This is a genomic window from uncultured Roseibium sp., assembly GCF_963675095.2.
Classification (GTDB): domain Bacteria; phylum Pseudomonadota; class Alphaproteobacteria; order Rhizobiales; family Stappiaceae; genus Roseibium.
This window is the reverse complement of the sequence record NZ_CAXXSJ010000053.1, coordinates 1-40,679: the sequence shown is the minus strand read 5'-3', so window position 1 is coordinate 40,679 and position 40,679 is coordinate 1. Positions and strand designations below refer to the sequence as shown.

The window sequence follows — 40,679 nt, the reverse complement described above, 5'->3', positions numbered from 1 at the left end:
CGCCTGCAGCCAACGATGACCGCCGCAATATCGGCAACCTTATTTTCGCGCTTCAGCGCCGCCCGTCCTCGACACCATTCTGGGGTGCGCTCGCCCTTAGCGTGCTGTGGATCGGCGTCGGCAGCAGCCTGTTCGCGTCTTCCTTCGGCGACCAGCTCTCCACGATCACCGACTTCGGCTCCATTGCGAATTCGCCTGCACTGATTCTGGCCGGCATCGGCATCGTCGTCCCGGTCATCTTCTTCTTCGTCATGGCCATGATGATCTGGCGCGCGCAGGAAATGCGCATCGTCGCCCGCGGCATGACCGAGGTTGCCCTGCGCCTCGCAGAGCCGGAAAGCATGGCCAAGGAATCCATCCTCAGCGTGGGACAGGCCATCCGCCGCGAAGTGTCCGCCATGGGGGACGGGATCGAACGCGCCATCGCCCGGGCCAGCGAACTGGAAGTCCTCGTCCATAACGAGGTCTCGTCGCTGGAGCGGTCCTACAATGAGAACGAACTGAAGATCCGCTCGCTGATCGAGGAACTGGTCAGCCAGCGTGAATCCATCGCCATCAATGCGGAACGGGTCCGCGAAACCATTTCCGGCGCGCATGAAAGCTTCGCCGCTCAGCTCTCCTCCACGTCGGACCAGTTCGGCACCTCGGTCGATTCCGCGACCGAACGGATGATCGAAGCGCTGTCCCTGCGCGCGGACGACTATGTCACGCAGTTGAGCGCGACCGGAAACGAGATGGTCGACTCGTTGACTGCGCGTGCAGACGATTACGTCACCCAACTCAGCACCACCGGCAACGATCTGGTTGAAAACCTGTCGTCGACCGGTACCCAGCTTTGGGAAACGCTGACCACCCGCGGCACCGACATCAACGAGCAGTTCGCCCAGACCGCGGCCAGCTTCGTCGAGACCCTGTCCGCCAAGGGCACCGACATCAACGAAACCCTTTCGGCTTCCAGCAACCACGTCGTCCAGACGTTGAGCGACAAGGCGGAAGAATTCCGCACCTCGATGGAATCCACCGGCGCGACCGTCGGCGAGGCGATCACCCTGCGCGGCGAAGAAATCAACGCCAACCTGTCTTTGACCAGCGGCCGACTGATCGACACGATCACGTCGCGCACCGAAGAGCTGATCAACACGGTCGATTCCCGCGTCACCAGCCTGGATACGGCGCTCGCCGAAACCGGCGACCGGGTCGTGGAAAGCATTTCCGAACGCGGCCAGGAAGTCACCAACACCATTTCCGTCAAGGGCGCGGAAATCGTCGACACCCTGTCCGACCGCAGCACCGAGGTCGCCGAGATCCTGCGCGGCACGGGCGAGTCGATCGTTGTCGACCTGTCCCTGCGCGGCGGCGAAATCGCCTCCAAGCTCGACGAGACCGCAGGGTCCCTCACTGAAACGATCACCGTACGCGGCGGCGAACTGGCGGAAAAACTCGGCGGTATTTCCGAGCGCATCTACACGGCAATTTCCGTCAACGGCATCGAACTGGACGAGCGTCTGGCAGAGCGCGGCCGGGAAATCGCGTCGACCATGGAAGAGCAGAGCGTTCTGTTCCGCGAAGCCATGAACTCGATCACCACCGAAATCTCCGCATCCCTCGGCTACGAAACCTCCGCGATCACCCAGAAGCTGGCCGACACGGGCACCCAGCTTGCCGAACTCGTCGCGAGCCGTGGCGAACGTGTCACCGCGGAGTTTGCCGAGGTGGGCAACAACATCACCCAGACCATCGAGGTCCAGGGCCAGCAGTTGCAGGAAGGCCTGTCGAGCCGCCTGAACGATCTGGAAGGACTTGTCACCGAACGTGGCGGCCAGCTGGTCGATGCCTTCGATGCCAAGACCCAGATCCTGACCGAGGCACTCGAAACCCGCCTGACCAGCCTGGATGCGTCGCTTGATAGCCGTATCAACACGATCGACCTGACCCTCGACCAGCGGACCAGTTCCTTCGAAGCGGCCCTCGATACCCGCATCAGCAACCTGGATGCTTCGCTCGACAGCCGCATCAACACGATCGACCTGACCCTCGATCAGCGGACCAACTCCTTCGAGGCAGCACTCGATACCCGCATCAGCAGCCTGGACGCTGCGCTCGACAGCCGTATCAACACGATCGACCTGACCCTCGATCAGCGCACGGCCTCCTTCGAGGCGGCGCTTGAAACGCGGACCGCACTTCTTTCCGATGCCATCGATCAGCGCACGGTCAGCATCAGCGACACGCTGGAAGACAAGACCCGCAACATCACCGACGTCCTTGCCGACCGTTCCGATGCGATCACGCTTCAGCTCGGCCAGCGGGTTGAAGCCGCCGGCAACACCCTGGCTGAACGGGCACAGGAAATCGGCCGCATTCTGACCGAACATGTCGACGTCGCAACCGGCGCCATTTCCGAAAAAGCGGAACATCTGGCGCTCACCATGACCTCCGGCACCGAGCGGATCGACGAAACCCTGGACAACCGGGCTCGCCAGATCAGTGAAACCCTGATCAACCGGACCAAGGAAATCGCCAAGGCCTTCGTCGACGGACAGGGCGAAATGACGACCGCGCTCGACAATCGCCTTGCCGAGGCCGGGACGGTTCTTGCCCGCCAGAGCGAAGAACTGACGGAGTCCCTGTCGGAACGCATTGCCGAGATCAATGTCTCCCTGGGCGCCAAGGTGTTCGAAGTCGCCGAGACCCTGGACACCCGTGCCGGCCAGCTGGAAACGGTGCTCAACGATCGCCTGGAAAGCATTTCCGGCGCGCTCAGCACAGAAACCGAAAAGGCCCGCGATCTGCTCACCCAGATCATTTCGGAAGCCGGCAGCACGCTGTCCACCGAAAGCACCCGGATGCACGACATCATTCAGGAAGCCCTCAACGGTGCTTCTGAAAAGATGTCCGGCGAAGGGGAAAAGGTCCGCGGCCTGCTTCTGTCGGCCGTCGCCGACGCCGCACGTACATTGACCGCCGAAAGCGAAAAGGCCCGCACGCTTTATGCCGGCACGATCGCCGAATTCTCCGGCTCCCTGACCGGCGAGAGCGAGAAGGTCCGCAGCGACCTGTCCCGCACCATCGCCGAGATCTCCGGCAACCTGTCCGCGGAAAGTGAGCAGGCCCGCCTCACCCTGAACAAGACCCTGGAAGATATCCGGGGCCGCATGTCCGGCGAGGCCGACACGGTTCGCGCCCGCGTCCACAGCGCGGTCAACGAAGCGGCCGAACTTCTGGTTCAGCGCGGCAATGCGGTTGCCTCCGAAATGCTCGAAAAGGCCTCGACCCTCAACCAGGCCTTCGGCGACCGGTCCGGCGAGTTCTCCAAGCTGATCGGCACCGACGGCAACGCCCTGATTACCGCCATCGAGGCACGGGCGACCGACCTGACCGGCCGCATCGGCGAGATCCACACCGCGATCCTCGATGCCATTAACATCAAGGGCAAGGAAGTCGCGGATACCTTCGCCCAGAACGGTCTCAACGCCACCCGCTCCCTTATGGACGCCGGCGAGCGGATCGTTGCCAGCATCGACGAGCGGAGCAGCCAGGCGACCAAGTCCCTGCTCTCCACCAAGCAGCAGCTTGAAGCCGATGTCACGGAGATCCTCACCAAGCTTGAGGACACGAACGCCAACCTGCAGACCGTCCTCACCGCTGCCGGAACGAACCTCAACGACGTCGAGGTCAGCCTCGGCCGTCGCGTGAACGAGTTCCGGGTCGCCGTGGATCGGGCGGTAACCGATACCACCAGCACGACCGGCCTGATTGGCGAACAGGTGGATGCTCTGCGCGATGTGGTCATGACCACGCTCGCCGACGTCCGCAACCTGACCGACAAGTTCGGCAATCAGACTGAAGAGCTGACCTCCGCGGCCCGCTATCTGGAAGACACCAACCGCTCCGTCGAGGGACGTGTCTCCGAACGCAAGACCGCAATCGAAGAGGTCGCCGACACGCTGCTGACCAAGACGGAAGCCGTCGACAAGCTCATGCGGTCCTTCACCGAGACCCTGTCGCAGACGCTGGAGACAGCCGACGACAAGGCCCGCGAAGCCGCAGGCATGCTGGGCGCGGCCGCTGAAGCGGCCACCAAGCAGGTCACCGAGCAGTTCGAATCCATGCGGCTTACGGCCGGCATGGAAGGCCAGAAGGCCCGCGATGCGATCCGCTCCGCTCAGGACGACATCATGTCGGAAATGTCGCGCACGGTTTCCGATGCGTCCGAACGTTTCAACGAGGCCGCAATGCGCATGCGCGACACGGCCCGCGACGTCCACCGCGAACTCGAAGCCACCCGCAACGAGCTCAAGCAGGGCGTCCTCAACCTGCCGGACGAAGCGGAAGAATCCACCGCGGCCCTGCGCAAGGTCGTCAACGAGCAGATCCGGGCGCTGACCGAACTGTCCGACATCGTCGCAAGACAGTCCAATGCGCTCGATATCTCGCGGCCGCAGGAGCGCACCGCATCGGCTACCGCTGCGGCGGCACCTGCCCCGCAAGCCGCAGCCCCCGCTCCCGCCTTCCAGGTTCCGAGCCGGTCCCAGGCACCGAGCCAGCCGGCTCCGCGGGCATCCGCTCCGTCCCGGCAGAGCGAAGCGCCGCGGCGGCCGTCACCGGCAAGCGAACCGCAGAGCGCCGGCAAGGGTTGGGTCTCCGACCTGCTTCGCCGTGCCTCGCGCGATGAGGAAGATGCCTCTCCCAACAAGGAGCGCGCATCCCTGAACACGGTGGAAAGCCTGAACTCGCTGTCCGTGGACATCGCCCGGGCCATCGATCACGAAACCTTCGTCGACCTGTGGGACCGCTACAAGCGGGGCGAACGGCATGTCTTTACCCGCCGGCTCTACACCCTGCAGGGTCAGCAGACCTTTGATGAAATCAGCCAGAAATACTCCCGCGATCCGGAATTCCGCACCGCCGTGGAACGTTATGTGGCCGATTTCGAGCAACTGCTCGCCCAGGTTTCGCGCAACGACCGGGACAACATGCTGGGTCAGACATACCTGACGTCGGATACCGGCAAGGTCTACACCATGCTGGCTCATGCCAGCGGACGTCTCGATTAAGACGGAAAAACCCCGAACACGGAAAAGGCGGCCCCATGGCCGCCTTTTTTATGCCCTGATCACCGCCTCATCCTGTCGCTACCCTTTTCCGCCGTCGTAGGGGTACCGGCGGGCTTGTTTTTCGATTTCCCGAAAACAGCGAACCATGAGGACAGGTCGTTCCAGGCATGTGGAACTCGGCGCTCTTCCATGAAGACAGGACGATCTGGCTCTGGGCCGGCTTCGCCCTTGTCGTTCATCTCCTCGCCGGAACTGCGCTTGGCCTGAACCCGTTGAAACATCTTCCCCAGCCGGAGATCATCAAGGGAATAGCGGTCGAAATCATCGTGCCCACCCCCGTCCCGATCATTCCATCCCCGGATCTCGAACCCGTGCCGGAGGACACGGCGCCGGTAGAACGGATGGACGATGCACCTCCCTCTCCCACCCCGTCGGACGATACCGCCGTGGAAGCCCGGACCGCCCGGCTGGAAACGCCAGACGGTATGATCCGGGCCAAGCAGCTTTATGCCGCCGCTATCCTGGACAACCCCAAGAGCCGGAAGGCGAAAATGCGCCTGCGTCAGCTCGTAAGCGAGGACCGGATCATCCAGCTGTGCAATCTCGAAGCCCTGGAACAGGTCCATCGCTGGAACCCCAGCTTCAAGCCGAATTTTCTGGTCGCCTATGCAGAATCAGATGTGCGGCTCACCGGCCGCCAGGCGATCGAAGCCGACGGCGGAGCCTTTCACCACGGTAACAGCTGGTATGAAATCCGGTTCAGATGCGAGACCACCGCGGACCTGACATCCGTCGTCGCTTTCGAATTCGCCGTCGGCCGCGAAATTCCGCGGAGCAAATGGGAGGCCTATTCCCTGCCTGAACGGGTGGAAAGCGTCGACTGAAACCTTTCCCACCACAAGCGCAAGCCAATGCAGTCAGCGGGCAAAAGCGCACCGGCCAAATGGTTCAAAGTTATCGCCCGATGCTCTAGGACATGGCCTCATAAATGAGGCTGGAATGGCGCTGTAAACGGCGAAGAGCTGCAAGGAGAAGTGCGAGAAGCGGGCTTACTGCCCGATTGAGCGGTTCGACGCAGCAGATCGAAGCCGTTTCGGCGTCCTTTCAGGATATGGCCGATTTGCCCGGCTGCAGCGTTGCAAGTTCTTGAAAACCGGGTGGTTTCCTGCGACCTTGCGCCTCGCATCCGGACAAATCGGCTCATACCATTTCAACCTCATTTATGAGTTCATGTCCTAGGCCTTCTGCAGGTTTTTGCGGACCTTTGCCATGGTCGCGACAAAGGCCGACACTTCCTCATCGCTGACCCCGTCGAACATGCGCGCCTCCGCCGACAGCATCTTGGGCACAAGATCGAAATAGATGGCCCGACCCTTTTCGGAAAGGCTCAGCAGCGAACTCCGGCCGTCTTCGGCATTATTGGTTTTTTCCAGAAGGCCGCGCTCATACATTTTCTTCACTGCCCGGCTGACAGACACCTTGTCCATGCTCGAGCGTTCGACGATTTCCGTTGCCGGCATTCGGCCGGTGGCGCCGAGGATTGCCATGGAGCGCCATTCAGATGGTGTCAGGCGATGGTCCCGGATGTAGATTTCCGACAACGTACTCGTCACGTCGGTATAGAAAACGCGAATCCGATACGGCAGAAACGCCTGAAGATCGAACCGGACTTCATCTGAAACCGATACTTGTCCGCTCATGTCCGCCCTCGCCCCATTGGATGCACGTCCTCCTGATCCAGGTCTTTCCGCCGGCCGGATCAGCGACAACGCAATCCATAAGGCCAGGCAGGCGCCTGTTAGTTACATTTGGAACTAAGTGTCGCTTGAGCAGGACGGTTAGGCAACAAAAGAATGCATGGATTGCCTGACTTTGGGAAAAAATCCGACCCGGGCCGTTTCGACCGAAGCAGGAAGGGGCCGCTCAGACCCTTGCCAGGATCCAAAGGGCCATTTCGGAGAAAACCCGGTCGGCGGCGCTGTTCATCGCGGCGACCGCCTGATCGACGGAGGTCCCGCCGGACGCAACTTCAGCGCGAAACACCCTGTTGGCGACTGTGCGGCCGTTGCGATCGTTGACCAGCTTGGCAGCGATCACGACAACCCCTCTGTCGGTGCCGTCGACATGGAATTCAAAGGCCCTGAGATCCGTCTGCAGCTGATAGTCGATCAGCAAGCCTTCGCCCGGGAAACCGACACCGCGCAGGCGATTGGTGTTTTCCAGGGTCTGGACGATCTTGGACTGCACCACACTGGGCAGGGAATCGGCCCAGGCAACCTTGGGGAAGTAGCTGTAGACCGGGCCCTTGTCGACCACGGCGATGAACTCGGTATCCAGTGCCTTCAGGGCACGCGGCCGCGGCACCAGGACCTGTTTGCTTTTCTGGCGCTGGCCGCTTGCCGGGACGCTGGCCGCATCAATGCCGTAAAGCGCGGCAGGGCCCGAGCTGGCGCAGCCGGCAAGCGTCAGTCCGGCCCCGCAAACGCCCAGGAACCGCCTTCGGCTGATATGTGCCGATCCGCTACTCATGCCTTAAAAGCCCCCATAAGCCTTTCCGCAGCCTCACCCGTGTGTCCGGCCGCCGATTATCTTCTGTGTCCGCCGCCCGTGTAGGTCGGCACTGCTTCGCCGCCGAAAATGATCCGGTTCGGGTTCCGATCGAAACTCTCTACCGCCCGCTGGATCGAGACAAGTGTCCGATTGACCTGCGACATCGCGGCAACGAAGTCCGCGGACCCCTGGTTTGCGAACTTCGACAGGCCACCGGCAATCGAATCGGCCCGCGATTCGAAGGCTTCGGCCACCTTGCGAATGGCCGTGGCCGCTTTTGTCGCCTCGACCACCAGGCCTTCGCCGTCACCCTCGACCATGGTCCCGACCTGATCCACGATCCCCTGGATCCGCGTGGATGTCGCATTCAGTGTCGCGGTCATTTCCTTTGCGTCGGTGATGATCTGGTCGACATCAGGCGTGCGTTGCGACAGGTCGTTCGTCATCTTTTCCACATTGGCCGCGGCATTGCGCGCCGAGGCAATCATGGCGTCGATGCTGTCCTTGTTCTCCGACAGGCCGCCCGTGACATTGGCAACCGAGCCGACGATATTCGACACCTGATCCGGGTCCACAGCCTTCAGGATACCGTCGGCATCTGTGAGCGTTTGCGTGAAGGCATTGGCGGCGGCACGCACATCGTCGACCAGCGCAACGATGCGCTCATCCTCGCCCCGCACGGTTGCCGAAAACGCTTCGAAATTCTGGATCGTAGATTTCGTCGACGCGATGATCTCGTTGATCTGCTCTTTCTGCGCGTTGATGTTCGCCACCACCGCAGCCGCTCCATCAACCGCCTCACCCACTTTTTGCGGGTCGATATTGGCGACGATCTGATCGACATTCCCAAGCGTGCTGTTCAACCCCGCGCTGAAAGTGTCCGCATTGGCCACGATATTCGACACCCGGTCCGGATCGATTGCCTGGGCAAGCTCGTTCCCGCGCGTAATGAACGTGTCGACCTTGCTGATCACCGTGTTGGTGCTCTTGATCACGTCGGAAATGGCTTCCTTCCGGTCCCGGATGGTCCCCGAAATTTCGCTGATGTTATCCATGGCCGTAGATGTGGATGCGATCAGGCTGTCGATTTCCGGGCTGCGCTTTTCAAGCAGCTCTCCGATCGCCGCAGCCCCCTGCACCGTCTTCCTGACATCCTCCGGATCGACCGCCTTGACGATGTTCTGCACGTCTTCCAGGCTGCTGTTCAGGCCGCCGGTAAAGGCTTGCAGATCCTTTGCCGCCATCTCCGCATCGGCCATGACCTTGTCGATACTCTGGCGCGCACTGGCCAGGCCATCGGAGAACTCCGTGATATTCTGGACGATCTTGGTGACATCGTCGGAGGGAACGGCGGCCAGGATCCGTTCTCCCTCGTTGACCAGTTTCTCCATACGCCCTGAAAGCCCGGTCAGAGCCTTGGAAACCGATGACAGGTTTGCCATGAAGTCGGACACGCCATCGGAATTGGCGGCCAGTGCGGAGGAGAATTCCTCAACGTTCTTCAATGTTTTGGTCACCGTCGGACTGTTTTCCTTCAGGAAACCGTCAATGCTGCTCAGCGCCGAATCGGCTTGTTTGAGAACATCCCGTGCCCCGCTGACGATATCGTCGAACAGGGACCGTTCGGCATGCATGACCGGGACTTCATCCGAATCCGGCTTGATCAGCAAAGGCGCATCCAGACTGCCGCCGTTCAGATCCACGTAGGCCACACCTGTCAGGCCGGTAAAATTGAGGGATGCAGTCGTATCCGTCCGGAGTGGTGTGTGGGGTTTGACCCGGACAGTCGCCACCACGACCTTCGGATTTTGAGGGTCGAAATCCAGCGCGCTGACGTTGCCGATCGGGATACCGTTGAACAACACCTGTCCACCGACCGGCAGGCCCGTGACGGGGGCCGGAAAGATAATCCTCACGAAGACGTTTTCCCGGGATTCCGCGGTGACGGCGAGCCAATAGACGAACAGGAACGAGCCCAGGAGCACCGCCATCATGAAGCTGCCGATCAGGATATAGTTGGCCCGGGTTTCCATGATACGGCCCTTACATCCGGCGCAAAGCGCGCGTGCCCTGGAAATAGGATTTGATCCAGGGGTGGTCGTTTTTCATCATGTCGTCCAGGGTGCCGATCGCCAATACCTTCTTGTCCGCCAGAACGGCTATCCGGTCGCAGATGGAATGCAGGCTGTCCAGATCGTGCGTTACCATATAGACCGTCAAACCGAGCGTCTCACTGAGATTCTTAATCAGTTCGTCAAATGCAGCCGCCCCGATCGGATCGAGACCCGAGGTCGGCTCGTCCAGAAACACCAAATCCGGGTCGAGTGCAAGCGCACGCGCCAAACTGGCCCTCTTGATCATGCCGCCCGAAAGCTCCGACGGCAACTTGTCGGCCGCGTCCTGCGACAAACCGACCAACTCGAGCTTCAACAGCGCCAGTTCGTCCATCAGCTGCGGCGACAGCCTGAGGTGCTCCCGCATGGGCACCTGGACGTTCTGTTTCACGGTAAGCGACGAAAACAGGGCGCCCTGCTGAAACAAGACCCCCCAGCGCCGTTCGATGGACTTGCGGATCGCAGGCGTAACACCCGTAAGATCGTGACCGAAAACACTGATCGTCCCGGCTTGCTTTGGCGTCAGACCGAGAATCGCCCGCATCAGGACCGACTTGCCCGTTCCCGAACCGCCGACGAAGCCTAAGATTTCTCCGCGCCGGACATCGAGATCGAGATCCTGAAGGATGATCTTGGTGCCGAAACCGACCGTGACCCCTTTGGCGGACAGGATAATGTCATCGCCAGTCGCAGGTTCCTGATCGACGGTGTCGTCTATGGATAGTTCGGCCAGTGACATGAAACTGCTTTCCTGAAATCAAAGACCTAGACACCGATGGCAGCGAAAAAGATGGCGAAAACGCCGTCCACCACGATAACCAGAAAAATGGCTTTCACAACCGACATGGTCGTGTGACGGCCGAGCGATTCCGACGATCCCTCGACCTTCAGACCTTCCACGCAGGCAATCAGACCGACGATCAGCGCCATGAACGGGGCTTTGACCAGACCGATCATAAGGGTTTTTGTCGAAATCGCCGCCTGAAGCTGCACGAGGAAGGCCTGGGGCGGAATATCCAGATAGACCCACGTCACCAGACCGGACCCGATCAGGGCCGAGATGTCCGAAATGAAGGTCAGGATCGGCAAGGCGATCATCAGCGCGAGAATCCTCGGCAGGACCAGGACTTCCGTCACGCTCATGCCGATCACATGCAGTGCGTCGACCTCCTCCTGCATGCGCATGGACCCCAGTTCCGCGGTAAAGGCGGACCCGGACCGGCCTGCCACCATGATCGCGGTGAGGATCACTCCCATCTCCCGCAGGATCAGAATACCTGCCAGATCCACCACATAGACGTCGGCCCCGAACTGTTTCAGATAGAAACCGCCCTGCTGTGAGATGATGGCCCCGATCAGGAAGCTCATGAGGGCAACGATCGGAACGCCGCCGATGCAGGACCGGTCGAACTGAACCGCGACCGATATGCTCCGCAACCGTCTCGGATGCGGCAGAACCGTTGCGAGCACGGCGCCGAGCGTACCGAGGATATTCAGCATCGCCAGCGCGTCCTTGACGACATCGACCCCGACGCGGCCGGTCGCCTCGAGAAAACCGACGATCGAGAACCTCTGGCGATCCGGTTTCCAGGCCGGCGGATGATGCTTTTCCAGTTCGCGGAACAGGATCTTGCGCTTTTCATCCAGTCCAATCAGTTCTGTGCGCTTGCCACCGAACTCGAGAGCTCCGCGAAAACGGTGCACCAGCCATGCACCGCTGGTGTCGAGGCTGTCGATCCTGGAAATGTCGATGCAAACGATCTGCACCGGGGCAAGATCGATGGACCCGAGCAGCTTTTCCGCGCGTTCCGCCGAATTGACCGTCCAGTCGCCGGTCAGCGCCAGGGTCTTCCGTCCGGGAACCGAACCGTCGAGACTGAACGCCGGCGCGATAATTTTATCCAGGAATGCCATTGAGGCTGCATGACCCCCTTGTCGCTCGGATGCACTCCCTCCTATACCTGAGAGCAGAGTTCATCGTCCAGACATGGGCCCCTCGAACCGAACGGCAATCGGGATTTGGCGCGCAAGCGTGATCAAAATACCCGATTACCGGACAGTTCCGCCCCGAAACCGGAAATATGCGCCATGGAAATCAAACACCCGTATCTTTTGTTTCTCGGAGACGTTCCCGACGCGCTGGCGGCCAAGACGGCCACTGGCATCGTCGACTGGCGAAAGGACTGGTGCCTGGGCCAGAATCGTCTTGAAGGCTGCGTGGCGGATACAGGCCTGCCCGACATGGCCATCGCCGATGCGGCCGCAAAAGGCGCAAAGACGATGATCGTCGGCGCCGTGAATGCGGGCGGTCGCCTGCCCGAACATTGGGTCGCTTCGATCGTCGAGGCGCTTGAGGCCGGCATGGACGTCGCCAGCGGCCTGCATGTCCGCTTGGGCAGCGTCGATGCCATCCGCGAAACCGCGGAACGAACCGGCCGGAAACTCCACGATGTGCGCCATTCCAGCGAGACCTTTGCCACCGGCAAGGGCACGAAGCGCAGCGGCAAGCGGATCCTGGCGGTCGGAACCGACTGCTCGGTCGGCAAGAAATACACCGCTCTTGCCATGGACAAGGCAATGGTCGATCGGGGTTACAAGAGCAGTTTCTGCGCCACCGGCCAGACCGGTGTCTTCATCTCCGGCCGGGGTGTTGCGCTGGATGCGGTGGTCGCCGATTTCATCTCCGGGGCCGCCGAGTGGATTTCACCGGCAACCGATGACGATCACTGGCAGATCATCGAGGGTCAGGGCTCCTTGTTCCACCCCTCCTTTGCCGGCGTGACACTGGGTCTTCTGCACGGATCTCAGCCCGATGCCTTCATCGTCTGCCATGAGCCCACCCGGACCAACATGCGCGGCGTGCAGACGCCCCTGCCGACCATCCAGCAGGTCATCGACCTGACCATTCAATGCGGCAAGCTGACCAATCCGGACATTCATTGCATCGGGATTGCGGTGAACACCGCCGCCATGGGTGAATCCGAGGCCTGGGGCTATCTCGCCAAGATCGGCGAAGAACACGGCCTGCCGGCCACCGATCCGGTCCGCTTCGGCATGGACGCCATCGTCGATCAGGTCGTGTCGGAATACGGCGCCCCATGAGCATCTCCGTCAGCCTGGACACCGAACGTTTCGAGATCGCGGGGGGCTTCGCCATTTCCCGCGGCAGCCGCACCCATGCCGAAGTCCTTGTCGTGACACTGAACGACGGCTCCGTCCGGGGTCACGGCGAATGCGTGCCTTACGCCCGCTACGGCGAAAGCCTGGACAGCGTGGCGGAGCAGATCCGGGCGATCGCCCCCGGCATCGAGGCCGGGATGACCCGAGCGGAACTGCAGGCTGCCATGCCCGCAGGTGCTGCCCGCAACGCGGTCGACTGTGCCTTCTGGGATCTGGAAGCAAAGATATCTGGAAAAACGGCAGCCGATCTCGCAGGCCTGGCCGCCCTGAAACCGGTCACGACCGCCTATACCATCAGCGTCGGCACGCCCGAGACCATGGCAGAGGCGGCCCGCAAGGCGGCCTCTCGACCGTTGTTGAAGGTCAAGCTCGCCGGCGCCGGCGATCCGGAGCGCCTCCGCGCCGTGCGCGCCAATGCCCCCGATGCGCGTCTGATCATCGATGCCAACGAAGCCTGGGACGCAAGCTGTTTTGCCGAAAACATGGCCGCCTGCCTGGAGACCGGCGTCGAACTCATCGAACAGCCGCTGCCGGCAAGCGATGACGGCGCCCTGGAGAGCCTGGCCCGCCCGGTTACTGTCTGCGCGGATGAGAGCCTGCATACCCGCAAGGATCTCGCCTCCCTGCGCAAGCGCTATGACGCGGTCAATATCAAGCTCGACAAGGCCGGAGGCCTGACAGAGGCCCTTCTGCTCCTGAAGGACGCAAGGACCCTCGAGTTCAAGACCATGATCGGCTGCATGCTCGGCACATCGCTTGCCATGGCACCTGCCATGCTGCTGGCGCAGACCGCCGACTATGTGGATCTCGACGGCCCGCTGCTGTTGACGAAAGATCGTGAACCGGGACTGAAATTCGAAGGCAGCCTGCTTTATCCGCCCGAACCGGCCCTTTGGGGCTGACCCGGCAGCGATGCTTTAGGATCCGCCGGACAGCCTGTCACCTTCTGCCTGCAGCTTTGCCGTCAGGAGCGGCCGCAGGAGCAGAAGCGCAGCAAGCGCCACAGCTGCGGCCAGCGCCATGACCCAGAACGGATAGCCTGGATTGAGATTGTAGAGCGGTCCGCAAATGGCCAGACCGAGCGCAAGCTGCAGCCCGCTGGATGTGGACAGAAGCCCCTGTCCGGTGGCGGACCATTTCCGCGGCACGACCTTCGATAGAAGACTGACCGCACCCAGATGGGCCGCCCCGAAGGATATCGCATGCAGGATCTGGAGCGCAGCGATCGCCACGAGGTCCTCGGCAAAGGGAAACAGGCCCCAGCGGACGATGGAGCCGCCCGCCGCGATCATCAGGAATTGCAGCGGACCGAAGCGCGTGTTCAGGCGCTTGGCCACGTAAAACAGGGCAATCTCGGCCACGACCCCGATTGCCCACAGGGAGCCGATGGACAGCTTGTCGATGCCCGCACTCACCCAGTAGATCGTACTGAAACCGTAGTAGGCCGCGTGGGTTGCCTGCAGCAATCCGCCGATCCACAGCACCGCAATAAACCAGGGTGACCTGAACACGGCTGCCGGTTTGTCCGGTCCGGCTTGCTCCTCCTCATGGCGGGAGGCCTGCCCCGGCAGGCAGATGGCAACGACCCCCGTCGACAGGACGCTGACGGCAAGGCCGGCAACCAGGAGCAGCGGGCTCCCCACTGAAACCAGCCAGCCGCCGACCAGGTTTGCGACCACGAACGCAACCGACCCCCAGAGACGCATCCGCGCATAATCCGCCCCGGTATTGCGAACGACATCCAGGGCATATGCATCGCACAAAGGCACGATGGGCGACCAGAAAGCCATCAGGCCGGCGACGGTCACCCAGGCGCTGGTGATGCCGCTGGTGGCGGCAAATCCACCGAGGAACACGCCACTCAGGACGGAATAGGCAAAAATGGAGATCCGGCGACGGCCGGTCCGGTCGGACAGGTTTGTCAGGACCGGATTGGCCGCGATCCGGACAACCGTGCTGAGACCGAGGACAAAACCTATTTCATCGACAGTTAAACCGCGCGCCTCCAAGACAAGCGGAAAGAACGGCAGAAAAAGGCCGAAACCGAGGAAATGGCTGGCAAATAATGCGCCGACCCATCCCGGAAGGCCCGTCTTTGTTTCTGGCATAATGCTTAAATCCGTCGGACCGCCTAAAGCAATGTTAACGATTATGCCTCTAGGCTGATCGGGAAGTCGTCCGAGTTACGGCTATTTGTGGCCCAAGGCAAGCTGAGAAACGATTCAGATGCAGACTAAGGAAGCACAGACGGAGCCGGATTCAATCGGAGAGATCGAATACCGCACCCTGGAACAGACGCTCATGGAGTCTGATCGGGGCAGACGGTTCCTGGCCGAGTTTGTAAAGCGCAACCAGACGCCGGAAACGCAGGAAATTCTCGCGGCCATTCACCGCCTTGAGAAGACCATGACCCGGCAGCGCAAGGTTCCGGACCTGGACCGGATCCGGCTGGATATTGCCGAAATGCATGATGCGATCGAGCGCACCAAGCTCGAAATCGCCAACATCAAGCAGGAAGGCGATCACACCAACCGGTTTATTGACGCCTCCCACGAACTCGATGCCATTGTAACCCAGACCGAAGGCGCGACCCAGTCGATCCTGGAAGCCGCCGAGCAGATCCAGGAAAAAGCCTGGACGCTGCGCGAACAGGGGGCCGAAGACGCTGTCTGCGACGATATCGACGCAAAGGCGACCGAGATCTTCATGGCCTGCTCGTTCCAGGACCTGACCGGTCAGCGGACCACCAAGGTGGTGCAGGTCCTGCGCTATCTGGAAAGCCGTATCAACCTGATGATCAGCATCTGGGGCATCGAGGATCACGAAGCCGAGGAAGACGCCGGTCCGGTGGACACCCGTCCGGACGCCCATCTGCTGAACGGACCGCAGAGGGAAGGTCATGGCGTCAGCCAGACCAATGTCGACGAGCTGATGGCCGTTTCCGGGGATGTGTTTGACGCCGCCCTGGAGGAAACGCACAAGGCCCATTCCGCGTCCTTTGATGCCGACACCCAGCCGGATTCCGGCCACGCGGCAGCATCGGTCGCCAGCGAGGCTGACATCGAAGCCCTCATGGCCGCGGACGACGGCGCCGACGACGTCATGGACGCCGCCGCGATCGACGACATGTTCGGACCGGATGCAGGTGATGACGGCGAAGACGTTTCAATGGCGGAAGCGGCAGCAGACGACGATATTCCGCCTGTCGATACGGCTGAAGCCGATGACGATTTAAGTGCCGAAGTTCTCGACGAAGCGGCAATCGACAAGCTGTTCGACGCCGAGGCGAGCGAAGCCGCCGCCGATGCGGATTGGGAACAGGCCGAAGAAGAAAGCGCCGAAGCAGAAGCCAAGGATCCGCTGGAAGAGCTGTCAGAGGCCGAGCGGCAGGCATTGTTCAACTGATCTGAATTCGTTTCGAACACAAAAAAGGCGCCGAAACCACGGCGCCTTTTTTCGTTTCGCTGTCAGCCTGAGACGGACCGTTTGGGCTACCGGGCCTGGACCTTGCTGAAGAAGGTCCTGGCTTCCAGTTCGAGGCGCTCGGCATGGCTTTTCAAATGGCCGGACATTTCCGAGACCTTGCCGGCGGAGCGTTCCGATTCACCCAAAGTGGTCCGCACGGCCATGATTTCCTGGGAGAAGTCCCGGGCGCCGGACGCAGCAATCTGAACATTCTGCGAGATCTCGGAAGCCGCAACCGTCTGTTCTTCGACGGCAGACGCGATATTGGTCGCGATCTCCGAAACCTGGTTGATGGTTTCCGTGATTTCCTCGATATCGCGCGCCGATTGCCGCGTCGCCCGCTGAATCGCGGCAATCTGATCGGTAATCTCTTCGGTCGCCTTGGTCGTCTGTCCGGCGAGATCTTTCACCTCCGCGGCGACGACGGCAAATCCCCTGCCCATCTCACCGGCCCGGGCGGCTTCAATGGTGGCATTCAGAGCCAGAAGATTGGTCTGTTCCGCGATTTCCGAAATCAAACCGATCACGGAGCCGACCTTCTCGGCAACGGTTGCGAGTTCCTGAACCGAGCGATTTGTTTTCTGCGCGCCGTCGACCGCTTTCTGGGCGACGCTGCTGGACATGGCCGCCTGGCGTCCGATTTCCTCGATCGAACTGGTCATTTCCTCCGTGGCGGCAGCCCCCGATTGAACACCGTTTGCCGTCTCTCCGGAGGACTGCTCCATCCTGGACATACGCTGGTTGATATCGGTCGCCGCCGACAGAAGGGTTTCCGAGGTCTGCGCCATATCGTTTGAAGCGGAGCCGAAGGACGTCATCGCCTCCTCCATGACGCCATCAAACTCGTTAATCGCCTGCCGGATGCTCTCTTCACGGGCTTCCGCGTCCGCAATCATCTTGTCGTGGTAGGTGGAAATGGCGACATCCATATCCAGCATGATGAGCTTGGTAATCGCTTGCAGCACCTTGGCCGACTTGCCGGATGAAAAGCGATATTTTCGCTGCAACAGGCTGATCAGCCTGTTCAGGAAAAAGGAATAGCCGCCGATGTACCAGGTCGGATCCAGACCAATGCGCACATGGGCAAGCCCGATGCGCTGCGCGCTTTCCACGTAGTCGGCGCTGACACCGGAGGTAAACAGGTTTTCCCAGTGCCGCTCCTGGGCCGCCATCAGGCGCGAATGGTCCTTGCCCACGAGACCTGCCAGATGAGGAACCGTCTCCACATGGGCGTAAAAGTCCTCGAGCACCGGCTTCAGATTGCTCTTCACAAAGGGCCAGACCGAGCGAGCCGTCTCATAGTCCTCGCTGGAGAGTTTAAAAAACCTGACGCGATTATGAATGCCTTGGTCCGACATCACATCCTCATATAATTTACGTGTTACTAGGCCAGGCCTGCGGGTTAGCCTGGCCGATTTCCGATATCCGCGATCGCCGGCCAGATACGGCTGGGTAAATATTTAAGAAGTACCCAACGACCTCACCGAACATTTCCATAAGGCTTTAGCCCGTCAGGGTTTATGTTTAGGTTAATTTCGGAGAATGAATTGCGTAAAAGATGGAAACGGAAGTGAGTTACACTCAGGAAAGATTGCAGAAAAATAGAACAAATATGAACAAAATAGATTTATTCTATAAAATTACGTCATATAAACATCATATTACGTAAAGTGATGGAAATAAAACTTAATTCTCTAACACAACCCGCACAACATAAAATATCTTTGCGATGTATTTTATAAGTATCCCTTATTATCAAGTGCCCTCTGCATCATGGCGGGATCTATGTTTCCTCCCGTCAGAACCACGGCGAGAACCTTACCGGCAGCGGATATCTTCCCGGACAGAACGGCAGCCAACGCCGCAGCCCCTCCCGGCTCCACCACAAGCTTCAATTCCGTGAAGGCAAACGCAACAGCTGCAAGGACCTCACCATCTGAAACCGTCAGGCCTTGAACGCCGAGGCGATTCAGAATTGCAAAGCCGTTTTCGCCTGGCTCATGCGACATCAGCGCATCGCAGACCGATCCTGACAGCTTGTCATTGGCAACGCGCTTTCCAAAGGCAAGTGAGCGGGCGTAATCGTCAAAGCCTTCCGGTTCGACCGTGTGAAACACCGCATCCGGCAGATCGCTTTCCAGGGCCAGTGCAATTCCGCTCGATAAGCCTCCGCCGCCGGTGCAGGCCAGCACCGCATCAGGCAGAAGGTTTAGGGCCTTGGCCTGCTCGGCGATTTCAGCGCCGACTGTTCCCTGTCCGGCAATCACCTGCGGATCATTATAAGGATGCACCAGAACGGCACCGGTCCTGGCGCAAATCTCCGAAGCAATCGCATCCCGGTCTTCCGTCGACCGGTCATAGGTGACGATGGTCGCCCCGTAATCCCGCGTCCGCTGCAATTTGATCGCCGGCGCGTCCTCCGGCATGACGATCGTCGCCGGAATTCCGAGAAGTTTGGCACTGGCAGCCACGCCCTGTGCATGATTGCCCGACGAACACGCCACCACACCCCTGGACCTGTCCGTTTCCGGGATCTGACTGATCCGGTTGAACGCCCCGCGAAACTTGAAGGATCCCGTTCTCTGCAGGCTTTCCGGCTTGATGAGGACCGTTCCGCCGACGGCTTCGTCCAGGACCGGAAACCGAAGCAACGGCGTCTTGACGGCATAGGCTTCCAGGCGCTTCCGGGCAGCCTCGATATCGGCGCGCGCCACGCAGTCGGTCATGATCGCTTTTCCTGAACAAGTACGAGAATCCCCCGGCCAGAACGGCCGGCTTCATCAAGACCTAGCATCATTCAGCCGAATGGAAAACAGACTAGCTCAAGCAGCAGCGGCGACAGCATCCCTGTCCCGGGCAAGCCGGGCATTGTCGAGAAACTGCTGAGCGCTCGCCGCCCAGGTGTAGTTCAAAGCCATTTTACGGCAATGGTCTCTGGGAACATCCAGCGCGGCGAGTGCCGCTTCCTGCAAGTTGTCGGAAAGCACCCCTGCTCCGGTATCGCCGATGACATCGAGCGGTCCCATGACCGGATAGGCGGCAACCGGCACCCCGCACGCCAGTGCCTCCAGGAGCACGTTGCCGAAGGTATCCGTCAGGGACGGGAATACGAAGACATCGGCGGAGGCATAGTGGCGTGCCAGATCTTCTCCAACCTTCGGACCGGTGAAATGGGTTTCCGGATAGTCGCGCTTCAAGGTTTCGAGCTGAGGGCCTGCGCCCACCACCACCTTGCTACCCGGCAGGTCGAGATCCAGAAAAGCCTTGATGTTTTTTTCAACGGCGACCCGGCCGACATTCATGAAGATCGGTCGCGGCAGATCCGCCGGCAGGACCGAGTCATTGTAAGGTTTGAAGATCGTCTCATCGACCCCGCGCGACCAGCGCATCAGATTGTTGAAACCGCGAGCGCGCAGATCGTCTTCCAGCGACCGGGTCGCGACCATGCAGCCGACCCCGGCATTATGGAACCTTCGGAGCCAGCTGTAAGACCAGGAAAGCGGGACCGGCAGCCGGGCCGAGACATATTCGGGAAAGCGGGTGTGATAACTGGTCGTGAACGGCTGGCCCAGCTTGCGTGCGGCGGATGCCGCCATCAAACCCAGAGGCCCTTCGGTTGCGATGTGCAGATGGTCGCAAGCATAGTCGGCGATCATCCGCCGCACTGTACCGGTATGGGTCAGGGACAGGCGGATTTCAGGATAGGTCGGACAGGGAAGAGTGCGAAAGGCTTGCGGAGTGAGGAACTCGACCCGGACCCCCATGGCTTCCAGTTCCTCTGCGGTACGCTCCAGCGAGCGCACCACGCCATTGATTTGCGGATGCCAGGCATCCGTAACAATCAGAATGGATGTCATGCGGCGACCGGACGCTCCTTGGCCGGTACCGGAACCGCTTCGGTTTGCGCCGGATTGACCCATCGGATCACCTCGAAGGTTCCATCATGGTGCTCGGCCACGGCGGTGCAGCTTTCGACCCAGTCACCCGTATTGATATAGTGGATGCCGTTAAAGTCCCGGTCCGCGGCATGGTGAATATGCCCGCAGATCACGCCGTGAACACCCTGTCGACGCGCTTCGTCGGACAGGGCCTCTTCGAACCGGCCGATGAAATTCACCGCGTTCTTCACCTTGAGCTTTGCCCAGGCGGACAGGGACCAATAGGTCAGGCCGACGCGGCGGCGCGCGACATTGACCCAGGTATTCAGGCCCAGCGCGGTCACATAGGCCTTGTCGCCGAAGAAGGCGAGCCATTTGGCATGCCGGATCACCACGTCGAACTGGTCGCCGTGAATGACCAGATAGTTTCTTCCGTCCGCGGTCTCATGGATGATGCTGTCGGTCACTTCGACCCCACCGAAATGGGTTCCGAGGAAATCGCGCAGAAACTCGTCGTGATTACCCGGAATGTAGACGATGCGGGCGCCTTTGCGGCCCTTGCGCAGGATCTTCTGAACCACGTCATTATGCGGCTGCGGCCAGTACCAGGACCGCTTCAGACGCCATCCGTCCACGATATCGCCGACCAGATAGACCGTCTCGGCATCGTTCACCTTCAGGAACTCGAGAAGCAAATCTGCCTGACAACCTCGGGTTCCCAGATGAACATCCGAAATAAACAGTGCCCGGTAATGTCGCGACTTGTCTGGCGCTGACATAACTTCCACTCCAATTCATTCATTGGAGCGCCTTAGACTTGATTCAGGTATCATTATTATGACACTTCGCCGTTTGCGCGAATGGGTGTTAAGCCACAGCCGGAAAGGCTCCCGTTTAATCTGCCGTCCCCTGCTTGCCGACTGCGCTCCGGCGTCCTGACTCCGGGGCACCTGGAGAGGTACAGATCCCTTCTGCTTGGCCCTTGCAATCCGCTCCCGCAAAAGACACTGTGCCGTTCCTGAAATCCTGGCATGAACGGAAGACTCGAAGGGAACGGAGATGGATCTTGGAATTGCCGGCCGCAAGGCAATCGTGTGCGCCTCCAGCCGCGGACTGGGACGCGGGTGCGCCTTCGCACTGGCGGAAGCCGGCTGCGATGTCGTCCTGAACGGACGCAACGAAGAAACCCTGGCGAAAACCGCCGCAGACATTAAGAACCGCTTCAACGTCGGCGTGACCAGCGTTGCCGCCGACGTTTCCACCAGCGACGGCCAGAAGGCCCTCCTGGACGCCTGCCCCGACGCCGACATCCTCGTCAACAACAATGGCGGACCGCCCCGCAAGGACTATACCGAGCTGACCCGCGAGGCGATGCTGGACGGCGTTGTCCAGAACATGGTCACGCCGATCGAGCTGATCCAGGCGCTGGTCCCCGGCATGCAGGCGCGCGGTTTCGGACGTGTGGTCAACATCACCTCCATGTCGGTGCGCATGCCGATCGAGGGACTGGACCTGTCGAGCGGCGCCCGCGCAGGCCTGACGGCCTTCCTGGCCGGCGTTTGCCGCCAGATCGCCGGCACCGGCGTGACGATCAACAACATCCTTCCCGGCAAGATGGACACCGACCGTCTGCGCGGCGGCTTCGAGAGAGCCGCGCAGATGAGCGGCAAGAGCATCGAGGATGTCCGTGCCGCACAGGCCGCCGAAATCCCCATGGGCCGCTTCGGCAACGCGGAGGAATTCGGCCAGACCTGCGCATTCCTGTGCTCGGTCCATGCCGGCTACATCACCGGCCAGAACATCCTGCTGGACGGCGGCCTCTATCCGGCAGCCTTCTGAGTGGGCACGTCCTGCCGCGGCATCGCGCCCGTCCAAAACCTGATTGGGAGACAGACATGAAACTCGTTCGCTACGGAGAAGCCGGCACCGAGAAGCCCGGCCTGATCGACAGTTCCGGCCAATTGCGGGACCTGTCGGCCCATATCGCCGACCTGGACGCCGCAGCCTATGAAAGCGGGAACCTGGAGCGGTTGAAGCAGATCGACCCGGCAAGCCTGCCCGCCGTCGAGGGATCGCCGCGCCTGGGCGCGCCGATCTCCCGGACCGGCCATTTCATCGCCATCGGCCTGAACTATGCCGACCATGCCAAGGAGTCCGGACTGCCGATCCCGGCGGAGCCGCTTGTATTCTCCAAGGCACCGAGCAGCCTGAGCGGTCCGAACGACGACATCGTCTATCCGCGCGGCGCGTCGAAACTCGATTGGGAAGTCGAGCTCGCGTTTATCATCTCGAAGAAGGCCTGGCAGGTCACCGAAGATGATGCACTCGACTATGTCGCCGGCTACACCGTCTGCAATGACGTCTCCGAACGCGCCTGGCAGATCGACGGCACCGGCCAGTGGATCAAGGGCAAGAGCGCGCCGACCTTCGGTCCGCTCGGTCCCGTGCTGGTCACCGGCGACGAGATCGCGGACCCGCAAAACCTGGACCTGTTCCTGGATGTCAACGGCGAGCGCCGCCAGACCGGCAACACCTCGACGATGATCTTCCCCGTCAAGACGCTGGTCGCCTATCTCTCCACGATCATGATGCTGGAGCCCGGCGATGTGGTCACCACCGGAACGCCTCCCGGTGTCGGCATGGGCATGAAGCCGCAACTCTTCCTGAAGCCCGGCGACGAGGTCCGCCTCGGCATTGCCGGCATCGGCGAGCAGACCCAGAAGGTCGTGGCCGAATAGCTGGACGAAAACATGCGCCGGGCAGGTCCTCCTGTCCGGCGCACCAATCTTATGCTTCGTCGCCGTCCCGCGCGCTCAGGAAGCGGCGGATGGACACGTTCGACCAGGGCGCGAGCTGCGCCCGTGCCGCCTTGTAGCTGTCGTAGATCTTCCCGCTGAGAACATCCCGGGCGGCAAACTCGTCCAGCACCTCCGCCGATGTCGCCCTCAGGGCTTCAAGGACGTCATCCGGATAGAATTTGATCGTCACGCCGTCCACGTCCTGCAGCGCCTTCAGGTTGGCGGCGTTTTCCCACTCGCTCTCGGCCAGCGCACGGCCGTTTTCCGCCTTGCAGGCCTCCAGCACGATCGCCTGCAGGTCCTCCGGCAGACCCTCGAAGGCCGTCTTGCTTAAAAGCGCCTCGCCGGTGCCGTTCGGTTCGTGGAAACCGGGCGCGTAATAGGTCTTTGCCACCTTCTGAAAGCCCATGGCCCGGTCGCTCCAGGGGCCGAGGAACTCGGTCGCATCGATCACGCCGCTTTGCAGCGCCTGAAACAGTTCGCCCGGCGGCAGGCTGACCGGTGTTGCCCCGAGCCTGCGCATGACTTCACCGCCAAGCCCCGGCATGCGGATCTTCAGGCCCTTCAGGTCTTCCAGCGAATCGATGTCGCGCTTGAACCAGCCGCCCATCTGCACGCCCGTGTTTCCGGCCATGACCGGCTTGATGTTGAACGGCGCGTAAAGCTCGTCCCAGAGTGCCTGGCCGCCGCCCTGCTCGATCCAGGTGATATGCTCCAGGGGCAGCAGCCCGAAGGGAATGGCGGTGAAGAACACCGCCGCCGGCAGTTTGCCCTGCCAGAAAAAGGACGCCGTATGACCCATGTGGGCCGTATTGGACGAAACCGCATCAAACACGCCGAGTGCCGGCACCAGTTCGCCGGCCGCAAAAAGCCGGACGTGAAGACGGCCGCCGGACATCAGTGTGATCCGGTCGCAGATCCGCTGGGCGGTCACGCCCGGGCCGGGCAGGTTTTTCGGCCACGAGGTGACCATCTTCCATTCGAGGGTTGCCTTGTCGTCTGCCGCCAAGGCCGGCGCGGAAAGGACCGTTCCCGCCGCTGCACCGGCCAACCCAAGCGCGGACCGGCGCGACAACGTCTTGCTGGTATCTTGAGTCGTCATCCTATTTCTCCCAGAACTCAAAGAAGTGGTGCACCGGGCCATGGCCGGCGCCGATGTGAAGATTATCTGCGGCGAAAATAGCGGCGGTGATATAGGCCTTCGCCAGCCTGACCGCCTCTTCCATCGGCTCGCCCTTCGCCAGACCCGCGGCAATCGCCGATGACAGCGTGCATCCTGTGCCGTGGGTGTTGCGGGTTTCGTGGCGCGGCGCCCGCAGCCAGGTTTCGCCTCCGTCCGTGAGAAGCAGGTCGACACTCTCAGCGCCGGAGCCATGCCCCCCTTTCAACAGGACGGCTTTCGCACCGAGTTTTTTCAGCCTCTCCGCCTGCCGGTTCATGTCGTCTTCACCGTCGGCAACGGCGCCGTCGAGCATCCGGGCCGCCTCATGCAGGTTCGGCGTGATCAGATCCACTTTGGGTACCAGGACATCGATCAGGACCAAAACGGCCTCATCGGCGACAAGCGGGTCGCCGGAAGCGGCCACCATCACCGGGTCGAACACCACCGGCCCTGTCTTATGGGCCTCAAGCCCTTCGGCAACCGCACGGATCACCTCCGGCTGCGACAGCATGCCGATCTTGGTCGCATTGACCTTCAAGTCCGAATAGACCGCGTCCATCTGAGCCCGGATGAAGTCCGGCGGCACGTCGTGGATCGCCTTCACCCCAAGCGTGTTCTGCGCCGTCAGCGCCGTCAGTACGCTCGCGCCGTAGACGCCATTGGCGGAAAAGCTTTTCAGATCGGCCTGGATACCGGCTCCGCCCCCGGAGTCGGAGCCTGCGATGGTCACCGCAATGGCGGTCATGGTTTTCTCCTGTCGTGTTTTGGTCGGTCAGACCCGTTTCAGCCTGCCAGCGATTTGGACCTCATCGATCAGGTAGAGCGCGTCCAGAAGCTCCGGCACCAGAGTGCCCGGTCCCCGCGCCCGTTCTGCCGCCATTTCACCGGCGACATTGAAAACGGTGAGCGCGGCAGCCGCGGCCAGAACCGGATCGTCGGAGACGGCGAGAAAAGCGGCGATCACCGCCCCTCCCGCACAGCCGGTCGCCGTCACCCTGGCAAGCAGCGGGTGACCATTGGCGAGACGCAAGGTTTGGCCTGGCCCGGTAATCAGGTCTTCCGCGCCGGTTATCGCCAGCGTCACGGAAGTCCGGGAAAGGGCCTCGAGAGGATCCTGTCCGGGATAAAGCGCGGCCAGTTCGTCCCGGTTCGCCCTGAGCACGGTCGGCGACGCCGTCAGCAGATCCTGCGCATAGGAACAGCGCACCGGAGTCCGGTTGACGAAGACCGGGTCGAGGACAAACGGCTTTCCGGCCGCCTTTGCTGCCTCAAGCGCCTTGGGAATGGCGTCCCGGCGGGTGTCGTCGAGGGTTCCAAGATTGACCAGCAACGCATCGGCGCCTGCTGCAAAGGCCGCGACCTCATCTGGCGCAATCGTCATGGAGGGAACAGCGCCCAGCGCCAGAAGAACGTTGGCCGTGAAATGCTGTGCGACCGCATTCGTAATGCAGTGAACCCGGGGCGCCGTCCGCCGCAGTCGCTCAAGCAGATCCGCCGCGATGCCGGCATCGAAATCCGGATGCGAAGCGCTCATGACAGGTCCTCCGCGAAAAACGGAACGGAAATCGAATAGTCGTACGGTGATGACAGGGTGGCCGCAGCCTGCAGAACAGTCATCTCAAATCCCTCCGCCGGTCCAAACCGGATCAGGTTCAAGGAGTTGGCCGTTTGCCTCTCAGCCCGGTCAGACACGCCGGGCACCCCCATGAGATGTTTCGAGAGCTAACAACTCAAAGCGCGAAATGCAAGCACCGGAAATCAGACCGGGCGATTGACTGCGCTTGCCAATTGGGCCATGTCGGAGACCAGAGAGATTTCGGGCCAACTCCTGGAGGGTTCCATGATTCCGTTTTTCGTGATGATCAAATGCAAGCTCGGCGAGACCTACAAGGTCGCCAACGGGATTGCGGATGCGGAAATCGCCAGCGAGATCTACTCGACCAGCGGCGACTACGATCTCCTCGTCAAGTTCTATGTCGAAGATGAGACGGACATCGGCCATTTCGTCAATGAAAAGGTCCACCCGGTCGACGGCATCCAGGACACGAAAACAATCATTACATTCAAGGCTTTCTGAGAGCCGTCCATATTTGACGGCATGGTTCCGGAAAGCCCGGAGACACAGTATGCCAACACCCGTCTGGAAACCTGAACGTCGTAACCGGAACATCGGCACGGCGGCGTCGGGCCATGGTCAATCAAACAGGATGCGGATTCCGGAAAGCCGGCAGGACAGCAGCGGAAACTGGAGCAGTTACTACGAACGTATCCGTCCGGATTTCGTCAAGGATTACCGCATCGGCGACGACACCATCAAAATCCTGTATGAGAAGCCCAGAGACGGCTTCAGTTCCGGATGCTCGCCTGAGGATGTTGTCCATCTTTTGTCGATGCTCCCGGACGATGAGCATCGTTTTCTGGATTATGTCGTTTTCCGGCAACCTACTCGCAAACAGTGCCAGCAACACCCGGTTTGGGGCCGCCTGATCTATCAGGCAGATATCGGAAACTTGTTCGGATCAGCCATTTTTTTGGAAGCTCAGGAACTCGGCTCGAAAATGCGCTGGAGCCACAAGCTGGACATAGAGGACAAAGCCGAATTCGAACGTCTTAACGAAGACGGTCATGTGTTCGAAAAGACGAAACGGCATTCCATCAGCCAACTAACGGAAACGGCACTCAGAAACACAGTTCTCTATCGCACCCTGCTTCATGAACTGGGTCACTGGCAACACTACGAAAACGATGTGTTGGCTCAAGAGGACATGGATCTGGCGGCAGATTTGTACTTTGCCAAACCCAGTGTTGAAAAAGAACAATACGCACATGGCTATGCCGAAAAATGGGCAAAGACGCTTCGATCGAAAAACCTGATCCCCTTCGCGCCCAGGGATTTCGAACTCCCCGCATCTGCCTAACAGGCATGTTATTCGGCGCGCGGCAAAACCCGCGCGCCATCACGTGATCAAAACAATCATTCCGTTCAAGGCGTTCTGAATACCCTCGAGTTCAGGCAGCTTAGGTCACGGCCTCACAAATGAGGCTGAATTGGCGTGAGAAGGAATCCGGTCATTTCCGGAGAACGTGAAAATGGCCCTCATAATCGGAGAAGGGGGGATTGTCAGGCGAAGGTCCGGGCGAAGTATATCAGCGACAGGACCAGACCGAAGGCGATGACCACGCCGCGTAAATAACGGGTGTTTATCCGTTTGGCCAAACGCCCCCCTGCATATCCCCCAACCGTGCTGCCCACAATCATGGCGACGGCTTGCGGCCACGCGATGAGCCCGCCGATCCCGAAGACGACGATGCTCAAGATTGTAAAGCTCGTCGCCAGAAGGTTCTTGATGCTGTTGGCGATGTGAAAATTCGTGAAACCCATCAACTGTGCAATCGCAAGCAGGATGATGCCGAGGCCTGCCCCGAAATACCCGCCATAGATCGAAGACACGAAAAGCGTTGCATTGATTGCGGTGCTGCCACGACCATCGCCCATCGTTCTCAACAACCAGGCACGCAAGGCATCCCCGAATGCAAACAGGCCCGTCGCCACGAGAATGAGAAACGGTATCAGCGCGACAAAAAACTCCGGATCGGACGCAAGGAGCAGCACCGAGCCGATGATCGCGCCAAGGCCTGACACGAAAAGCAGCGGGAGCAATTGTTTGCCGAGGCCACGCAACTCTTCCCGATAGGCGGGAAGAGCTGCCGCATTCGATGGCAATAGAGCCAGGTAGTTCGTGGCATTCGCCACAACTGACGGCAGCCCGACGGCCATGAGCGCCGGGAACGTGAAGAGCGTGGCGCCGCCCGCTATGGCATTCCACGCGCCCCCGAAAAACCCAATCCCGACCAAAACCATTGCCTGCGTCGTATCCATGACCATCCCTCTTGCACTGGGCGAACCATAGAGCCGCGCTTGCTTTCAAAAAAACGATTAATTACGATCATTTCCATGAATAAAAACGAACGCTTGCCCATCGATTCCGATCTTCTGCAGACCTTTGTGAGGATTGCGGAATGTGGAAACATGACCGTAGCCGCAAGCAGGCTCGGCCGAACCCAGTCCGCGATAAGTGTTCAACTGCGCAAACTGGAAAGCGGATTGGGCATCCCCCTGTTCATCCGAACCCCGAAGGGCATGACCCTGACACCAGCCGGAGAGGCGTTGCTATCGCGCGCCAAGCCGATCCTCGCCGAGATCAGAGAAGCCGCAAATCTGTTCCTGCAGCCGCTGACCGGCTCGCTTCGAGTTGGCCTTCCCGACGACTTTGATGAAGATGTGCTGGAGCTCATCTTGATGGAGTTTGCGCGCTCCCATCCCGAAGTTCAGGTGCTGGCAAAACTAGGCTGTACGTCGGGATACGCCACAGCGGTCAGAACCGGGGAGCTGGATGTTGCCGTCTGCTCTGGCCTGGATGATGTGGGCGGCGAGGCGCTCGGCACGTTGGAGATTGTCTGGGCTGCGCGCGAGGGCAAGAGCTGGCCAAAGAATGAACCGGTGCCGTTAGCGATACTTGATCGTCAATGCTATTGGCGCGACTTACCTGTAAAGGTCCTGGATGCGGCAGGACGGCAACACCGCGTCGCTTTCCAAAGCAGCAGCTTCGCAAGCTTGCAGGCTGCTCTTCGTGCCGGGTTCGCTGTCGGATTGCTGCCGAAGTCCTGCGTCGGTGACGGCTTGAAAGAGTTGACCGAAGTGGACGGTTTCCCCGATCTTCCGGTCCCCCGACGTTCCATTCTGTTGTCCGGGCACGCACCAAAACAGCTTACCGAAGCGATGGTTGAATCCATCCGAAATGCACAGCTTCGGTAAGACGCCACACGGTCGAAGGCATCCAGGACACGAAAACGACAATAACCTTCAAGGCCTTCCGACGGTCAATCACGATCTCGACGGCGTCGACGCGCGTCGGGCCTTCGTCCTGTCGATGCCCAGCCGGTGTTCCCGGAAGATCACGAAGATCCCGGCCGCGATGACGATCGCCGCGCCGATCAGCACTTCCGGCAGAGGGACTTCGGCAAACAGGACATATCCCAGGATCACCGCCCAGATCATGTTGGCATAGTCGAAGGGCGCGATCGTCGAGGCATCGGCATAGCGATAGCTCTGGGTCAGAAGAATCTGCCCGATGCCGCCGGCAAGACCGACCATCATCAGGATAAAGGCCGTATCTCCGTCCGGCAGGACCCACGCCTGGTCCGGATAAGCGAAACCGATCGGAATGGTCAAAAGGGCAAGCAGGGTGGCCGAGCCTGAAAACCAGGTCACGATGGTCGTGGTCCGCTCGGTTTCGCACAGCCTGCGCACGAAGATCATCGCCATGGCGGCAAAGACCGCCGACAGGGCGGCACAGGCCGCTCCGATCATCTGACCGTTGCCGACGGTGCTTTCGCCCATATGGGGCGACAGGATGATCAGGATACCGAGAAATCCGATGACAACCGCGCTCCACCGGTAGAGCCTGATCGTCTCGTGCAGCACCAGCCAGGCAAGCACCACCACGAACAGCGGCGTGGCGAAGCCGATTGCCGTGGCATCGGGCAGAGGCAGCAAGGAGAAGCCCGTGAACGAAAGGATCATGGCGGAGATCCCCACCGACGAGCGGCCGAGATGGCTGAGCGGACGGGATGTCTTCAGCGCTAAGGCAAGCTCACCGCGCCAGGCGACCATGATCAGCACCGGAAACATACCGAAGAAATTGCGGGCAAAGACAATCTCACCGATCGGCACGGTTTCCGCGGCCATCTTCAGCATCGCCATCATGATGGTGAACATCAGCGTCGAGCCGAGTTTCAGGGATATTCCAAGCACAGGAGCGACACGGGTCAGCCCGGAGGAAGTCGGCTGTGCCGGTGATTTTGCGGAAGCGCCGGAAAGCGCCATGGATCACGTCCTAAGGGGCCGGCGTTGATAGGGAAAGGCAGAGCGGGGCGCCGGGCCCTGACAGGCCACTCTGTCGTTTGAGAAAACCGGAAACCCACCCGGGAACAAGCCTTGCAGCAGTCTCATCATGGGGGATGGCAAGGCGAATACGGGTGAAAAACGGCAGAATATGGTTACACGGGCAACAATAGGCCTGATTCCTGAAAAATCAACGCACGCCGGCCTTGGTCGCGAACGCAAGCGGGATGGACAGCCGTCCCTGCATTTCCTCCCGGATCAGTTCCTCGCACTGCTCAAGCCGGAGCGGCTGCCCGAACAGAAATCCCTGCACTGACTGGCAGCCCTCGGCGTCCAGGAAGGACAGCTGGTCTTCCGTTTCCACCCCCTCCGCGAGAACCGGAATACTCAGGCTCGAACCGAGCAGAAGTGTCGATTTGACGATCGCGACCGCCTGCTGGTTCGACGTCAGGCTTCGGACGAACTCCCTGTCGATCTTGATCTTGTCGAACGGAAAATTCTGCAAGGTCGAAAGCGAGGAGTAACCGGTGCCAAAATCGTCCATGGCAACGCTGACGCCCAGGTCCTTCAGCGCCTGAACGATCTTGAGCGCATGCTCCTGATCCGCGATCAGACCGCTTTCGGTCAGCTCGATTTCGAGACGGCCGGGGAACAGCCCGGTCCGTGCCAGCACGACCGCAACCTGATGCGGCAAGGTCTCCTGGGCCAACTGGCGGGCCGAGACATTCACCGCCACGGTAAACTCCCTGGGCCAGTGCGCGGCCGTCCGGCAGGCGGTTTCCAGAACCCATGCACCGATATCCAGGATGAGGCCGGTTTCCTCCGCCACCGGGATGAAATCCGAGGGAGGAATAAGCCCCTTTTTCGGATGGTTCCACCGGACCAGGGCTTCGAAGCCCTTCAGCCGACGTGTCTTCGTATCATTCTGGGGCTGGTAGAAAAGTTCCAGCTCCCCATTCGCGATCGCCGATTTCAGATCCATGGCAATGGACGCGCGAACTCTGCTCGTTTCCTCCATGGCAGCTTCATAAAAAACGACCTGGTCGCCACCGTTCTTCTTGGCGTGATGCGCGGCAAGCCCTGCACGCGCGATCAGGTCATGCTCCTCATTTCCATCACGCGGGGCCAGGGAAATGCCGATGCTGGTGGCGATGCTGATCGCCTCTCCGTCCCAGTGGAAGGGCGCATCCAACTGCCGCCGGAGCCGGTCGGCGAATTCCATCGCCTGATGGTCAGCGCCCGCAATCCGCTTCACGGCCACGAATTCATCGCCGCCGTTGCGGGCGATGAATTCATCTTCGGCCAATTCGGCCCGCAATCGCTCGGCAATGTTTTGCAGGAGCTTGTCCCCAGCCATCTGTCCGTGGAGGTCATTGATGTCCTTGAAACGGTCCAGATCGATGGCGACGACGGCAAGCCGGCTGGTGCCTCCGCTGATGGCGTCGCGTCCTTCCTCGACCTTCTTCTTCAGGAAGGAACGGTTCGGCATTCCGGTCAACGGGTCGTGCAACGCCAGGTGCCGGTAGGTGGATGCAGCCTCCTCCATGCTTCGCTGATCGATGAAAAAAGCCGATCCGACGATCACGATAATGACCATGGTCATGCCGACGACGGCCGCGAGCATGACATCGTCCGAGACGGCCTGCGGCGGCACGTCAATGCCGCTTAAGGGCACAATGGTCATCGCCGTCATGCCGGTGAAGTGCAAGGCAACGATGCCCAGTACCATCATTGCCGTCGCAGCCCACAATCCCGCGCGTTTTCCGTATCTTGCCAGGATCAGGGTGGTTGCCGTGCCGAACAGCCCACCGAGAACGGCAGAAGCCGCGACGAAGCCCTGGTCCCAATGGATAAGTCCCGGAACCAGATAAGCCGACATGCCGATGTAATGCATGGAAGCCGCGCCGAGGCCGAACAGGAGACCGCCAAGTCCGGTCATCAGCCAACCGTCCGACCGGCTCGCGACGAAGAAGCTGAAGCTTGTGGATCCGATGGCTACGACCAGCGACAACAGGGTCAGTACCGGTTCGAAGGTTCGCCCGAACGGCGCGACATAGCCGAGCATGGCGGCGAAATGGGTGGTCCAGATGGTGCTGCCGCCCACCAGTCCGGCCAGCAACAGCCAGAGAAACCGCCGGGATCCGGCGCTGTTCCTGATCCTGGAGAAGAGACTCAATGTGAGAAACGAACCGACGACACAGACAATCGCGGCAAAAGCGATGAACCGATACTCGTGATCAACCGCAATACATGACAGTACAGAAAACATACGACTTACCAGCCGGATCCGGATTACTCGTTTTGGCGCCTCCCGCACGCATTCCGGATTTTCTAACACCCATGTCCTAACAGACCGTGTGCTTTCTACGGGTAAATACGTAATTCATGAGTCATAGGCCCCGAAGCGCCGTCGCAATGCGCCGGAGGAAGACGGCAGACGGTTTTTCCGGCCCGTCAAACCAATCCGCCACGAAAAAGGGGCGGCACCAGGCCGCCCCTTGGTCTGTTAGTGCCGGAACCGGCGATCAGCCTTTCGCAGCCTGGATCGCTTCCCAGATGCGCAACGGCGTTGCCGGCATGTCGATATGGGCAACACCGGCGCCGTCGCGCAGCGCCATCTGCAGCGCATTCATGACCGATGCGCAGCCGCCGATGGTACCGGCCTCTCCCGCTCCCTTGATCCCGAGCGCGTTGGTCGTCGACGGCACATTCTTTGTCTGGAAGTTGAAGAAAGGAAGATCGGCGGCCCGGATCAGCTTGTAATCCATGAGCGAGGCCGTCAGCAGTTGGCCGTCCTCATCATAGACCGTGTTTTCGCAGAAGGCCTGGCTGATCGCCTGGGCAATACCGCCATGGACCTGACCTTCCAGAAGGATCGGGTTCACGGTCACGCCGAAATCGTCGACGATGACGTAGTTTTCGATCGTTACATCGCCTGTTTCCGGATCGACTTCCACCTCGGCGATATGGCTGCCGTTCGGATAGGTTGCCTCTGCCTGCTTGACCTCGTCGCGTCCGGAGAGTTTTTCCGAAGCCTGGGCTGCCACTTCCGCCAGGGTGACCTGACGGTCGGTCCCGACGACGCGCACATTGCCGTCGACCAGCTCCAGATCGTCCGTGCCGGTTTCAAGCTGCTGCGCTGCCTGTTCCTTGATCTTCTGGACAAGGATCTTGGAGGCCTCGTTGACCGACGGAAGCCCCAGCGGAATGGAACGCGATCCGCCCGTACCGCCGCCCTTGCGCACCCGGTCGGTGTCGCCCTGGATCACCTCGACATGCTCCAGATCGAGGCCGAGCTTCTCGGCGATCACCTGGCCATAGGCGGTCACATGGCCCTGGCCGTTCGACTGGGTGCCGATCAGAAGGGTGACCGTGCCGTTGTCGTTGAGTTCGACGGTCGCTTCCTCACCGCCCGGGAAGGCGCAGGCCTCGATATAGCAGCACATGCCGATGCCGCGGTACTTGCCTTCAGCCGCGCTCTTTTCCTGGCGCGCCTTGAAGCCGTCCCAGTCGGCTTCCGCCATCGCCTTGTCCATATGCCCGGCAAAATCACCGGTGTCGTACATGCGGCCGGTCGCGGTCGTGTACGGCAGGTTCTCTGACGGCACGAAATTGCGGCGGCGGATTTCAGCCGAGCCGAGACCGGATTCCAGTCCCGCCTTTTCAATCAGCCGCTCGATCAGATAAGCGGCTTCCGGCCGGCCGGCACCGCGGTAGGCATCGGTCGGAACCGTGTTGTCATAGACCCCGGTCGCCGTCACGGCGAGCGCCGGCACGTCGTAGAGCCCTGTCGACATGGACGTGCCAACGTAAGGGATATAAGGCGCAAACTGGTGCAGATAGGCGCCCATGGCGGCAAGCACATCGATCTTGAGACCAAGGATCTTGTGGTTCGCGTCGAATGCCAGTTCCGCGGTGGTGACATTGTCCCGGCCGTGCGCGTCGGTGATGAAATGCTCCGTCCGCTCACCGGTCCATTTCACCGGCTTCCCGAGGCGTTCCGCGGCCACGAGGCTGAGCGGATACTCGCGGTAGACGAACATCTTGGTGCCGAAACCACCGCCCACGTCCGGCGTCACCACGCGCAGACGGGACGGATCGATGCCGAGAATGTCGTTGCAGATCACGTCACGGGTGCCATGGCCGCCCTGGGTGCCCGAGGTCAGCGTGTACCGCTCCGTTCCGGCATCGTACTCGGCGATGCAGACGCGGGGTTCCATGTAGTTGGCGACAAGCCGGTTGTTGACGACCTTGATCTTAGTGACATGGGCGGCCTTCTCAAAAGCTGCAGCGCACTTGTCCGCATCGCCATGGCCGAGCGTAAAGGCCTTGTTGGTGCCGAACTCCGGCCAGACCAGCGGCGCGCCATCGGCAAGCGCTTCCTCAACGCCGACGACAACATCGAGCGGCTCGTAATCGACCTCGATCAGTTCGGCGGCGGATTTCGCCGTATTGACGCTGTCCGCCACGATGAAGGCGATCGCGTCGCCCACGAAACGTACTTCATCGCCGCACAGCACCGGCTGCGGCGGACATTTGTGCATGGTCCCGTCGATCTGCTTCATCACCGCCTTCGTCGGCATGGTCTTCAGATCCGGAATATCCGCAGCCGTCAGGATCAGCGACACGCCCGGAAACGCGCGGGCTTCATCGAGCCCCGACACGGAAATCTTCGCATGCGCCATGGCAGACCGCAGCACATAGGCATGCTGGCAGCCTTCCGGTGCGAAATCGTCGGTGAAATGGCCGTGTCCGGTGATCAGGGCTGCATCTTCCTTGCGCCGGACCGGCGCGCCGATACCGAACTTGGCTGGGACCATCTGGTTCATCTGGCTACGTCCTTGATAACGTGATGTGGGCCGCCCTGGGGAGGAGGTTCTCAGGCGAGAGGGGCGGAAATTTGGGCGGAGCTTAACGGCTCCGAGCGCTCAGTTCCAGAGGGGCTAAGCAAAGGACCTTCAATCCTCTGGAACAAAATTTACCGGGCATGGACCTCAGATGATTTCATCCTCATCGAATAGCGGATCGGCAATGTGCTGCGCCGTGAGGCTGTCGACCGTTCCTTCCGGGTCATGATGCTTGCGGACCGCGGCAATGTGGAACAGGCCGTCGCCTTCATAGATGATCGGCAGATTGGTGCGGCCGATGATCAGTCCGCCGTCCGGAGCGAAGATTTCCTTTTCCACCTCGCCGAAGGGATCGGAGACGATCCCAAGAAGGTCGCCGCGCTCAACCACTTCTCCGGTCGACTTGAAAGGCCGGAGCAAACCGCCCGCCGGCGCCCGCACCCAGGAACTGGACGATGTCCGGATCGACGCAACCTTGGGCCTGGTCACGCCTTTGCCGGAAATCATGCCGAGCTTGCGCAGCACCCGTAAAATCCCCGACACACCGGCCCGGATCGCCATTTCGTCGAACCGGAGCCCCTCGCCCGCCTCGTAAATCAGAATATCGACGCCCTTTTTCTGACCGGCTTCGCGCAAGGAGCCTTCCCGAAGCTTCGATGTCAGGATGACCGGGGCACCGAAGGCCTCGGCAAGAGCCATAGTGTCATCCTTGGACGGCGAAACACGGATCTGGGGCAGATTGGTCCGGTGGATCGCCGCCGAATGCAGATCGATGCCGAGGTCGGCCTTGCACACGATCTCGGTCATGAACAGGTTCGCCAGCCGGCCGGCCAGAGACCCCTTCTCGCTGCCGGGAAAGGAGCGGTTGAGATCGCGCCTGTCGGGCAGGTATCTGGAATGGCTGTGAAACCCGAAAGCGTTGACGATCGGGATAATCAGCAAGGTGCCCTTGATCGTATCGAGGTTCGGCGCGCGCAGAACCCGCCGCGCGATTTCGACACCGATCACCTCGTCACCGTGCACGGCGGCACTGACGAAGACCACGGGGCCCGGGCGCCGGCCATGGATGACATGAACCGACATTTTCACCGGCGTGTGGTCGGAGAGAACGCTGACCGGTAGATCCACCGTCTTGCGGGCGCCCGGAGCGACCTTAAAACTGCCGATCTCGAAAGCTCTGCGATCGTCCACGGCCTAGCCCTTGCCCTTGGTTTTCGTTTTTCCGGCCGTGGCGTGTTTCATCAGGAATTCGATGATCTTGCCCGCGACATCGATCCCGGTCGCGTTCTCCACGCCTTCCAGCCCCGGAGAGGAATTCACCTCCATCACCACCGGCCCGTGATTGGATCGAAGCATGTCTACACCACAGACATTGAGCCCCATGGCCTTTGCCGCGCGGATCGCCGTCGACCGTTCTTCAGGCGAAATCCGGATCGCTTCCGCGCTGCCGCCACGGTGCAGGTTGGAACGGAATTCGCCTTCCGCACCGGTCCGTTTCATGGTCGCGATCACCTTGCCACCGACGACGAGAGCGCGAATGTCGGTACCGCCCGCTTCCTTGATGAACTCCTGCACCAGGATGTTCACATTGGCGCCGCGGAAAGCCTCGATCACAGATTTCGCAGACCGTTCGGTGTCCGCCAGAACGACACCGATACCTTGTGTGCCTTCCAGGAGCTTGATCACCACCGGTGCGCCGCCTGCCACTTTCAGAACCTCTTCCGTCATCTTCGGATCATGGGCGAAGGTGGTCACCGGCAGGCCGATACCGTCACGCGCCAGAAGCTGCAGGGAGCGCAACTTGTCGCGCGACCGGCCGATGGCAACGGATTCGTTGAGCGGATAGACGCCCATCATCTCGAACTGGCGCAGAATGGCCAGGCCGTAAAAGGTGATCGAAGCCCCGATACGCGGAATAACCGCGTCATAACCAACGAGCTTCTCCCCGTTGTAGTAGATCTCCGGCCGGCGCGAGGCGATGTTCATGTAACATCGCAGGGTATTGATGATATCGAGCTGCAGACCCCGGTCCTCGGCGGCTTGCTTGAGCCGTTTGTGAGAGTAAAGATCCGGGTTCCGCGCCAGCATTGCGATTTTCATAAGTCAACTCCGATCGGGATAAATGCTATCGGCACCGGCCTCAAAGCCGCCGAAATACAATCTCAGGCGTCAGAACCAGAAGCCTTGGTTGCGGGAAGCATCGGTTCACCGGCCAGAAAGGACCGGCCCGGATTGACCAGCACATTGCGGCCCCGGACAGCTGTCCGGCCAAGGATCATATCGAACCCCATGTTCTCTCTGTTGGCCAGAGAGACTTCCACGTGCCAGTGATGGTGCCCCAGGATCAGCAAAGTCTCAATCACAAGCCGCTGTTCGGGCACACCACTGGTATTCTTGATGTCCCGAGAATCGGCCACCGGCACTTCCACCTGCATATCGCGGTGATAGCGTGAACCGGGCAGACGGAAACGCACCCAGGTTTTCCCGTCCCGATCGTAGATCTCCTGGTCCTCCGCATGCAAGGCAGAGGTCCGCGCACCAGTATCGATCTTGGCCCGGATCGAAGGCAGCCCGAGCTCCGGAAGGGCAACGATTTCGCGCCAGCCGATCACATCCGCCGGTGGCCGCAGTTTTTTGCGTGTAGCGGATTTCATGCGCTCCGGTTCCCGTTGTTCAAGTCGGTTCAAGCACCGGTTCCTGTCCCAACGCTCCCGAGACCTGAATCATAAATACGTAATCGGGCCACTTGCAAAGAGGAAAAACGCGCGATGGCCCAGCGACATTTCGGTCGCCGTTAAGGCCGGTTCGATTGCTTGAAAAAAGAACCCCGGAACACGCACAAAACCCTTTCCGTTTTGTACGTGTTCCAAGGCAGGTTGGGCTGCGGGGGGAGGTTCAAATCCTGTGGATCAGCCTTGCCGGATTATTTTGCCTTTTCGATGTTCAACTTGATCCCGGAATACCATTCGGCAAGCTCGCGGATATCTTCGTCGCTAAGATCGGCCGCAATGTCCGACATGATCTCATGGGTGCGCTTGCCGCCTCTGAACGCCTTGAGCTGGGTATCGAGATACATCACCGTTTCGCCGGCGAGATTGGGCGCGTCCTCCATGGTCGCGATGCCCTCCGTGCCGTGGCAGGCGACACAGGTTTCCGGCGCCTGTGCGTCCGTCTTGCCCGCGGGCAGGGTTGCCGATGCCTTCTGCTCCGCATACCAGGCCGCCACATCGGCGATTGTCTGATCGTCGAGCGACTTGGCAACGACGCTCATCATCTCATGGGTGCGCGCTCCGGCCCGGAACGCGATCAGTTGCCGGGAGATATAGGAGGCCGGTTCGCCGCCGATATTCGGCGCGATCGGGATCTTGGCCAGCCCTTCGATCCCGTGACAGGTCCGGCACATCGTCGCTTTCTTGCGCCCTTCCGCCGGATCGCCGGCCGGCATCTGGGCAAAGGCGCTCTGGTTTAAGACGCCCTGGGCGAGGAAAACCCCGCCCAGAGCCAGTATCACGCTACGCAGCATCAATTGCCCTCGTACCAGATCCGGTAGATGGCACCCGCCAGATCGTCGGACACCAGGATGGATCCGTCACGCAATTCGGCCACATCGACCGGACGGCCGAGATATTCGCCGTTCTCGTCGATCCAACCCTCGGCAAAAGGCTCGCTGGTCGCGGTGCCGTCCTCGTTGACATAGGACACCATCACCCGGGCGCCGACCGGGGTCGTCCGGTTCCACGAGCCGTGCTGGGCGGAGAAGATGGCCCCCTGGTATTTGGCCGGGAACATCTTGCCCGTGTAGAACTTCATGCCAAGGTCTGCGGCATGGGCGACCTGCTCGGCTGCCGGGAACACCACATCCGCCGGCGGCTCGTCGTTCTTGTACTCGTTGGTTCGGACATTGCCGCCGCCATACCACGGGAAGCCGAAGTTCTGCCCGGCAGCCGTCGCATGGTTGAGTTCACCCGGAGGAATGTCGTCACCCATGCCGTCGACCTGGTTGTCGGTGAACCAGACGTCGCCGGTCTTCGGATCGATGTCCATGCCGACGGAGTTGCGGACGCCGGTCGCGAAGACCTCACGGCCCGTGCCATCCGTGTTCAGCCGGATGATGCCGCCGATGCCCCACTTGTTGTAGAGATCCGCCTTCTCCGGTGCCGGGACGTTGAACGGCTGACCGAGAGTGATGTAGAGCTTGCCGTCCGGTCCGATATCGCAGACGCGGGCGGTGTGGTTGTAGCTTTCTTCCGTCGGCGGGATCAGCTCGCCCTGCTTGACCACGTTGAAGGCGGCTACGTCCGGGCTTTCATAGAAGAACTCGGCCGCCGGATAGACCAGAACCCGGTTCTGTTCGGCGATATAGAGGAAGCCGTCCTTGGAGAAGCACGGTCCGTTCGGGATCGCGAACTTCAGCGACGGCGCGAAGTCCTTCACCTCGTCTGCCACGCGATCCTTGTTGCGGTCGGTCACGGACCAGACCTTGTCCTTGCGCGTTCCGACGAAGGTCACGATCCCCTGCGGTCCGACCGCCATGTGACGTGCATCCGGCACGACCGCATAAAGGCCGATCTTGAACCCGTCCGGCAGCTTGATCCGCTCGAGGGTCTTCTTGATGCCGTCCGCATAGTCGCCGGTCTGATCGACGAAGGTGAATTCCGACGTGCCCGTCGTCTGGAAATTCGACAGTTTCTCCAGGTTTTCCGGCACCGGCGCCTGGGCTTGGGCCAATGCTGTTACCGCGAGCAGGCTCGCTGTTCCCAAAAGCAGTCTTTTCATGTCTTCCTCCCAATGTAAGCGCACTGGACGTGCGTTCGGGGCGGCCTTCCCGGGAAGACCACCCCCTTTTTCAAGCAAACGCAATGCAGCCGGCTGTCAGATTCAATCACCCCTGCCCTATAGATTGCCCTTGCTCATTTCCCCCGCGATGTGATCGGCCTGCCGGATGGCAAGGGCGACGATCGTCAGCGTGGGATTCTCCGCGGCACCGGTCGTGAACTGGCTGCCGTCAGAAATGAATAGGTTCGGAATGTCGTGCGTCTGCCCCCATTTGTTGACGACCCCGTCGCGGGCATTCGCCGACATCCGGTTGGTTCCAAGGTTGTGCGTCGACGGATAAGGCGGCGTCGGAAATGTCCGGGTTGCCCCCACCGCGTCGTAGATCGCCTGGCCTCGGGCGTAGGCATGGTTGCGCATGGCGATGTCGTTCGGATGATCGTCGAAATGCACGTCCGGAACCGGCAGTCCGTGACTGTCCTTCACGTCGTGGTTCAAGGTGATCCGGTTGGTTTCCTGGGGCATGTCCTCGCCCACGATCCACAGCCCCGGCCATGTTTTCGTACGAGTCGAGCGCGGGTGGTGAACTCACGGCCCCACGCGCCCGGATCCAGAAACGCCGCCATAAACGGCAGGCCGAGGGCCAGTGTCTCCAACTCGTAGCCGCCGACGAAACCGCGCGAAGGATCGAAGCGCGCCTCGTCCTGGACGATGCCGGCCATGGTGGTGCCGCGCCACATGCGCACGGGCTTGTCGAACACCGCATAGACCGATCCGGTCATGTGACGCATGTAATTGCGTCCAACCTGGCCGGAGGAATTGGCAAGGCCATCCGGGAATAGGGTCGACGCGGAATTCAGAAGCAGCCGCGGGCTTTCGATGGAATTGCCGGCCACGCAGACAAGCCGTGCCTTCTGCATCTGCTGATTGCCGTCCTTGTCCGCATAGAC

General features: G+C 60.7%; 32 protein-coding genes, 1 pseudogene and 1 riboswitch. Of the genes and pseudogenes, 10 read left to right on the top strand and 23 right to left on the bottom strand.

The features are described from left to right. Together ABIN98_RS20005 and ABIN98_RS20000 are read left to right on the top strand one after the other, a co-directional pair. Positions 1-5,057, top strand: a 5,057-nt coding sequence (locus ABIN98_RS20005; protein WP_346912420.1) for an antitoxin, incomplete at its 5' end; no start/stop codon positions are given. A gap of 167 nt (positions 5,058-5,224) precedes the next feature. Further along, positions 5,225-5,941, top strand: coding sequence for a DUF930 domain-containing protein (locus tag ABIN98_RS20000; protein WP_346912418.1), 717 nt, complete (start codon positions 5,225-5,227; stop codon positions 5,939-5,941). 351 nt (positions 5,942-6,292) lie between these two features. On the opposite strand, the gene ABIN98_RS19995 is transcribed toward ABIN98_RS20000, so the two are convergent. The 5 genes from ABIN98_RS19995 to ABIN98_RS19975 form a co-directional block, all read right to left on the bottom strand. Continuing rightward, positions 6,293-6,757 (bottom strand): MarR family transcriptional regulator, encoded by a 465-nt coding sequence (locus tag ABIN98_RS19995; protein ID WP_346912416.1) that lies wholly within the window; start codon positions 6,755-6,757, stop codon positions 6,293-6,295. 223 nt (positions 6,758-6,980) lie between these two features. Next, positions 6,981-7,586, bottom strand: coding sequence for an ABC-type transport auxiliary lipoprotein family protein (locus tag ABIN98_RS19990; protein WP_346912414.1), 606 nt, complete (start codon positions 7,584-7,586; stop codon positions 6,981-6,983). A gap of 56 nt (positions 7,587-7,642) precedes the next feature. Next, positions 7,643-9,640 carry an MlaD family protein gene (locus ABIN98_RS19985; protein WP_346912412.1) on the bottom strand — a complete coding sequence of 666 codons (1,998 nt, stop codon included), beginning with the start codon at positions 9,638-9,640 and terminating at the stop codon, positions 7,643-7,645. A gap of 10 nt (positions 9,641-9,650) precedes the next feature. Beyond that, positions 9,651-10,460, bottom strand: a complete 810-nt coding sequence (locus ABIN98_RS19980) for an ABC transporter ATP-binding protein (protein WP_346912410.1) — start codon at positions 10,458-10,460, stop codon at positions 9,651-9,653. Positions 10,461-10,486: 26 nt separating this feature from the next. Further along, the gene (locus tag ABIN98_RS19975; RefSeq protein WP_346912408.1) at positions 10,487-11,635 is read right to left on the bottom strand and encodes an ABC transporter permease; all 1,149 of its coding nucleotides are present in this window, start codon (positions 11,633-11,635) and stop codon (positions 10,487-10,489) included. A 174-nt stretch (positions 11,636-11,809) separates the two neighbouring features. Here ABIN98_RS19975 and dgcN point away from each other — a divergent pair, with 174 nt between their 5' ends. Together dgcN and dgcA are read left to right on the top strand one after the other, a co-directional pair. Then, the gene (gene dgcN, locus ABIN98_RS19970) at positions 11,810-12,823 is read left to right on the top strand and encodes an N-acetyltransferase DgcN (protein ID WP_346912406.1); all 1,014 of its coding nucleotides are present in this window, start codon (positions 11,810-11,812) and stop codon (positions 12,821-12,823) included. After that, on the top strand, positions 12,820-13,803 hold the full coding sequence (dgcA, locus tag ABIN98_RS19965) for an N-acetyl-D-Glu racemase DgcA (protein ID WP_346912404.1): 984 nt from the start codon (positions 12,820-12,822) through the stop codon (positions 13,801-13,803). Before dgcN ends, dgcA begins: the two co-directional genes overlap by 4 nt. A 15-nt stretch (positions 13,804-13,818) precedes the next feature. Here the strand turns inward: dgcA and ABIN98_RS19960 are convergent, their stop codons facing one another. After that, on the bottom strand, positions 13,819-15,009 hold the full coding sequence (locus ABIN98_RS19960) for an MFS transporter (protein ID WP_346912402.1): 1,191 nt from the start codon (positions 15,007-15,009) through the stop codon (positions 13,819-13,821). A 118-nt stretch (positions 15,010-15,127) separates the two neighbouring features. On the opposite strand from ABIN98_RS19960, the gene ABIN98_RS19955 reads away from it, so the two are divergent. Continuing rightward, the gene (locus ABIN98_RS19955; RefSeq protein WP_346912400.1) at positions 15,128-16,306 is read left to right on the top strand and encodes a protein phosphatase CheZ; all 1,179 of its coding nucleotides are present in this window, start codon (positions 15,128-15,130) and stop codon (positions 16,304-16,306) included. Between the two features lie 86 nt (positions 16,307-16,392). Here ABIN98_RS19955 and ABIN98_RS19950 read toward each other — a convergent pair whose 3' ends face one another. From ABIN98_RS19950 to ABIN98_RS19935, 4 genes are all read right to left on the bottom strand, one after another. Continuing rightward, positions 16,393-17,724, bottom strand: a complete 1,332-nt coding sequence (locus ABIN98_RS19950) for a globin-coupled sensor protein (protein WP_346912398.1) — start codon at positions 17,722-17,724, stop codon at positions 16,393-16,395. Positions 17,725-18,102: 378 nt separating this feature from the next. Beyond that, positions 18,103-19,092 carry a threonine/serine dehydratase gene (locus tag ABIN98_RS19945; protein WP_346912396.1) on the bottom strand — a complete coding sequence of 330 codons (990 nt, stop codon included), beginning with the start codon at positions 19,090-19,092 and terminating at the stop codon, positions 18,103-18,105. A gap of 96 nt (positions 19,093-19,188) precedes the next feature. Beyond that, positions 19,189-20,223: a glycosyltransferase family 1 protein gene (locus ABIN98_RS19940; RefSeq protein WP_346912394.1), complete on the bottom strand. Its 1,035-nt coding sequence runs from the start codon at positions 20,221-20,223 to the stop codon at positions 19,189-19,191. Further along, positions 20,220-21,023 (bottom strand): UDP-2,3-diacylglucosamine diphosphatase, encoded by an 804-nt coding sequence (locus ABIN98_RS19935; protein ID WP_346912392.1) that lies wholly within the window; start codon positions 21,021-21,023, stop codon positions 20,220-20,222. Before ABIN98_RS19935 ends, ABIN98_RS19940 begins: the two co-directional genes overlap by 4 nt. A 280-nt stretch (positions 21,024-21,303) precedes the next feature. Between ABIN98_RS19935 and ABIN98_RS19930 the strand changes: the two genes are divergently transcribed. Both ABIN98_RS19930 and ABIN98_RS19925 read left to right on the top strand, forming a co-directional pair. After that, the gene (locus ABIN98_RS19930) at positions 21,304-22,083 is read left to right on the top strand and encodes an SDR family oxidoreductase (protein ID WP_346912390.1); all 780 of its coding nucleotides are present in this window, start codon (positions 21,304-21,306) and stop codon (positions 22,081-22,083) included. Positions 22,084-22,139: 56 nt separating this feature from the next. After that, a complete protein-coding gene (locus ABIN98_RS19925) occupies positions 22,140-22,982 on the top strand; it encodes a fumarylacetoacetate hydrolase family protein (RefSeq protein ID WP_346912388.1) in 843 nt (280 codons plus the stop codon). Positions 22,983-23,031: 49 nt separating this feature from the next. Here ABIN98_RS19925 and ABIN98_RS19920 read toward each other — a convergent pair whose 3' ends face one another. The 3 genes from ABIN98_RS19920 to thiM are packed head-to-tail and all read right to left on the bottom strand — an operon-like array spanning position 23,032 to position 25,738. Next, positions 23,032-24,144, bottom strand: a complete 1,113-nt coding sequence (locus tag ABIN98_RS19920) for a TRAP transporter substrate-binding protein (protein WP_346912386.1) — start codon at positions 24,142-24,144, stop codon at positions 23,032-23,034. Position 24,145: 1 nt separating this feature from the next. After that, a complete protein-coding gene (gene thiD, locus ABIN98_RS19915) occupies positions 24,146-24,949 on the bottom strand; it encodes a bifunctional hydroxymethylpyrimidine kinase/phosphomethylpyrimidine kinase (RefSeq protein WP_346912384.1) in 804 nt (267 codons plus the stop codon). A gap of 27 nt (positions 24,950-24,976) precedes the next feature. Next, positions 24,977-25,738 carry a hydroxyethylthiazole kinase gene (gene thiM / locus ABIN98_RS19910; protein ID WP_346912382.1) on the bottom strand — a complete coding sequence of 254 codons (762 nt, stop codon included), beginning with the start codon at positions 25,736-25,738 and terminating at the stop codon, positions 24,977-24,979. A 71-nt stretch (positions 25,739-25,809) separates the two neighbouring features. Next, a riboswitch (TPP riboswitch) is annotated at positions 25,810-25,919 on the bottom strand. Between the two features lie 125 nt (positions 25,920-26,044). Between thiM and ABIN98_RS19905 the strand changes: the two genes are divergently transcribed. After that, entirely contained in the window at positions 26,045-26,281 is a 237-nt protein-coding gene (locus tag ABIN98_RS19905) for an Lrp/AsnC ligand binding domain-containing protein (RefSeq protein ID WP_346912380.1), read from the top strand. A gap of 49 nt (positions 26,282-26,330) precedes the next feature. Continuing rightward, entirely contained in the window at positions 26,331-27,122 is a 792-nt protein-coding gene (locus ABIN98_RS19900) for a hypothetical protein (RefSeq protein ID WP_346912378.1), read from the top strand. A 203-nt stretch (positions 27,123-27,325) separates the two neighbouring features. Here the strand turns inward: ABIN98_RS19900 and ABIN98_RS19895 are convergent, their stop codons facing one another. Next, a complete protein-coding gene (locus tag ABIN98_RS19895; RefSeq protein WP_346912376.1) occupies positions 27,326-28,084 on the bottom strand; it encodes a sulfite exporter TauE/SafE family protein in 759 nt (252 codons plus the stop codon). A 39-nt stretch (positions 28,085-28,123) separates the two neighbouring features. Here ABIN98_RS19895 and ABIN98_RS19890 point away from each other — a divergent pair, with 39 nt between their 5' ends. Further along, on the top strand, positions 28,124-29,020 hold the full coding sequence (locus ABIN98_RS19890; RefSeq protein WP_346912374.1) for a LysR family transcriptional regulator: 897 nt from the start codon (positions 28,124-28,126) through the stop codon (positions 29,018-29,020). 69 nt (positions 29,021-29,089) lie between these two features. On the opposite strand, the gene ABIN98_RS19885 is transcribed toward ABIN98_RS19890, so the two are convergent. The 9 genes and pseudogenes from ABIN98_RS19885 to ABIN98_RS19845 form a co-directional block, all read right to left on the bottom strand. After that, positions 29,090-30,091: a DMT family transporter gene (locus ABIN98_RS19885; protein ID WP_346912372.1), complete on the bottom strand. Its 1,002-nt coding sequence runs from the start codon at positions 30,089-30,091 to the stop codon at positions 29,090-29,092. Between the two features lie 208 nt (positions 30,092-30,299). Continuing rightward, positions 30,300-32,378, bottom strand: a complete 2,079-nt coding sequence (locus ABIN98_RS19880) for an EAL domain-containing protein (protein WP_346912370.1) — start codon at positions 32,376-32,378, stop codon at positions 30,300-30,302. A 256-nt stretch (positions 32,379-32,634) separates the two neighbouring features. Continuing rightward, positions 32,635-34,938 carry a xanthine dehydrogenase family protein molybdopterin-binding subunit gene (locus tag ABIN98_RS19875; protein ID WP_346912368.1) on the bottom strand — a complete coding sequence of 768 codons (2,304 nt, stop codon included), beginning with the start codon at positions 34,936-34,938 and terminating at the stop codon, positions 32,635-32,637. A gap of 165 nt (positions 34,939-35,103) precedes the next feature. Beyond that, positions 35,104-36,147, bottom strand: coding sequence for a succinylglutamate desuccinylase/aspartoacylase family protein (locus ABIN98_RS19870; RefSeq protein WP_346912366.1), 1,044 nt, complete (start codon positions 36,145-36,147; stop codon positions 35,104-35,106). A 3-nt stretch (positions 36,148-36,150) separates the two neighbouring features. Further along, positions 36,151-37,056, bottom strand: a complete 906-nt coding sequence (rimK, locus tag ABIN98_RS19865; protein WP_346912364.1) for a 30S ribosomal protein S6--L-glutamate ligase — start codon at positions 37,054-37,056, stop codon at positions 36,151-36,153. Between the two features lie 62 nt (positions 37,057-37,118). Further along, the gene (locus ABIN98_RS19860) at positions 37,119-37,610 is read right to left on the bottom strand and encodes a RimK/LysX family protein (protein ID WP_346912362.1); all 492 of its coding nucleotides are present in this window, start codon (positions 37,608-37,610) and stop codon (positions 37,119-37,121) included. 269 nt (positions 37,611-37,879) lie between these two features. Then, positions 37,880-38,479 (bottom strand): c-type cytochrome, encoded by a 600-nt coding sequence (locus ABIN98_RS19855; protein ID WP_346912360.1) that lies wholly within the window; start codon positions 38,477-38,479, stop codon positions 37,880-37,882. Beyond that, positions 38,479-39,732, bottom strand: a complete 1,254-nt coding sequence (locus ABIN98_RS19850; RefSeq protein ID WP_346912358.1) for a PQQ-dependent sugar dehydrogenase — start codon at positions 39,730-39,732, stop codon at positions 38,479-38,481. The genes ABIN98_RS19855 and ABIN98_RS19850 overlap by 1 nt, the downstream gene beginning before the upstream one ends. A gap of 117 nt (positions 39,733-39,849) precedes the next feature. Next, a pseudogene (locus ABIN98_RS19845) lies at positions 39,850-40,679 on the bottom strand (GMC oxidoreductase); the annotation flags it as partial.

Bases quoted from the DNA above. Each gene is read 5' to 3' on its own strand.
- ABIN98_RS19950 (WP_346912398.1), bottom strand. From the start codon at position 17,724: ATGTCGGACCAAGGCATTCATAATCGCGTCAGGTTTTTTAAACTCTCC.
- ABIN98_RS19920 (WP_346912386.1), bottom strand. From the start codon at position 24,144: ATGACGACTCAAGATACCAGCAAGACGTTGTCGCGCCGGTCCGCGCTT.
- ABIN98_RS19930 (WP_346912390.1), top strand. From the start codon at position 21,304: ATGGATCTTGGAATTGCCGGCCGCAAGGCAATCGTGTGCGCCTCCAGC.
- ABIN98_RS19995 (WP_346912416.1), bottom strand. From the start codon at position 6,757: ATGAGCGGACAAGTATCGGTTTCAGATGAAGTCCGGTTCGATCTTCAG.
- ABIN98_RS19960 (WP_346912402.1), bottom strand. From the start codon at position 15,009: ATGCCAGAAACAAAGACGGGCCTTCCGGGATGGGTCGGCGCATTATTT.
- ABIN98_RS19985 (WP_346912412.1), bottom strand. From the start codon at position 9,640: ATGGAAACCCGGGCCAACTATATCCTGATCGGCAGCTTCATGATGGCG.
- ABIN98_RS19905 (WP_346912380.1), top strand. From the start codon at position 26,045: ATGATTCCGTTTTTCGTGATGATCAAATGCAAGCTCGGCGAGACCTAC.
- ABIN98_RS19850 (WP_346912358.1), bottom strand. From the start codon at position 39,732: ATGAAAAGACTGCTTTTGGGAACAGCGAGCCTGCTCGCGGTAACAGCA.
- ABIN98_RS19980 (WP_346912410.1), bottom strand. From the start codon at position 10,460: ATGTCACTGGCCGAACTATCCATAGACGACACCGTCGATCAGGAACCT.
- ABIN98_RS19880 (WP_346912370.1), bottom strand. From the start codon at position 32,378: ATGTTTTCTGTACTGTCATGTATTGCGGTTGATCACGAGTATCGGTTC.
- ABIN98_RS19940 (WP_346912394.1), bottom strand. From the start codon at position 20,223: ATGACATCCATTCTGATTGTTACGGATGCCTGGCATCCGCAAATCAAT.
- ABIN98_RS19955 (WP_346912400.1), top strand. From the start codon at position 15,128: ATGCAGACTAAGGAAGCACAGACGGAGCCGGATTCAATCGGAGAGATC.
- ABIN98_RS20000 (WP_346912418.1), top strand. From the start codon at position 5,225: ATGTGGAACTCGGCGCTCTTCCATGAAGACAGGACGATCTGGCTCTGG.
- ABIN98_RS19990 (WP_346912414.1), bottom strand. From the start codon at position 7,586: ATGAGTAGCGGATCGGCACATATCAGCCGAAGGCGGTTCCTGGGCGTT.
- rimK (WP_346912364.1), bottom strand. From the start codon at position 37,056: ATGAAAATCGCAATGCTGGCGCGGAACCCGGATCTTTACTCTCACAAA.
- ABIN98_RS19885 (WP_346912372.1), bottom strand. From the start codon at position 30,091: ATGGCGCTTTCCGGCGCTTCCGCAAAATCACCGGCACAGCCGACTTCC.
- ABIN98_RS19945 (WP_346912396.1), bottom strand. From the start codon at position 19,092: ATGACCGACTGCGTGGCGCGCGCCGATATCGAGGCTGCCCGGAAGCGC.
- thiM (WP_346912382.1), bottom strand. From the start codon at position 25,738: ATGAGCGCTTCGCATCCGGATTTCGATGCCGGCATCGCGGCGGATCTG.
- thiD (WP_346912384.1), bottom strand. From the start codon at position 24,949: ATGACCGCCATTGCGGTGACCATCGCAGGCTCCGACTCCGGGGGCGGA.
- dgcN (WP_346912406.1), top strand. From the start codon at position 11,810: ATGGAAATCAAACACCCGTATCTTTTGTTTCTCGGAGACGTTCCCGAC.
- ABIN98_RS19900 (WP_346912378.1), top strand. From the start codon at position 26,331: ATGCCAACACCCGTCTGGAAACCTGAACGTCGTAACCGGAACATCGGC.
- dgcA (WP_346912404.1), top strand. From the start codon at position 12,820: ATGAGCATCTCCGTCAGCCTGGACACCGAACGTTTCGAGATCGCGGGG.
- ABIN98_RS19855 (WP_346912360.1), bottom strand. From the start codon at position 38,479: ATGCTGCGTAGCGTGATACTGGCTCTGGGCGGGGTTTTCCTCGCCCAG.
- ABIN98_RS19935 (WP_346912392.1), bottom strand. From the start codon at position 21,023: ATGTCAGCGCCAGACAAGTCGCGACATTACCGGGCACTGTTTATTTCG.
- ABIN98_RS19925 (WP_346912388.1), top strand. From the start codon at position 22,140: ATGAAACTCGTTCGCTACGGAGAAGCCGGCACCGAGAAGCCCGGCCTG.
- ABIN98_RS19875 (WP_346912368.1), bottom strand. From the start codon at position 34,938: ATGAACCAGATGGTCCCAGCCAAGTTCGGTATCGGCGCGCCGGTCCGG.
- ABIN98_RS19860 (WP_346912362.1), bottom strand. From the start codon at position 37,610: ATGAAATCCGCTACACGCAAAAAACTGCGGCCACCGGCGGATGTGATC.
- ABIN98_RS19895 (WP_346912376.1), bottom strand. From the start codon at position 28,084: ATGGATACGACGCAGGCAATGGTTTTGGTCGGGATTGGGTTTTTCGGG.
- ABIN98_RS19975 (WP_346912408.1), bottom strand. From the start codon at position 11,635: ATGGCATTCCTGGATAAAATTATCGCGCCGGCGTTCAGTCTCGACGGT.